The sequence below is a fragment of the Actinomycetospora sp. genome (genome assembly GCF_036497245.1).
GTDB lineage: Bacteria > Actinomycetota > Actinomycetes > Mycobacteriales > Pseudonocardiaceae > Actinomycetospora.
Window position 1 is genome coordinate 1 of record NZ_DASXJS010000073.1, and the last position, 49098, is coordinate 49098.

Consider the following 49098-nt stretch of genomic DNA (forward strand, 5'->3'; position numbering starts at 1 on the left):
GTGTCGCAGCTGGTGTTCCTGCACCTGCGCTTCCACGGGTACGGCCGCGGCGAGTGGACCGACTCGGCGGTGCGCCGCTACGTCACCGACGCCGGCCCGCTGCTCGACCGGCTGCACGACCTGGTGCGCTCGGACTCCACCACGCGCAACCGGCGCCGTGCCGCGGCCCTGCAGCGCACCTACGACGACCTCGAGGAGCGCATCGCGCGCATCTCCGCCGAGGAGGATCTCGCGCGGGTCCGCCCGGACCTCGACGGCAACGCGATCATGGAGCTGCTCGGGGTGGAGCCCGGTCCGGTGGTGGGCCGCGCGTGGCGGCACCTCAAGGACGTCCGCCTCGAGCGCGGCCCGCTCGACCGGGACGAGGCCGAGGCCGAGCTGCTCGCCTGGGCGCGCACGGAGGGGATCCGGGCCGACTGACGCGTCAGCGATGCGGCATCGCTGACACCGGACGTCAGTCACTCCACATCCTCGATGAGGCGGACCCGGGCGTGACGGCGGCCGTCGGGAACCGTCGTGCACCGGCCCGCGTCGACATCCCGTGCGCTACCACTTCGGCACCGGTCACGGTCCCGTGCACCGGCACGCCTCGCCCGCCGACCTCGATCTCCCCGGCGGCGCGGTCGGCGGCCGACCCGACGCCGTCCGCCTCGACTTCGACGGCGACGGACGGGTCGACGACGCGCTCTGGGACTCCGACGGTGACGGGACGGCCGACCGGGCGGTGCTGGACCTCGACGACGACGGCCGGCCCGAGCGGGCCTTCGCCGACCCGTCGGGGCGCGGGGTCTGGGACGCCCCTTCCCCCGTCGCCACCGACGCCGGGGGCACGGTCCGCTTCAGCGACGTGCGCGGGCGGGCGGCCTCGACCCGGGCGGTCGTCGACACCGACGGCGACGGCGTGCCCGACGGCGCGGTCGTCGACGCCGACCACGACCCGTCGACCCGCGAGACCGTCTGTGACCTCGACGGCGACGGGGTTGCGGACCAGCTCCTCGTGGACGCCGACGGGGACGGGGTCGCCGAACGGGCCTACGCCACGTCCGACCCGGGTTCGCCCCGCTGGGACGTGCTGCTCGCGGACGTCGACGGCGACGGCGCGGCGGAGCTGACCGTGACCGAGGGCGCGCCGGGCTGGCTCCCGCCCTGAGCCGCACCGTCCGACCGGGCCCCACCGTCCGGCCGGGCCCCATCATCTGCCCGGGTCTCGTCGTCCGACCGGGCCCCGCCGTCGGGACCGCGGGTGTCGCCGGGGTGGCGCCCGGTGCGCAGCGCGACCTCGTGGACGACCAGCCCGAGCAGGTAGATGCCCGCCGCGACCGCGATCAGCGGCGCCGACCGGCCGTCCAGCGGGCAGAACAGCGCGGCAGCGGCGACCGCGAGGACGTAGGTGACGTTGAAGACGGTGTCCGAGAGGGCGAACACCCGGCCCCGGTGGGCGTCGTCGACCTCACGCTGGACCGCGGCGTCCGAGCAGAGCTTGATGGCCTGCCCGACGAGGCCGAGCAGGAACGAGGCGCCGAGCAGGGTGGGCAGCGTCATCGGCAGCCCGAGCGCGAGCAGCGCGGCCGCGGCGAGCACGAGCATGATCCGGACCGTGGCCGGGCGGCCGAGGCGCGCGGTCAGCCAGGGGGTGACCACCGCGGCGACGCCGAGCCCGGCCGCGGCGACGACGACCGCCTCGCCCAGGCCCGCCACCCCGGCCCGGAACGGACCCCAGTCGGCGAGGCCGTTCCGCATGAGCAGCAGCATCACCAGCGTCGCGACCCCGAACGCCAGCCGGTGCGCCGCGACCGCCCAGAAGGCCGCCACGACGCCGGGGGCGGCCCGGGCCGCCCGAGCACCGTCGCCGAGCCCGTGGGCGACGGCACGCAGTGCCTGGGCCGTGCTCCCCTGGGCCCCTGCACCCGGGGCACCGTCGGGGCCGAGCGCGCCCCGGGCGAACCCGACCGCCACGACCACGATCACCAGCGAGCCGACCACGGACGCCGCGGCCGCGAGCCCCGACCCGGTGTCGCCCGCACCGAGCAGGCCGGTGAGGGCGAACGCGCAGGACGCCCCGAACGCCGCGGCCACCGCCCCGCTCGTCGTCACCAGGGAGTTCGCGGCGACGAGCCGGCGGGGGGCCACCAGGTGCGGCAGCGCGGCGGAGAGCCCGGCCTGGACGAAACGGCTGACGCCGATCGTCGCCAGCGCACCCAGATAGAGCCCCGGTCCGGTGAGCCCCGCCGCGACGACGGCCGCCGTCGCGAGCGTGAGCACGGCCCGCAGCACCCCCGCGACGATGAACACCCGGCGCCGGTCCCAGCGGTCGAGCAGCGCTCCCGCGAAGGGTCCGACCAGCGAGTACGGCAGCAGCACGACCGCCAGGCCGAGCGCCACGAGCACCGGGTCGGACTGGCGCTCGGGGTTGAACAGCACCGCTCCCCCGAGCGCGGCCTGGAAGACGCCGTCGCCCCACTGCGCACCGAGCCGGATCACCAGCAGACGCAGGAATCCGGGCTGGGCCGCGAGCTCCCGGCGCCGCACGCGGGCGGTGTCGGCGGGCCCGGGCGCCGCCGTCTCCTGCTCCGGTGCGGGGGGAGGAACGGGCACGACCGGCCACGCTACGCGCTCGCCCCACGGAACGGACTCGGGTGCCGGGACCGGGCACCGCCCCTCTCCGTCCGGACTCCCACGACGGGTGTGACGGCGGGGTGCCCGGCTGCCCGGCGGTCGGGCGGAGTGCCACGATGGGGTGCGTGGCCGAGGGAACGAGAGACGAGCCCACCGAACGCTCGGCCGACGCCGTCGAGGCGGGCACGCTCCTCGTCGCCGCCCCCGCCCTCACCGATCCGAACTTCGCCCGCTCCGTCGTCTTCGTCATCGACCACCGGCCGGAGGGCACGCTCGGCGTCGTCCTGAACCGGCCGAGCGAGGTCGCCGTCGACGACGTCCTGCCCGCCTGGGGGCCGTACACCTCCCGCCCGAACGCGATCTTCGTCGGCGGCCCCGTCGAGCAGAAGACGGCACTGTGCCTCGCCGCGCTGCGGACCGGGCAGGACCCGGGGCGGACCGACGGCGTGGTCGGGGTGCGCGGTCCGGTGGCCCTGGTCGACCTCGACGGCGACCCCGGCTCGCTGGCGCCCCGGGTGCGCGGCCTGCGCGTGTTCGCCGGCTACTCGGGCTGGGACCGGGGGCAGCTGGACGGTGAGATCGCCCGAGGCGACTGGTACGTCGTACCCGCCCTGCCCGACGACGTCCTCGCGCCGGCACGCCACGACCTCTGGGGCGGCGTCCTGCGCCGCCAGGGCGTCCCACTGGCGCTGCTCGCGACCCACGTCTCGGAGCCGTCCCGCAACTAGGTGCGCTGCGCGCTCGTGAGCACTTTCTGGTCCTATGACACCGGAAAGTGCTCACGAGGCCGGAGGCCACCCAGTGGGGATCACGCGCGAACAGCCGGGACCCGGCCAGGAGTCGGTGTGGGACTACCCGCGGCCGCCGCGCGCGGAGCGGGACACCCGCCGCGCCGTCGTGACCCACGCGGGCACCGTCGTGGTGGACACCGCCGACCTGGTCCGGGTGCTCGAGACCAGCCACCCGCCGACGTTCTACCTGCCGCGCACCGCGTTCCCCGAGGGCGTCCTGCGGCCCGCGCAGCGCCGGACGGTGTGCGAGTGGAAGGGCACGGCGCGCTACGTCGACATCGTGGTGCCGGGGGTGACCCTCGAGGCGGTCGGCTGGTGGTACCCGGAGGGCTCCGAGGGTGGGGCCAGCGCGTCGTACCCGATTCTCGCCGACCGGGTGTCGCTCTACCCCACGCCGTTCGACCGGATCACGCTCGACGGCGAGCGCGTCGTCCCGCAGCCCGGGGGGTTCTACGGCGGGTGGATCACCCAGGACGTCGTCGGGCCGTTCAAGGGTGGCCCGGGCAGCTGGGGCTGGTAGTTCAGCCCCGCGCCGCTCAGCCGTGCTCGGCGTCGGCCGCGGCGCGCGGGCACAGCGAGCACGCCCCGCCGCACGTGCCTGCCGTCGTCGGCGCGCACGCGTCGGCGGCCTCGTCGGTCTCCTCGCCCTGCGTGCAGGGGCCGGCCGGCCGGCTCTCGGCCTCGAGGGTCACCACCCGGTCCGCCGCGGCGTAGCGGGAGCCGATGCTCCCGCCGACCCCGACCAGCCCGACGAGCCCCACCAGCCCGACGACGAGGAGGGTCGCCGCGGCCCCGACCGTCGGGGCGAGGAGACCGGCGGCCCCGGCGGCGACACCCACCAGCCCCGCGGCCAGGAACGCGGGCGCCGCCACCCGGTTCGCGCGGCGGAACGAGTCCACCCGTGCCATCGTCCAGCTGGTCCTGACCCCGATCCCGCGGTTGCGGGGCAGGCGGTGCGTCGCGGCGAGGATCCCGACGACGAGGACGGCGGCGGCTGCGACCACGAGGACGGCGGCCAGGACGGGGACGACCATGTCCCCAGAGTAGGCTCGGCCCTCAGAGGACCCGCCGCCAGACGTCCCCCGTCGGCGCGGGCCGCCCCGGTCGCCGTCGCACCCGCCGTGTGGGCGCCGGGCGCAGCGCATCCGTGGTGACCAGGAGGAACGCCGTGACCGCCCAGCCCGACGTCGCCGCCGCCGACGCCGACCGACGCGGCACGCCGCCGTTCCGCTACACGGCCGCGCTGGCGAGCGGGATCGAGGCGCGGTGGCAGGACCGCTGGGAGGCCGAGCAGACCTTCTCGACGCCGAACCCCGCCGGGCCGCTGTCCGACGGCGAGACGCTCGACCCGGCCGAGAAGTACTACCTGATGGACATGTTCCCGTACCCGAGCGGTGCGGGGCTGCACGTCGGGCACCCGCTCGGCTTCATCGGCACCGACGTGCTGGGCCGCTTCATGCGCATGACCGGGCGCACTGTGCTGCACACGATGGGGTTCGACGCGTTCGGGCTGCCCGCCGAGCAGTACGCGGTCCAGACCGGGACGCACCCGCGTGCCACCACCGAGGCGAACATCGAGCGCTACCGCGCCCAGATCCGCCGCCTGGGGCTGGCCCACGACAAGCGCCGGTCGGTGTCCACCACCGACATCGAGTTCTACCGCTGGACCCAGTGGATCTTCTTGCAGATCCACGGGTCCTGGTTCGACCGCGACCAGGACCGCGCCCGGCCGATCGCGGAGCTGGAGGCGGAGTTCGCGTCGGGCGTCCGTCAGCTGCCGGACGGTCGCGCGTGGTCGGCGCTGACCCGGCCGGAGCAGGACCGCGTGCTGGACGGGCACCGGCTGGCCTACCTGGCCGACGCGCCCGTGAACTGGTGCCCGGCGCTGGGCACGGTGCTCTCCAACGAGGAGGTCACCGCCGACGGGCGCTCCGAGCGCGGCAACTTCCCCGTCTTCCGGCGTCACCTGCGCCAGTGGATGATGCGGATCACCGCCTACGCCGACCGGCTGGCCGACGACCTCGACGGCGTCGACTGGCCGGACTCGGTCAAGGCGATGCAGCGCAACTGGATCGGCCGCTCGCAGGGGGCGTCGGTGCGGTTCGGGGTGTCGGGTCCGGCCACGGCCGATCCGGCCGCCGCCATCGAGGTCTTCACGACGCGGCCCGACACGCTGTTCGGCGCGACCTACCTGGTCCTGGCACCGGAGCACCCGCTGGTCGACGCGATCCTGCCGGCGGCGTGGCCGTCGCCCGGGGGTGAAGCCGCGCTGGACGGTCGGTGGACCGGAGGGGCCGACACCCCGGCCGAGGCGATCGCCGGCTACCGCAGCGTCGTCGCGTCCCGGTCCGACCTGGAGCGCCAGGAGGCCCGGGACAAGACCGGCGTCTTCACCGGCGCCTGGGCGGTCAACCCGGTCAACGGTGAGGAACTGCCCGTCTTCGTCGCCGACTACGTTCTCATGGGCTACGGGACCGGCGCGATCATGGCCGTCCCCGGTCAGGACCAGCGCGACTGGGACTTCGCGACGGTGTTCGGCCTGCCCATCCGCCGGACGGTGCAGCCGCCGGAGGACTTCGAGGGGTCCGGGGGCCAGGCCTACGTCGGCGCGGGTCCGGCGATCAACTCGGCGAACTCCGAGGTCTCGCTGAACGGGCTGGCCGTCGACGAGGCCAAGACCGCCATCATGGAGTGGCTGGCGTCGCGCGGCGACGGCGAGACGGTCGTGCAGTACAAGCTGCGCGACTGGCTGTTCAGCCGCCAGCGCTACTGGGGCGAGCCGTTCCCGGTCGCCTACGTCGCCGACGGCGAGTCCGACGGCGGCCCGTCGATCCCGCGTGCGCTGCCCGACTCGGACCTGCCGGTCCTGCTGCCCGAGGTCGACGAGTACGCGCCGAAGACCTTCGCCCCGGACGACCGCGACTCCGCGCCCGAGTCCCCGCTGGCCCGCGCGACGGAGTGGACGTCGTTCTCCGAGGACCTGGCATCGGACCCGGAGCACGGGTGGGCCCGGTACGTCCGGGAGACGAACACGATGCCGCAGTGGGCCGGCTCGTGCTGGTACCACCTGCGCTACCTGGACCCGACCAACACCGAGCGCTTCGTCGACCCCGACATCGAGCGGTTCTGGCTGGGCCCGCGCCCGGAGGTGTTCGGGCCGGGTGACCCGGGCGGGGTCGACCTGTACGTCGGCGGCGTCGAGCACGCCGTGCTGCACCTGCTGTACGCGCGCTTCTGGCAGAAGGTGCTGTTCGACCTGGGCCACGTGTCGGCCTCGGAGCCGTTCCGCCGGCTGTTCAACCAGGGCTACATCCAGGCCTGGGCCTACATCGACGCCCGCGGGGTGTACGTGCCCGCCGAGGAGGTCGTGGAGCTGCCGGACGGTCGCGGATTCACGTGGAACGGGGAGCCGGTCACCCGGGAGTACGGGAAGATGGGCAAGTCGCTGCGCAACGTGGTGACCCCGGACGAGATGTGCGCGACGTACGGGGCGGACACGTTCCGGCTCTACGAGATGTCCACCGGGCCGATGGAGGCCTCGCGCCCCTGGTCGACCCGTGACGTCGTCGGCTCGCAGCGCTTCCTGCAGCGGGTGTGGCGGCTGATGGTGGACGAGAACGACGGCTCACTGCGGGTCGCCGAGGCCGGCGCACCCTCCGACGAGACGCTGCGCCTGCTGCACCGCACCATCGACGGGGTGCGGGCCGACTTCCCGGCGATGCACTACAACACCGCGGCGGCCAAGCTGATCGAGCTTGCCAACCACCTGACGAAGACCCATCCCGAGGGGGGTCTGCACCGGTCGGTGGCCGAGCCGCTGGTGCTCATGCTCTCGCCGTTGTGCCCGCACCTGGCCGAGGAGCTGTGGTCGATGCTCGGCCACCCGCGCTCGCTGGCCTACGAGCCGTTCCCGGTGGCCGACGAGGCGCTCCTCGTCGAGGACACCGTCGAGTACCCGATCCAGGTCAACGGCAAGGTCCGCTCCCGGATCACGGTGCCGGCGTCCGCGACCGATGACGAGGTTCGCGCCGCCGCGCTGGTCGACCCGAAGGTCGCGGAGCTGCTCGAGGGCGCCGAGCCGCGCAAGGTGATCGTGGTCCCGGGCCGCCTGGTGAACCTCGTCAAGTAGTCCTCGCCCCATCGGCACGAGGGGAGCCCTCGGGCGCCTAGAGCGACTCGTTCTTCCCCTCGCGCCCAGGCCGATCGCGCGCGAGGGGAGCCCTCGTGCGGCTAGAGCGGCCGGATCCTCCCCTCGCGGAACCGGGTGGATCCGAACGGCGCCGGGCTGCGTCACCAGGGCATGCCGAAAAGAGCGAAGATCGATTGGCGCGCCGTTCGTGACGCTGCGCCTCACGGAGCAATCCGCCGCGCCGAGCTCCATGAGCTGGGCGTCGGATCCGGGACCATCGCCGCGCGAACGGGGTCCGGACTGTGGGAGCAGGGCCGGCGGGGCCAGATACGGCTGGTGACCGGAACGCCGAGCGAGGCCGAACGCCTGGACAGCGCCCTGAGACTGGCCGGCGACCGTGCCGTGCTGAGCGGGGCGGTGGCGTGCCGACGGTACGGGCTGACCAAGATGCCCGCCGACGGCACGATCCTGGTGCTCGTGCCGCACGAGCGACGCCGCGCGGGCGACGGTGACGTCATCCTCGAACGCACCCGCGAGCTGCCGCCCCCGGTCCTGCGCGACGGGTTCCCCTGCGCGCCCCTCGACCGCGCGGTGATCGACACCTCGCGACGCATGCGCCGGCTCGACGACGTGCGCGCGCTCCTCGCCGAGGCCGTGCAGCGCGGCTTCACGACGGTGGCCCGGCTCTCGGCCGAGCTCGAGGCGGGGAGCGGTCGCGGGAGCCGGCTTCCACGTCTTGTCCTCGTCGAGCTGGCCGCCGGAGTCCGGTCCGCTCCCGAGGCGTGGGCCCGGGAGATCGCGCTGGAACTGGAGCAGGAGAGCGGCTTCCCGCGCATCGAGTGGAACCGCGCGATCCACCTCGAGACGGGCGAGCGGCTCTTCGATCCGGACGGCTGGATCGACGAGGTGGCGGCCGCCTGGGAGATCGAGTCCGTCGAGTACCACCTGTCCCCCGAGGACCAGGAGCGCTCGTACCGCCGGCGTGCAGTGATGAACCGGTACGACGTCGTGCTCGTGGAGCACCGGCCGAGTCGCCTGCGCACGGCGAAGGCCGAGGTCAAGTCGGACCTGCGAGCGGCCTACGACCGCGCGCGACGGCGGCCCCGGCCGCCGCTCGTCTCCCGCCCGCCGTTCGTCCCCGGCCCGGTGTGATCCCACGCGAGGGGAGGACCCGCTCGCTCTACACACACGAAAGCTCCCCTCGAGCCGGGCCGGGCCTGGCTCGAGGGGAGCATCCGGTCGCTCTATCCGCCCGAGGGTTCCCCTCGCTCGGAACGGGGTTCCGATCTAGTCGATCGAAGGAGCCCTTCGCTCAGAAACCGGTGGAGGAGGTCAGTCCTCGCCGCGGATGAACTCCTCGACCCGGTCGTAGGCCACCGAGTCGCGGTACTGCTCGGGCGGCGACTTCATGAAGTAGGACGACGCGCCGAGCAGCGGACCGCCGATGCCGCGATCGAGCGCGATCTTCGCGGCGCGCACCGCGTCGATGATGATCCCGGCCGAGTTCGGGGAGTCCCAGACCTCGAGCTTGTACTCCAGCGACAGCGGGACGTCGCCGAACGCGCGTCCCTCGAGCCGGACGTAGGCCCACTTGCGGTCGTCGAGCCAGGGCACGTAGTCCGAGGGCCCGATGTGGACGTTGCCCTTGCCCATGTCGCGGTCGACCTGGGAGGTCACCGACTGCGTCTTCGAGGTCTTCTTCGACTCCAGGCGCTCCCGCTCGAGCATGTTCTGGAAGTCCATGTTGCCGCCGACGTTGAGCTGCATCGTGCGGTCGAGCTGCACGCCGCGGTCCTCGAAGAGCTTCGCGAGGACGCGGTGGGTGATCGTGGCGCCGACCTGGGACTTGATGTCGTCGCCGACGATCGGCACGCCGGCCTCGGTGAACTTGGCCGCCCACTCCGGGTCGGAGGCGATGAACACCGGGAGCGCGTTGACGAACGCGACACCCGCGTCGAGCGCGCACTGCGCGTAGAACTTGTCCGCGTCCTCGCTGCCCACGGGCAGGTAGGAGACGAGCACGTCGGCACGGGCCTCGCGCAGCGCCGCGACGACGTCCACCGGCTCCTCGTCGGCCTCGGTGATGATCTCGCGGTAGTAGCGGCCCAGCCCGTCGAGGGTGTGCCCGCGCTGCACCGTCACCCCGGTCGGCGCCACGTCGGCGATCTTGATCGTGTTGTTCTCGCTGGCCGCGATGGCCTCGGCGAGGTCCTGCCCGACCTTCTTGGCGTCCACGTCGAACGCGGCCACGAACTCGAGGTCGCGGACGTGGTAGCCGCCGAAGTCGACGTGCATGAGCCCGGGCACACGGGTGGCCGGGTCGGCGTCGGCGTAGTACGTGACGCCCTGGACCAACGAGGCGGCGCAGTTGCCCACGCCGACGACGGCCACTCGGACCTGACCCATGGATGGTCTCCTTCGCTCTTCGTGCCCCGGTCGATGGTCGGTGTCGGGGCGTGTCTGACGTGCAGGTGTCGTCCCTGCGCGGTCGATGGGGGACGGGGAACATCGGAGGACGTCGTCGTCCGTGCCGGCGGCCCGGCCGCTCTCAGTCCGGCGGCGCCGCGGATCGGTCGGGGCGCTCCGGGGGTCTGTGCTCGGTCGGGGCGGCCTGGCCCAGCGACCTCTCGTGGTCGATGAGCTCGTTCAGCCAGCGGACCTCGCGCTCGGTGGTGTCCAGGCCGATGCGGTGCAGCTCGCGGGTGTAGCGGTCGATCTGCTCGCCGGCCCGGGTCATCGTCGTGCGGAGTCCGTCGCGCCGCTCCTCGACACGCCGCCGCCTGCCCTCGAGGATGCGCATCCGCACCTCCGCGGGGGTCCGGGAGAAGAAGGCCAGGTGCACGCCGAAGCTCTCGTCGTCACAGGCCTGCGGACCCGCCTCGGCGAGCAGGTCGTCGAGTCGGTCCTTCCCCTCCGCGGTGATCTCGTACACCCGTCGACCGCGACGTCCCCAGGTCGGGCGTACCGCGCCCGCCGGGGCGGGCTCCGGATCACGCTCGGCGATGAGCTCGGCCCGCTGGAGCCGGCGCAGCGTCGGGTAGACGGAGCCCCACGAGAACGCGCGCAGCGATCCCAGCCGGGCGTGGAGCTGCTTGCGCAGCTCGTAACCGTGCATCGGTGCCTCGTGCAGGAGACCGAGGACCGCGAGCTCGAGCACCGCGCCTCCCCTCCCGAAACGTCCCGACGACCGGTCGCCGGTGAGAGCAACCTCTCGATGCACCATATCGCGCCGATACATCGAGCGTCGGCTGCGACGATCTCGTCACACGACGGCAGCGCACCGTGGGGCGACGCTGGCTACGCTGAAGCGCGTGCGAACACCCCGCCAGGTCGTCGACTACGCGCTGCGTCGTCGCGCGCATCTCGCCGACGTGGCTGCCGGGCGCACCTCCGGTGGGGACGCGTGCGACGCCGGGTCGTACCTGCTCCAGGCCGCCGCCTACCACGGTGTCCCCACGACGACGCCCTGTCCGCTGTGCCGCCGCGACGAGGTCGTCAACGTCTCGTGGGTCTTCGGTGATCGCCTGGGACCGGTGTCCGGTTCCGCCCGTTCGGGTGACGAGATCGCTCGACTGGACGACGCGGCCGGGGAGTTCACGGTGCACGTGGTGGAGGTCTGCCGTACGTGCCGCTGGAACCACCTCGTACAGTCCTACGTCTTGGGAGCGGACGACGCCTCGGGTGGCGGCCGCCGTCGACGTCGAACCGCCTCGCCCTGACGCCGACGGGGGCGTGACAGGGCCGGGTCCGTTGCCGACCGTGCAGTCCCTGGGAGGCGCCACGTGACCGACGACCGTCGAACGGACCGTCGTCCCGTCAGCGGCTCCGCCGCCCCACCGCGGCAGGGAGGATCCGGCCCACCGCCGGCCCCGCCCCGGAACCTGCCCCCGGGTTGGACCGCCACCCCACCCGCCGAACGGAACGGTCAGGGCGCGCCTGCCCCGAACGGCCGCCCGCCGCAGGGCAACCCTCCGCAGAACCCGCAGGGTCCGCCGCCTCCGTCCCCCGGCCCCCGCGGTCAGGGTCCCCCCGGCCCGCCCCCGAACGGCCGGCCGCCGAACGGGCAGGCACCGAACGGCCAGGCGCCCCACGGTCAGCCGACCCGGAACCCCGCCGGACCGAACGCGACCCGGGTCGCGCCGACCCCTGACACCCGCAGCCCCGAGACCCGCAGCCCCGAGCGCCCCGACGCGTGGGGCTCCGAACGGCAGGAGCCGCGCCTCCTCACCCACGACGGCGGCCGCCCGCTCGCCGCCGCGGGGGCGACCGCGGCGACCCCGACCCGCGCGGCGGGCGGCACCGCCACCGGCTCGCGGCCGGGTACGGCGCCGACCGTCGCCACCGAGGTGGTCAAGAGCCCCGCGGCCCCCGGGCGCACCCGGCCCCCGGTCGACCCGCCGGACGGTCCCGGTGGGCGCGGGAACGGCGGGCGCGGGAACGGCGGACCAGACGAGCCGCAGAGCAAGCGCCAGGCCAAGCTCGCCGGCCTCACCCCGCGTCAGCGGCGCTGGCGGCGTGGCAGGCGGATCGGTTACGTCGTGCTCGCGGTCGCGATCGTCGGCCCGATCCTGGCGTTCGCGATCGGTTGGATCATGTTCCGGATCCCCTCGGCCGACGACGCGACCAACAACCAGGTCGCCACGATCGACTACGCCGACGGCTCGACGATGGCGAGCCTCGCGCAGGCCCAGGGCAACCGGATCAAGGTGCCGCTCTCCCAGGTCCCGGTCTGGGTCCAGCACGCGGTGGCCTCCGCCGAGGACCGCAGCTTCTACACCAACTACGGCTTCGACCCGATCGGCATCGCCCGCGCCGCCTTCAACCAGGCGCAGGGCGGGTCGGGCGGCGGCTCGACGATCACGCAGCAGTACGTGAAGAACGTGCTGGTGGGCGACGAGCACTCGTACTCGCGCAAGTACCGCGAGGTCGTGATCGCGGCGAAGATCAACCAGGAGGAGTCGAAGGAGCAGATCCTCGAGAACTACCTGAACACGATCTACTTCGGCCGCGGTGCGTACGGCATCCAGGCCGCGGCCCAGGCGTACTACGGCCGCGACGTGAACACGCTGAGCCCGGCCGAGGGCGCCGTGCTCGCCGGTCTGATCCAGTCGCCGTCCAAGTGGGACCCGTCCGTCGATCGGGCCGGATCCGAGCAGCGGTGGAACTACGTGCTCGACGGCATGGTCGACCAGAAGTGGCTCTCGCGTCCCGACCGCGCGGCCGCGGTGTTCCCGGCGACGCTGCCGCCCTCGGCGCGCAGGACCGGGATCCCGGACAACGACCGCGGGCACATCGTGTCGGCGATCAAGAACGAGCTCGCCTCCTACGGCATCACCGAGCAGCAGGTGAATCAGGAGGGGCTCAAGGTCGAGACCACCGTCGATCCGGGGCTGCAGCAGCAGGCGGCCGACGCCGCGGCGAAGACCCTCGACGGCCAGCCGGCGAACCTGCGGACCTCGCTGGTCTCGGAGGATCCGCGCTCGGGTGCGATCGCGGCGTACTACGGCGGCAGCGACGGGTCCGGCTTCGACTACGCCCAGACGACGCGTCAGCCCGGCTCGTCGTTCAAGCCCTTCGTGCTGCTCGCGGGACTCGAGCGCAACCCGCCGATCGGGCTCGGCACCCAGTTCGACGGCGGCACCCCGCAGACCATCGCCGGCACGAAGGTGGAGAACTCCGACGGCGAGAGCTGCCCGAACTGCGATCTGAAGACCGCGATGACGCTGTCGATCAACACCGTCTTCTACCAGCTCGGCATCCAGGTCGGACCGCAGAAGGTCGCCGACGCCGCGCACCAGGTCGGGATCAGCGCGCCACTGGACAAGCCCACCGGCGGTATCGCGATCGGCGACAAGGAGGTCCGCCCGGGCGACATGGCCTCGGCGTACGCGACCTTCGCCGCCGACGGCATCTTCCACCGTCCGCACATGGTCACGCGGGTCACGACCTCGGACGGCCGGATCCTCTACGACGGGGGCGTCACGGCGCCCGAGCAGCGGATCAGTCAGCAGCTCGCCCGCAACGTCACCGAGTCGATGCTCGACGTCGCCTCGCACTCGCAGATCCCGCTCGCCGGCGGACGGCCCGTCGCGTCCAAGACCGGCACGGTGCAGTCGTCGCAGAAGGGCCAGAACAACGACGCCTGGACGGTCGGGTACACCCCGCAGCTCTCGACCGCGGTGTGGGTGGGGACCGACGACAACTCCCCGATCAAGACCTCCGCGGGCAAGCCGATCTACGGACGCGGCGTGCCCGGCCAGATCTGGCAGCGCTACATGAACCAGGCGCTGCGCTCCCAGCCGGCGCAGAAGTTCTCCGATTTCGAGGCCATCGGTGCGCCGCCCGCCCCGCCCGCACCGGCCACGCCGACCCCGGACCCGAACAACCCGAACGGCCAGCAGAACGGCCAGATCTGCATCAACGGCGTGTGCACCGACACCGGCAACGGCCAGAACCAGAACGGGCAGAACAACGGCGACAACGGGCAGAACGGCCAGAACGAGAACGGCCAGAACGGTCAGAACGGTCAGAACGACGGCCAGGACGGCAACAACAACGGGAACAACGGCAACGGCAACCGCGGCCAGGGCAACGGCGGCCCGGGCAACGGGGGCAACGGTGGCGGCGGCGGCAACGGCGACCTGTTCCCCGACGGCTTCTGAGCCGCGCCCCGAGCACCGTTGACCTCCGACGCCCCGCCGGACCGCAGCCGTACCCACGACCCGGCGTCCCTCGACGCGACCTCCCGGGTGCTGCCCGCCCACGAGGACGGGTTCGTCCGCGCGGCCAGTGCCGCCGGCGGCGGGCCGCTGGGCGCGCACGCCGTCGTCGGGCGGGCCCGGTTCTTCACGCCGCTGCGCGTGGTGCTGCTGCTCGCAACGATCGTGCTCGCGCTCGCCTGGTTCGCCAAGTCGCCGTGCCTGCAGCAGTACGTGGACGACAACGGCCAGACCCAGCTGGACTGGCGCGACGGCAGGCAGTACGTCGCGATGTGCTACTCGGACACGGTGCCGCTCTACACCGCCGAGCGGCTCGACGCGGGCGGTGTCCCGTACGTGACGAGCTGGACCGAGCAGCGCGACGACGGGTCGCAGCAGGTGCGCTTCATGGAGTACCCGGTGCTCACCGGGTTCTTCCAGTGGATGAACGCCCGTCTCGCGGCGGGCTGGCTCGGCCTCGCGGCCGCGGGCGTGCTGCCCGGCGGCCTCGCCGTGGTCGTGTACTTCGACCTCTCGGCGTTCTGGCTCGCGCTCGCGTGGCTCGGGACGATCTGGGCGATGGTGCGGCTGAGACCGGGCCGTCCCTGGGACGCGGCGATCGCGGCGACCTCCCCGCTCGTGGCCGTGCACGCGTTCACCAACTTCGACACTCTCGCCGTCGCCGGCGCGACGCTCGGGATGCTCGCCTGGTCCCGACGACGACCCGGCCTGGCCGGCGTGCTCCTGGGGCTGGGTGCGGCGGCCAAGCTCTATCCGCTCTTCCTGCTCTTCCCGCTGCTGCTGTTGTGCCTGCGGGCGGGGCGGATGCGCGGCTGGTGGACCGTGACGGTGGCCGGGCTGGCGTCATGGGCGGCGGTCAACGTCCCGATCGCCGTCATCGCGCCCGCCGGCTGGTGGGAGTTCTACCGGCTCAACTCCACGCGGGCCGCCGACCCGGACTCGATCTACAACATCGTGTCGGGCCTGACCGGCTGGCCCGGGTTCGACGGGCAGGTCGCCTCCGGCCAGACCCCGGCCGTGCTCGACGCCGTCACGGCGGTGGCCTTCGCCGCGTGCTGCGTCGGGGTCGCCGAGCTCGTCCGACGCGCGCCGGTCCGGCCGCGGCTCGCGCCGATCGCGTTCCTCGTCGTCGCGGCGTTCCTGCTGACCAACAAGGTCTGGAGCCCGCAGTACTCGCTCTGGCTGATCCCGCTGGCCGTGCTGGCCTACCCGCGGTGGCGGCCGCTGCTCGCGTGGATGGCGATCGACGCGTTCGTGTGGGTGCCGCGCATGTACTACTACCTGGGGACGAGCGCGAAGGGGCTGCCGGCGCCGTGGTTCTACGGGGCGGTCCTCCTGCGTGACCTGGCGGTGGTGGCCGTCGGCGTGCTGATCGTGCGCACCGTGCTGCACCCGGAGCTCGACCCGGTCCGGACCCGCCCGGGTCGCCCCGGGCCGCCGGTGATCGGCGCCGACCCCGACGGTGGGGTGCTCGACGGGGCCTCCGACGCCGCGTGGTTCGCGCGGTGGCGTCGTGACCGCCGGGAGGACGCACCGCCGGTCCCGGCGGGCGCGGCCACACGATCCGGTCGTCACTGAGCCCTCGCGGCCCAGCACGCCCAGTACGGCGCGTGGCCCGGTCGTGACAGACCGGTGATCCGTGCGTCACCTCCGGAGCAGTGCCTCGTTGAGCCGAACGTCGGAGCCCGTCCGACGATGCCGGTGCCTGCCCCCGCGGATGCGGGGAGCGCGGAGCCTCGGCGGTGCGCCGGGGCGGGACCGCAGACGTCGTTCCACGTTAGGGGTCCTGCATGGGTGCGCGGTTCTCGCGTCTGGTGTCGGTCGCGGCAGCCGGTGGTGTCCTCACCGGCTCGCTGCTGTTCGGGGCGGGTGTGGCCATGGCCGCACCGACGCCCGCGGCAGGGGGTCAGGTCGTCCCCGCGCAGTGCGGCCAGTCGGTGCAGGCCAGCCCGGGTGACACCGTCAAGGTGACCCCGCTGCTGGGTCTGCCGATGATGGTGCCGATCACGAGCGCCGCCGGTCCGCTCCAGTCGATCAATCAGTCGATCGCCGGGTCGCTGTGCCAGGTGCAGGTGCAGCTGGTCCAGCCGGCGACCACCGCCGTCGCCGCCGCCGCCCCGGCCCTCAAGCCGGCGACGGACACCGTCGAGAAGGGTTCGCGGACCGCCCTCGGCGGGCAGGCGCCCGCGGCCTCCCCGGCGGCCCAGGCTCCCGCCGCCGCTCCGCAGGCGGCCGCCGCGCCGCTCCCGGCGGTCGCGCCCGCCCCGATCGCGCCGGCAGCGCTCGCCGCGTCCGCGCCTGCCTTCGCGCCGTCGTTCAACACGCTGCCCTCGTCGTTCCTCGGTGCGTCGGCGCCGGCGTCCGCCCCGGGTGGCCTGCCCACCTACGACGCCGGTCAGCTGCTCGGCTCGTCGTTCCCGGGCCTCAAGGCCGGTGCACCCGCGTACCTGGGCTACGACCCGGCCAGCGCCGTGACCACCGCCAGCCAGGTCCAGGCGCTGCCCGTCGACGGTATGTCCGGTGGCATGGGCGTCCCGGTGATGCTCGCCGTGCTGGCGCTCGCCGGCGTCGCGGCGTTCGTCGTGCGGTCGATCGTGCTCCGGCGTGCGACCTCGTCGGCGGCCTCCGCCCCGGAGGACGTGGCGGACGAGACCGACGAGACGGTCGACCCGATCTCCGCGGAGGCCCTGACCGAGGTCCGCTCGCCCGCGCCCGAGTCGCCCGCCGTGGGCTTCCCGGCCGTCCGGGACGAGCACGACGAGACCGAGCTGATGGGAACCGCGGCGCGCTGAGTCGCGTCCGACCCCTGAGGGGGTCGACTCCGATGTGGGACCGACCCGGGCGGGTCGGGACCGGCGACATCCGCCGGTCCCGGCCCGCCCGTCGTCGTTCCGGGGGCACCACGTACCCTGGAACGACCGAGAACCCTCCTGCCACGGAACGTCCGTGGCCGCCAGCCCATGGGAGGTGAGTGGTACTCGTGCGCCACTACGAAATGGTCGTCATCCTCGAGCCGAGTCTCGACGAGCGAACCGTGCAGCCCTCGCTGGAGACGTTCCTGAACGTCATCCGCAAGGACGGCGGGACCGTCGAGAACGTCGACGTCTGGGGTCGTCGTCGTCTCGCCTACGAGATCGAGAAGCACGGCGAGGGCATCTACGCCGTCCTCGACGTCAACTGCGAGCCGTCGACCATCAAGGAGATGGATCGTCAGCTCGCCCTGAACGAGTCGGTGCTCCGCACCAAGGTCATGCGTCGTGACCCCGCCGCCGCGACGCGCCGGGGCAAGGCCGGCGCTGCCTGATGGCGGGCGACACCGTCATCACCGTGGTCGGCAACCTCACCGCCGACCCGGAGCTGCGGTTCACGCCGTCCGGCGCCGCCGTCGCGAACTTCACCGTCGCGTCGACCCCTCGCACCTTCGACCGCCAGAGCGGTGAGTGGAAGGACGGCGAGGCCCTGTTCCTGCGCTGCAACATCTGGCGTCAGGCGGCCGAGAACGTCGCCGAGACGCTGACCCGCGGTGCGCGGGTCATCGTGCAGGGACGACTCAAGCAGCGTTCGTTCGAGACCCGCGAGGGTGAGAAGCGGACCGTCATCGAGCTCGAGTGCGACGAGATCGGCCCCTCGCTGCGCTACGCCACCGCGTCGGTCACCAAGGCCAGCCGCGGAGGCGGCGGCGGTGGTGGTGGTTACGGCGGCGCGCCCAACGGCGGCGGTGGCGGTGGCTACGGAGGTGGCGGCGGCCAGTCCGGCGGCGGCGACGACCCGTGGGCCTCGGCGCCCGTCGCGGGATCGTCCGGTTCCGGCTCCGGTGGCGGCGGCTACGACGACGAGCCCCCCTTCTGAATCCCTCGTTCACCCCAGTTCAGCTCGGCTAGGAGAAAGAAACACCATGGCGAAGCCGCCGGTGCGCAAGCCCAAGAAGAAGGTCTGCGCGTTCTGCAAGGACAAGAACCAGGACATCGACTACAAGGACACCAACCTCCTCCGCAAGTACATCTCGGACCGCGGCAAGATCCGCGCCCGCCGGGTCTCGGGCAACTGCTCGCAGCACCAGCGGGACGTCGCCGTCGCCGTGAAGAACTCGCGTGAGATGGCTCTGCTGCCCTACACGTCGACCGCGCGCTGAGGAGGGGGAACCACGCGATGAAGCTCATCCTCACCGCCGACGTCGCCAACCTCGGCGGGCCCGGCGACAACGTCGAAGTCAAGGACGGCTACGGCCGCAACTTCCTGCTGCCCCGTGGACTGGCCATCGTGGCCACCCGCGGCGCGATGAAGCAGGTTGCCACGATCCGCCGCACCCAGGAGGGCAAGCGGATCCGCGACCGCGACCACGCGAACGAGATCGCCGGTCAGCTCCAGCAGGTCGGCACCGTGACGGTGACCGCGAAGTCCGCGGGCCAGGGCGGCAAGCTCTTCGGCTCCGTGACGCCCGCCGACATCGTCGGCGCGGTGCGGTCCTCGGGCGGGCCGAACCTGGACAAGCGCCTGGTCGACACCAGGGGGCACATCAAGTCCACCGGTGCCCACCAGGTGACCGTCCGGCTGCACCCGGACGTCGCCGTCGAGCTCTCCCTGGACGTCCAGGGCGCCTGAGCGCCCCACCGTCCCCACCTCGGGCCCCGGACCGCCACGTGCGGTCCGGGGCCCGACGTGTGTCCGGACCCGATCGGTGGGTGCCCGTCGGCGCGGGGCGCCGGATCACGCCCCTCCCCCACCCGGGGCGCCGGATGGTCGCCCGGTGGTCGTCCTGCCGTCGAGCGCCCGTCGGCGGCCGGTCGTCTCCGCGCCACGGAGTCGTGTCGCGACACGCCGGGCCTCGGTGTGCGCCGACATGCCGATCCACTTGTTGTCCACAGGATGCACAGCGCGTTGAGCTGGGAGAACGCCGAAACCGGGCCGGTTGCCAACAGGTTGTCCCCAGGTGTGCCCACCTGGGGACCCTGTGCTTTCCGATCCGTCCCCAGGCCATCAACACCGACATCAACAGCACCGCCTGGCCGGTCCGCGTGGGGCGGCCCTACCGTGCGACCCGCACCTCCTCCCGGGCCGCGCACGCGTGGCCGGCGGCGGTGTCGGTGCCTCGCGGTAGAAGGGGGCAGGCCGGACGTGCCGGGGACGACCCGGGCGTCCGCGGCGATGGGAAGGAGCGGTCCGTGGCGGTGCTCGACGAGCGGGGGGCGGGCGGCCGGGACGGCGGACACCCCCGCTCCGGCGGATCCTCCGAGGGCTCGCGCCCGGAGTTCGACCGACAGCCGCCGCAGGACATCCCGGCCGAGCAGTCGGTGCTCGGCGCGATCCTGCTCAGCAAGGACGCGATCGCCGACGTCGTCGAGATGCTCAAGCCGGACGACTTCTACCGGCCCGCGCACCAGACGGTCTACGAATGCGTGCTCGATCTCTACGGGCGCGGGGAGCCCGCGGACCCGGTGACGGTGTCCGCGGAGCTCGAGCGCCGCGGCGAGCTGCTCCGCATCGGTGGCGCGCCGTACCTGCACACGCTCATCGCAGCGGTGCCCACGGCGGCCAACGCGGCGTACTACGCCGAGATCGTGGCCGATCGGGCGATCCTGCGCCGCCTGGTCGAGGCGGGCACGCGGATCGTGCAGCTGGGCTATCACGGCGGCGAGGGCGCGGACACCGACGACATCGTCGACCGCGCCCAGGCCGCCGTGTACGAGGTGACCGACCGGCGCGTCAGCGAGGACTACATCGCGCTCGAGGACATCCTGCAGCCGACGATGGACGAGATCGACGCCATCGCCTCGCGCGGCGGCGTGTCCTCCGGCGTGCCGACCGGATTCGCCGACCTCGACGAGGTGACCAACGGCCTCCACGCCGGCCAGATGGTGATCGTCGCGGCGAGGCCCGGGATCGGGAAGGCGCTCGCGCTCGACACGCCCCTGCCCACTCCGGGTGGCTGGACGACGATGGGCGAGGTCGAGGTCGGGGACGAGCTGCTCGACCGGAGCGGGCGCCCGACGCGTGTCGTGGCCGCCACCGAGGTGATGGCCGGTCGTCCGTGCTACGAGATCGAGTTCTCCGACGGCACGACCGTGGTGGCCGATGCGGAGCACCAGTGGCTGACCGACACGCGCGCATCCCGTCGCTCTGCTCGGATTCCGGCGGCGGTGCGCACCACGGCGGACATCGCGGCCACGCTGCGCACTCCCACCGCCGACCGGCGGGCCAACCACTCGGTCCCGACTTGTGACGCCCTGGACCTCCCCGAGCAGGGCCTTCTGGTGCCGCCGTACGCACTGGGTATCTGGCTCGGCGACGGCACCAGTGAGTGCGCCTCGTACACCAGCGCGGATCCGGAGATCGCGGCGTCCATCGAGAGCGAAGGTCTCGTGGTTCCGACGCTGGGAAACCTGCGCTACGGCCTGCGCCTCCCGGAGTCCTCGACGCCCGAGCCGCGATCCTGCGTCGTATGCGGGAGGGAATTCGTGCCGGCCACGGCGCAGGTACGGACCTGTGGGCGCTCCTGCGGTGGACGGGCGCGATTCATGTCGGCACCCGGGCCGGCACCGACCTGTCCGGACTGCAGCGGACCCTCGTGCGGACTGCGCCGGTGTCAGGACTGCCACCGGGCGCTCGGCACCGTGCAGGGTCGGCTCCGGTCGCTGGGTGTCCTCGGCAACAAGCACATCCCGACGGCGTACCTGCGGGGCTCCGACGCCCAGCGACGCGCACTGCTCGCCGGACTCCTGGACTCCGACGGGACAGTGCTCCCGACCGGGGTCGTGCAGTTCACGGTGACATGTGAACGCCTCGCGCGGGACACGGCGGAGCTCGTCGCCTCGCTCGGCCTGCGCTGCTCGATCACGACCAGGGCCGTCCGAGGAGCCCGCGAGGACAGCCGGACGGCCTTCATGGTCACCTTCAGCACGACCGACACGGTCTTCCGCCTGGAGCGCAAGCGCCTCGCGCACAAGGACCGTCAGCGGGGCACGTCGGACGTGCGGACCGGGCAGCGCTACATCACCGACGCCCGCCCGATCCCGTCCGTACCCGTGCGGTGCGTCGAGGTGGCCAACGAGGAGCATCTCTACCTGGCGACCCGCTCGATGGTGCCGACCCACAACTCCACCTTGGGAATGGATTTTGCTCGGGCGGCGAGTATCAAGCACGGCATGACCTCGGCCTTCTTCTCGCTGGAGATGGGCCGCACCGAGATCGTCATGCGCCTGCTGTCGGCGGAGGCCAAGATTCGACTGGCCGACATGCGCTCCGGCTCGATGACCGATGACGACTGGACGCGCCTGGCCCGGCGGATGAGCGAGATCAGCGAGGCGCCGCTGTTCATCGACGACTCGCCCAACATGACGATCATGGAGATCCGGGCGAAGGCGCGGCGGCTCAAGCAGCGCCACGACCTGAGGCTGATCATCCTCGACTACATGCAGCTGATGACGTCGGGCAAGAAGGTCGAGTCCCGCCAGCAGGAGGTCTCGGAGTTCTCCCGGCAGCTCAAGCTGCTGGCCAAGGAGCTCGAGGTCCCCCTGGTCGCGATCAGCCAGCTCAACCGTGGTCCGGAACAGCGCACCGACAAGAAGCCGATGCTGTCCGATCTGCGTGAGTCCGGGTCGCTGGAGCAGGACGCCGACATGGTCATGCTCATCAGCCGGCCGGACGCGTTCGAGCGCGACGATCCCCGCGCGGGCGAGGCGGACCTCATCCTGGCCAAGCACCGCAACGGGCCCACGGCGACGATCACCGTGGCCCACCAGCTGCACTACAGCCGGTTCGCCGACATCGCCCGCGGCTGACGGTGCCCGGGAGACCGCGATACGAACGTCCTGGAGGGACCCGCCGCCGGGGTCAGCCGGGGCTCAGGGCGGTGCCGGGGACGACGGTCTCGACCCGGCCGGTGGCGACGTCGTAGACCAGCCCGGTGACCACGAAATCGGGGGCGTGGATGGCGCCGGTGATCACGTCGACGTCGACCTCGACCGAACGCCGCGGGTCGAGCACGGCCTTGTCGGGAAGCTGCTCGAGGGGGATCTCGAAGTACTCGGCCAGCAGGTCGGGGAACGGGGCGATGTCGGTCATCCCGCAGTCGGTGTGGTGCAGCACGACGAGGTTCCACGTGCCCGGCCGATGGGTCCCGACGTGGGCCTGGCCGACCTTGCCGAGCATGGCCATGGTGCGGAGCGTCGCCGGGGTGATCCGCCCGCCGACGTTGCGGATGACGGCGGCCTCTCCGTGGCGGATGCCGAGGACCCGGGTGGGGTCGACCCGGGGGTCGACACAGCCGACGACCATCAGGTTGCCGCTCGGATTGATGGTCAGTTCCGGGTCGAACTCGTGGGCGACGAAGTCCGCGTTGCGGGCGACGAGCTCTTCGGGCGTGGTCATGGGGTTCCTCCCCGGTCGGGGCCGCGTCGGGCGCGGTGGGTTCCCAGGGTGCGCCGTGCGGGCCCGACGAGGTGGGTTCGTCACTCCCGCCCCGGTCCTCGGCTCGCTTGACCAGGGGCGGGAACCTCCCCGAGCCTCTGTGGATGCGTGTGCTCGACCGTCAGGCGGTCCGGGAGCTGCTCGACGCCGACGAACTGGTGGACGCGGTGGCCGCCGCCATGGTCGATCTGTCCCTGGGCCGGGCCTCGCTGCCGCCCCGGATCGCCGCCAGGGTCTCCGGGGCCGCGCTGCTCGCCACGATGCCGGCGTACTGCCCGACCCTCGGCGTGCTGGCCGCCAAACTGCTGACGGTCTACCTCGACAACGACGCTGCCGGGCTGCCCGTGCACCAGGCCGTGATCGCCGTGTTCGACCCGGCGACCGGCCGGATGCTCGCCCTCGTGGACGGCGATCACCTGACGGCGGCGCGCACCGCGGCGTGCTCGGCGCTGTCGGTCCGCCATCTCGCGCGTCCCGACTCCCAGGTGCTCGCCGTGCTCGGGACCGGCCCGCAGGCCCGGGAGCACGCCCGGTACGCGTGCCGGGTCCACGACTTCGCCGAGGTCCGGATCGGGGCCCGTGACCCGGTCAAGGCGGCAGGACTGGCCGACGACCTCGCCCGGGAGGGATTCCCGGCGCGGAGCGCCACGATCGCCGCGGCGATCGAGGACGCCGACGTCGTCTGCGCGGCGACGAGCACCGTCGAACCCATCCTGCGACACGGCGACGTCCGCCCCGGCACGCACATCGCCTCGGTCGGATACATCCCGAACGGGCGGGAGGTCGAGGCGGCCCTGATGTGCGACGCGCTGGTCGTCGTCGAGCACCGGGACACGTCCCTGCAGCCGTTCCCGACCGGCTCGAACGACCTCGCCGAGCTCGTGAGCACGAAGCAGCTCGATCCCGGGCAGGTCGTGGAGATCGGTGAGCTCGTCGCGGGTCGCCGGGCGGGTCGTGAGGGACCGGGGCAGGTGACGGTCTTCAAATCGGTCGGGGTCGCGGTCCAGGACGCCGCCGCGGCGTCCGTGGTGCTCACCGCCGCGCGGCGCACCGGGATAGGCGTCGAGGTCGGTCTCTGAGGTCTGGTCCGTGCCGCGCCGTCAGGGCCCGACCTGACGTCCCCGCCGTCAGCGTTCAGGGGAGGCGCCCGATGCCGGCGTAGGCCCCGATGGGCTCGGACCCGGGATTCGACGTGGGCCAGTTCACCGGGTCGACGAGACCGGGCGGGACGAGCTCGAAGCCGGAGAGCAGGTCGTGGATCTGCCGGCGGTCGCGCAGGACGACGGGCGTGGCGCTGCCGCGGTAGCCGAGCTCGATGTTGCGGACCGCCTCGGCGAGCGCCGGGTCGTCCTGGTCCGAGCTGCCGTGGTTGATCGCCAGGACGCTGCCGGAGCACAGCGCGGCGCGGTACCGACCGAAGACCGCCGGGACGTCGTCGTCGATGAAATGCAGGACGGCGATCGCGAGGACCGCGACGGGTCGGGTGAAGTCGAGCAGCCCCGCGACGGTCGGCGCGCGGAGGACCTCCTCGGGCTGGCGCAGGTCGCCCTGGGTGACCGTGACGCCCTCGAGGCTCTGGGTGATCTCGCGGGCGTGATGGACCGCGACCGGCTCGAAGTCGACGTACGCGACCCGGGCACCCGGCGACAGGCGCCGGGCGATCTCGTGGACGTTCCCCACCGTCGGCACGCCGGAGCCGAGGTCCAGGAACTGGTCGATGCCCTGGCCGACGCACCAGCGGACCACCCGCCCCAGGTAGTCGCGGTTGACCCGGCAGACGCGGGGCATGTCGGGGTTCGCCGCCACGATCTGCGCGGCCTGGGCGCGGTCGCTGGCGAAGTTGTGGGCGCCACCCAGGAAGTAGTCGTAGATCCGGGCGGCGTTGGCCCGGTCGAAGTCGATGCCCACCTCGGAGAGCGTCATCATGCTGGCCAGATGGGTGCCGACCCGCGGCTGACCGTCCGTCCCGTCCGAACCCTCGCCCATGGGGGCCCCTTCCTCTCCCGTGATCCCGCCCAGTCTGGGATCTCCCCGGCGCTTCCCGCGTCGGGAAGACGGGTGGTTACGGGTCCAGGGAGAGCGGCAGTCCGTGGGCGTGGAAGACCTCCGGGCCGAGGAACGACGTGAGCTCCGCGATCGAGCCGCCCCGCAGGGTCAGCACCGTCAACGACCACGCGCGGAACCGACCGCCCTCGCCCGCGCCCCCGCGGGTCGCGGGCCCGTCGAGGTAGAGCGCGACGGCGGGCTGCCCGTTGGCCTCGGTGGTCAGCGCACGCCAGGTTCCGCAGTCACCGAGCGGCACCGCCCGCGCGAACGCCATCACGTCCTCGCGTCCGGAGTACCAGCCCGGCAGCGGGGGCATGGACCACGTGACGTCCTCGGTGAGCAGGGAGACGAGCGCCCCGGCGTCCCGGTGCTCGAGCGCCCGCGCGTAGCCGTCGACGACGGCGCGCAGCCGCGCGTCGTCGAGAGCCGCCAGCGTGCGCTGCTGGGACACCGGTGGCACGCGCTCGGCGACGAGGCGCCGGGCCCGCTGGAGGGCCGAGTTCACCGAGGCCGTCGAGGTCTCCATCATCGCGGCGATCTCGGCCGCCGAGTAGCTGAGCACCTCGAACAGCAGCAGCGCCGCCCGCTGGTTGCCGGGCAGGTGCTGGAGCGCGGCGACGAACGCGAGCTCGACCGACTCCCGCTGCTCGACGGCGAGCGCGGTGTCCGGGTACGGCGTCAGCCAGGCGACCTCGGTGGCCGGGGCGTCGTCGAGCACCGGCTCCGACGACGCCGGCCCGAGGTCCATCGGCAGCGCGCGCCTGCCCCGGGCCTCGACGAGATCCAGGCAGGTCCGGGTGGCGACGGTGTAGAGCCACGACCGCACGGTGCTGCGCCCCTCGAACCGCGCGAACCCCCGCCATGCGCGCAGCAGCGCGTCCTGCAGCGCGTCGTCCGCGTCGTGCGCGGAACCCAGCATCCGGTAGCAGTGCGCGTGCAGCTCGCGGCGCAGCGGCCCGACGAGGCGCTCGAAGGCCGCGTCGTCGCCGGCACGGGCCGCGCCGAGGTCGTCGTCCGCCAGGGTCGGCGCACCGTCCATGGCGTCGAGTCTGCCGTATCGGGCGCGCCCCGCGTTCCGGCCAAGGGCGCCCCTCACCGATCTAGTCGAGCGAGGGTGTCCTTCGCTCGGAATCGGTGGGGGGCGCGGGAGCGGGCGAGCGCAGGGCGGCGACGACGATCGCGGTCGCCGCGAGCAGCGCGACGAGGAACCCCACGGTCGCCGACCAGCCCGCCGCGCCGAACACGACCCCGCCGAGGGTGCCGCCGACCGACGAGCCCACGTAGTAGCTGAACAGGTACATCCCCGACGCCACCGCCCGCCCGTGCGTGGCCCGCTGCCCGACCGCGGCCGAGGCGACCGCATGCCCGGCGAAGAACCCGACGGTGAGCAGCGCGAGCCCGCCGACGACGAGCGCGAGCACCGGGGCGAGCATCGCCACCGCCCCGAGCGCGGCGACCCCGGTCGCGACCAGCACCGTCGTCCGCGTCCCCCACCGCGCCGAGAGCCTTCCCGCGATGGTCGAGGTGACGGTCCCGGCCGCGTAGAGCACGAAGACGAAGCCGACGATCAGGTCGGGCAGCGAGAACGGCGGGCCGAGCAGCCGGAACGCCACGAAGTTGTAGGCGCAGACGAACGTGCCCATCAGCAGCAGGCCGATCGCGAACAGCCGCCGCAGCACCGGGTCGCGCAGGTGGCTCACGACCTCGCCCGCCAGCTCGCGGGGCGCGACGGGCGTCGGGGTGAAGCGCCGGGACGGGGGCAGCACCAGCCAGAACACGACCAGGCATGCCGCGGAGACCACGGCGATCCCGCCGAGCGCGGCCCGCCACGAACCGGAGAGATCCCCGATCGCGCTGACGACGATCCGCCCGCCGAACCCGCCGACGGAGTTGCCCGCGATGTAGAGGCCCATGGCGCCGCCGAGGTGGCCCGCGTCGATCTCGTCGGCGAGGTAGGCCATCCCGACCGCGGGCAGGCCGGCGAGCGCGACCCCCTCGAGGGTGCGCAGCACGAGCAGGAGACCGAACGACGGAGCGACGGCGGCCGCGAGGCCGAACACGACCGCGCCGAGCAACGACCACAGCATCACCGGCCGCCTGCCCCACCGCTCGGACACCGCCGACGCCGGGATGATCGCGACCGCGAGACCACCGGTCGTCACCGAGACGGTGAGGGACGCCGCGCCCGGCGACACCGCGAACACGTCCACGAGCTGCGGCAGGAGTGGCTGTGTGGCGTAGAGCAGTGCGAACGTCGTGAATCCGGCGAAGAAGAGCCCGACCGAGATCCGCCGGAAGCCCGGGTCGCCGCGCCGCAGGCCGGACGAGATGGCGCTCGCGGAGACCACGATTCTCCCCGTCGCTCCGCTCGCGCCTGCCGTCCTCCCCGTCGCTCCGCTCGCGCCCGCCGTCCTCCCCGTCGCTCCGCTCGCCCCTGACATCGTTGTCGAGGCTAAGCGCCCGAGACGTCCGGGTCAGCCGTTGCGGCCTGTCTCGTCCACCACCCACTGCAGATACGGCCCGTGCCCCCCGACGACGGGGACGGCGATCACCTCGGGCACGTCGTAGGAGTGCTCGGCGGCGAGCCAGGCGGTGAGGTCGTCGACCCGCTCGGTCGCCGTCTTCACCACCAGCTGCCACTCGGTTTCGATCGACACCGAACCCTCCCAACGGAAGGCGCTGCGCACCGGGCCCACGATCTGCACGCAGGCCGCGAGCCGGGCCTCGACGAGACCGCGGGCGAGCCGCTCGGCCTCCTCGATGGAGTCGGTGGTGGTGATGACGACGGCGGTGGCGGCGTCCGGCGACGGGGTTGCGGTCACCCACGGAGTCCTACCGGACCGTCTGCTCCTCGCGCTCGCCGAAGACCTTGCCCTTCGCCTCCGGTCCGAGCAGCAGCACGAGCGCCGTCAGGATCAGGACCGGGACGATCACGGCGGCGAGCGCGAACGAGCCCCCGTGGTCGTCGGCCAGGGAGGTCTGGATCGGCAGCACGAAGGCCGCGAATGCGTTCCCGAGCTGGTAGGTCACCCCGGGGTAGAAGCCGCGGACCTCGTCGGGGGAGAGCTCGGTGAGGTGGGCCGGCACGACGCCCCAGCCGCCCTGGACCACGACCTGCAGCAGGAACGCGCCGAGCGTGACCAGTCCCAGCACCGTCGAGTAGGCGAACAGGAACGCGACCGGGATGCCGAGGACCGCGCAGAACGCCGCGGTCCGGCGGCGCCCGAACCGCTCCGAGAGCGCCCCGAAGTAGGCCCCGCCGAGGATGGCGCCGACGTTGTAGATGATCGCGATGACGGTGACCGTGCCCGTCCCGGCGTGGAAGTCCTCCTTGAGGAAGGTCGGCACGTAGTCCTGGGTGCCGTGGCTCATGACGTTGAACAACGTCATGAGCACGATGAGGTAGAGGAAGCGGCGCAGCACCTTGGGTTGCAGGAACACCTGCGCGGGGCCGACCTTCGTCAGCTCCACCTTCTCCTGGGTGCGCTCCCACGCCTCGGACTCGCCGACGCGGGTGCGGATGAGGAAGGCGATGAGCGCGGGGATCGCGCCGAGGATGAACAGCCAGCGCCAGCCCAGCGCCGGGGTGACGAGGAAGTTGGCCAGGGTCGCGAGCAGGTAGCCCACCGGATAGCCCTGCTGCAACAGGCCCGACCAGAAGCCGCGCTTCTCCGGCGGGATCTTCTCGAGTGCGAGCGAGGCGCCGAGGCCCCACTCGCCGCCCATGCCCAGGCCGAACAGGAAGCGCAGGATGATCAGGACGGTGAAGGTCGGGGCGAAGCCGGACAGGACCTCCATCGCCGAGTAGAAGAGGACGTCGACCATCAGCGGGAGGCGGCGGCCCTTCTTGTCCGCCCAGATCCCGAACCCGAGCGCCCCGATCGGCCGCGCGATCAGCGTGGCCGTCGCCAGGAACGCGACCGTCGTCGTGGACTCGCCGAACTCCTTGGCGATGTCGGAGACCACGAAGACGACCAGGAAGTAGTCGAAGGCGTCCATGGCCCAGCCGAGCCAGGCGGCGAGGAAGGCGTTGCGCTGCTCGCGGGTCAGTCCTCGTGCCTGCTCGAGCAGTCCCGGAGCCGCCATGGCGGGGAACTTAGGCCGCGCAAGCACCGTCGGCACGCCGGTCGTCCGGTTGCTCCCGAACGCACGATTCCGCTCGGTCTCACACCGGAGCGCCGCCGTCCTCGGCCTACGCTCGTGAGCGTGCGCAACGACCAGGAGACGCTGAGCCTCAAGCGTCGTGTCCTCGTCCTGGCGATCTGCTGCACCAGCCTGCTCGTGGTCTCGATGGACAACACCATCGTCAACGTCGCGCTCCCGGCGATCCGGGCCGATCTGCAGGCCTCGATCACCGGGCTGCAGTGGACGATCGACGCCTACACGCTCGTGCTCGCGTGCTTCCTCATGCTCGCCGGCGCGACCGGGGACCGGCTGGGGCGCAAGCGCACCTTCCAGGTCGGGCTGGCGGTCTTCGGGCTCGGCTCGCTGCTGTGCAGCCTCGCGCCGTCGATCGGCTGGCTCGTCGCGGCGCGGGCGGTGCAGGGGATCGGCGGCACGATGCTCAACCCGGTCGCCATGTCGATCATCACCAACGTGTTCACCGACCCCCGTGAGCGCGCCCGGGCGATCGGTGTCTGGGGCTCGGTCGTCGGGATCGCGCTGGGCCTCGGGCCGGTGCTCGGCGGCCTGCTGACCGAGACCGTCGGGTGGCGGGCGATCTTCTGGGTCAACGTCCCGGTGGTGCTCGTGGCGATCGCCGCGACCGCCCGGTACGTGCCGGAGTCCCGCGCGCCGCACGCCCGCAGGCCCGATCCCGTCGGCCAGATCCTGGTCGTCGTCCTGCTCGCCTCGGTGGTCACCGGCGTCATCGAGGCGCCCCGAGCGGGGTGGACCTCACCGCTGATCATCGGCCTGGGCGTGCTCGCCGTCGTGGCCCTGGTGGCGCTGCTGATGTGGGAGCGCCGTCGTCGGGAGCCCCTCATCGAACTGCGCTTCTTCTCCAGCGTCCCGTTCTCGTCGGCGACCGTGGTCGCGGTGTGCGCGTTCGCGGCGTTCGGGTCGTTCCTGTTCCTCTCCACGCTCTACCTGCAGGAGGTCCGCGGCCTCTCCGCCTTCGAGGCCGGGCTCGCGCTGCTGCCCGCCGCGGTGACCGCGACGGTCTGCGCGCCGCTGTCCGGCCGGTGGGTGGCCACCCGCGGCCCGCGGACGTCGCTCGTCATCGCCGGTATCGCGACGACGCTGGTCGCCGTGGTCATCGCGCAGGTCGGCCCGACGACGCCGCTGTGGGTGCTGCTCGCCGCCTACGCCGTGTTCGGGATCGGCTTCGGACTGGTGAACCCCCCGATCACGAACACCGCGGTCAGCGGCATGCCCCGCTCCCAGGCGGGCGTCGCGGCCGCGGTGGCGTCCACGAGCAGGCAGGTCGGCCAGTCCCTCGGCGTCGCGGTCAGCGGCACGGTCGTCGCCACCGCCGCGACGGTGGGGACCGGCCTCTCCGCGGCGTGGTGGGTGGTGGGCGCGGCGACCCTCGTCATCGGGGTGCTCGGCGTGCTGGCCACCACCGCGCGCGCCGACGCCACTGCGGACCGCGTCGCGGATCTGTTCGCCGAGGAGGCGACCCCGGCGCGCCTCTGACCTGCGGCGACTGAAACGCTGAGGTGTCACTTCACCGTCAGCGGTGGGGGTGAAACTTGTCACGACACCCGTCGTGGGACCTCGGCCACTGGATAGGTCAGCGACCTGCCGGGAATGCCAGGGTGGAGTCTTCGCGCAAGCGGGGAAGGAGATGCCACGTGACGACGACGGAGTCCGCGGCGGCTGCCGCAGGAACGTTCGAGCTCGGCGGGGAACTGCCGGTGCACCGCCTCGGATACGGCGCGATGAGGCTGACCGGGGAAGGCATCTGGGGGCCGCCCAAGGACACGGACAACGCGGTGGCGGTGCTGCGCCGCTCGGTCGAGCTCGGCGTCGACTTCGTGGACACCGCGGACTCCTACGGCCCCTACGTGAGCGAGGAGCTGGTCCGCGAGGCGCTCTACCCGTACCGCGGGGTCACGGTCGCCACCAAGGCCGGCCTCCTGCGCACCGGGCCGAACCGCTGGATCCCCTGCGGGCGGCCCGACTACCTGCGCCAGGAGTGCGAGATGAGCCTGCGCCGTCTCGGCGTGGAGACCATCGATCTCTTCCAGCTCCACCGCGTCGACCCGCACGTCGCGGCCGACGAGCAGTTCGGTCTGCTCGCCGACCTGCAGCGCGAGGGCAAGGTGCGCCACGTGGGCCTCTCCCAGGTGTCCGTGGAGCAGATCGAGGCCGCGAGCCTCATCGTCGACGTGGCCTCGGTGCAGAACCGCTACAACCTCGTCGACCGGTCCTCCGACGCCGAACTGCGTCACTGCACCGAGCACGGCATCGCCTTCATCCCGTGGGCGCCTGCGGACGCGGGCAACCTCGCGCAGGAGGGCAACGCCGCCCACGACGCGGCCGTGCAGCTCGACGTCACGCCCGCCCAGGTCGCCCTCGCGTGGCTGCTGCAGCGCAGCTCGGTGATGGTGCCGATCCCCGGCACGTCGTCGCTCGAGCACCTCGAGGAGAATTGCGCCGCGGGCGGCCTCGAGCTGCCGCGCCCGATCGTCGCGCGGCTGGACAGCGCCGCCTAGGTGCCTTCGGCCCGTGAGCACTTTCCGGTGCCATAGCCCCCGAAAGTGCTCACAGGCCGGAGGCCACCTACGCGCTCGCCCGGCGCTGCGCCCGCTCCGCGTCGCGCAGCGCACGATCCCGGCGACGCCGGCGCCAGGCGCCCACCGGCCCGCGCCCGCCGTCGGGGACGGCCAGCGGGCCACGCCCCTCCTCGAGCTCGGCGGCGGCGACGATCCGCCGCTCCATCCCCCCGAACACGAGGACGTGGAACGGCGCGATGACCCACCAGTAGGCGTGCCCGGCGAGTCCGCGCGGGAGGAAGATCGCCCGCTGCCGGTAGAGCGAGCCCTCCCCGCGCGGGGCCACCCGCAGCTCCAGCCAGGCGAGGCCGGGGGCCTTCATCTCCGCGCGCAGCCGCAGCAGGTACTCGCCCTCCTCGAGGTCGGGCACCGAGTCGGGCGCCGTGGCGGTGCCCTCGACGCATTCCTCCACCCGCCACCAGTCGAGCGCGTCCCCGACCTTCAGGCGGTCCGCGTCGCGCCGCCCCCGCCGCAGGCCGACCCCGCCGACGAGGCGGTCCATGATCCCGCGGGCCCGCCACCCGAGCGGGAACGAGTACCAGCCCCGTTCGCCGCCGATCCCGACGACGACCCCCCAGAGCGCCTCCGCGTCGGCGGCGGAGGACCGCTCGCGGACGTCGGTGTAGACGGTGCCGCCCGCCCAGTCCGGGTCGGAGGGCAGGAGGTCGGACGGCAGGGGTTCCGACGGGGCGTTGCGGGCGTTGGCGCCCGACCACCGCGTCTCGACCTGGCCCTCCCGGATGCGGGTGAGCGCGAGCTCGACGGCCGTCGGGAAGCTCGTCAGCCCCTCGGCGGGCGGGCCGAGATAGCTGTCGATGTCGTTCTCGGCGGCGACGACCTCGTGCACCAGCGAGTCGATCAGCGGGACCGCCGTCGACCGCGGCACCGGGGTCACGAGGTTGACCCAGTGCGACGACAGCCGCGGGGTGAGGACGGGGACGGGCAGCATCGTCCGGACCGGCAGCCCCTCGACCCGCGCGAATCCCTCCATCATCTGGAGGTAGGTCAGGACGTCGGGCCCGCCGATGTCGAAGGTGCGGTTCACGTCGGGTGGAAGATCGACCGCCCGGGTCAGGTAGTGCAGCACGTCCCGGATGGCGATCGGCTGCACGCGGTGGTGCACCCAGGAGGGCGTCAGCATCACCGGGAGCCGCTCGGTGAGGTAGCGCAGCATCTCGAAGCTCGCCGACCCCGACCCGAGGATGACCGCGGCCTGCAGGACGGCGGTCGGGACCCCGGAGCGCAGGAAGATCTCGCCGACCTCGGTGCGCGAGGACAGGTGCTCGGAGAGCTCGACACCCTCCGGGTGGATGCCGCCGAGGTAGACGACGCGCTTCACCCCGGCCTTCCGGGCGGCCTCGGCCGTGATGAGCGCGGCCCGGCGGTCGACCTCGGCGAACCCGGACTCGGAGAGCGAGTGGACGAGGTAGTAGAGGACGTCGGCGCCCTCACAGGCCGCGCGCATCGCGTCCGGGTCGAGCACGTCGCCCCGGGCGATCTCGATGGCGTCCTGCTGCGCCCACGGGATGTCCTTCATCTTCGCGGGGGTGCGCACCACGCACCGCACCGTGTGGCCCTCCGCCACGAGCCTCGGGGCGAGTCGCCCGCCGATGTAGCCGGTCGCACCGGTGACCACGCATCTCACGAGCGCATCGTCGTCGCTCGCGGGCCCCGGCGCAGCGGGGGCGGGCGCGTCACGGCCCGCCGGGCGCGTCACCCGCCGGGCGCGTCACGTCCGTCCGGGGCCGCGACGGCGTCGACGGGTCGCAGCGCCGTGAGGACGACGAGGACCGGGACGGCGAGCAGCGCCCCCACCGCACCGGCGAGGACGACGCCTGCCGCGACGGCGAGGACGACGGCCACCGGATGCGGGCGCGCCCCCGGAGGCGCGCGCCCACGCAGCACCCGGGGCACGAGCACGCGGTGCCCCAGGATCGAGAGCCCGATCCCGACGACGGCGGTGACCGCGGCCCCGGCAGGACCCGCCGTCGCGAGCGCCACCAGCACCGCCGCCGCGCCCGCGACGAGCGGCCCGACGACCGGCACGAACGCGCCCAGCAGCACCGTCGCGGCCACCGGCCCGGCCAGCGGGCTGCCCAGCAACCCGAGCACCACGCCGCTGCCCACGGCACCGAGGACCGCCACCACCCCGACGCCGCGCAGGTGCGCCACGAGCGCGGCGAACGCGCGCGCACCCCGCACGGCGGCCACCGGACGGCGGTCCGCGGGGACGGCGCGCAGCAGGAACGTCCAGACCCGGGGCCCGTCGTCGAGCAGCACCGCGAGCAGGAAGACGGTCAGCAGCGCCCCGGACACGACCTGCGCGACCGTGACGACCAGCCCCAGCAGCGCGGGCACGAGACCGGCGCCGAGCGCCGTCGTCACCGCCGTCGGATCCCCCGCGAGCACCGCCAGCCCGTCCCGGGCGAGCGGGACGAGCGTCATCGTGACCGCGCGGTCCGGGAGACCGCCCGCATCCAGACCGCGGGCCGCGATCTCGACCGCGGTCAGGCCCCGCGTCAGCTCGTCGACGAGCGCCGGGAGGGCGTCGCCGACGGCCCCCGCGAGCACCGTCGCGAGCCCGGCCAGTCCCGCGAGGGCGGCGACGAGCACCAGTGCGACGGCCGGCGGACGCGGCACCCGGTGGCGGACGAGGAGCCGCACCGGAGGGGTCAGCAGGCCCGCCAGCACGATCGCGACGGCGACCGGCACGACGACGAGCGCGAGGCGGGCGAGCAGCGCCGCGGTCCCGGCCGCCACCACGACGAGGGCCAGCAGGCGCACCGCTCGCGTGCCGACGACCACCGCGGAGGGCCGGCGGGCGGTCGGCGTCTCCACCCCGGCACCGTAGAGGGCCCGCCGACCGGGCGGCCGCCGCCGATCGCTCGACAGGGTGTGCCACCACCGTGCGCATCCACTCGATCCGGTGGCGACCGGCCGTACGCGCGTCCCGGAACCGGATGACTCACCCGGGTGCCCCTGTCGAGCGCGTCGACGTGACGGACGGTGAGATCGCCGGTTACTCCCGGCGACCTGTGCCTCGTGCACCGGTGGAGTGACACACGGTCAGGGGGTGTTCGGGCGTGTCGCGATTGATTCGGCGCGTCGCCCACAAGGTGCGCCCCGAGGCTGCCGTTGGGCTGGTTGACGCGAGCGAACGGGGCCGTTCGCCGCAGCGTCAGCACAACCGTGTGGTGCAACGGCGGAGGTGGAACATGTGGGTCTGGCGAGAGGAGTCAGTGCGCGGCGGATGGCGTCTCGACTCCTACGGGTCGTGGACGTACGACGAGCCCGCGCGACTCGAGCGGGTCGGTGCCCCCCGGGCGCCGGTCGATCCCGAGGCCGAGCGGCTCGCGCACGACCGGCTCGCGCAGGAGCGGTACCACCGTGCGCAGCGTGCCCGGTCGGAGAGCGCCCGTCCGGCGCTCACGGCCCTGCCCGCGCTCTCGGAGCTGGAGGCGACGCCGATCTTCCGGTCGGTCGCGCACGAGGCCCGGGCGGCCCACGACGAGCGGGGTCGCGGGCGGCACGACAGCCGGTACGACCGGCTCGAGGAGCGCGGTCGCCGCGTCGAGCCGACCATCCCGGAGCCGCACCCGGGGTCGGGACCCTTCCCGGCGCAGAGCCGGTCGCGCCGGGGCCTCGCCCCGGTCGAGACCGCGCCGCCCCCGCCGCCGCCCTACGAGGACGAGCCGGGGTTCGGCGGGACGCCGGAGGACGAGATGCGTCGCCGCGCCGAGCGGCGTCGTCGCCCGCGGGTGGAGCCCGACAGCGGGCGCCACGTCCTGCGCCGCTAGTCACCGGTCCGGTCCCGTCGGGGGAGTCCGGAACGGCCGCGGCTGCGGCGACACGAGCTAGAGGGGCACCTCCGCGCTGGGGAGCGGACGGAGGTGCCCCTCGTCGTGTGTCCGGGACCCGTCGACGAGGGGCCGGGATCGGGAGAGCCGGCGGGCGTGGTGAGGTGTGCCCCGGCCCGGAGCCGGGTATCGCCCCGGCCATCCACCCCTGCCGTCGGAGGTCTTGCCCATGCTGGTCCGTCGCCTCGCCCGGCCCCTGCTGGCCGCGGTGTTCATCAAGGGCGGGATCGACACCCTGCTCAACCCGGAGCCGCGCGTCGGGATGATCGCGCCCAAGGTCGCGCAGGCTCAGGACGCGGTCGGGGACAAGCTCCCGGCCCAGGCGCCCACCGAGCCCGAGCAGCTCGTCAAGATCGATGCGGGCGTGAAGATCGGGGCGGGTGTGCTGCTGGCCCTCGGGAAGTTCCCGCGCCTCGCGTCGCTCCTGCTCGCCGGGAGCATCATCCCGACCACCGTCACCGCGCACCCGTTCTGGGAGGCCAAGGACCCGGCCGAGCGCAGCGCCCAGCAGACCCACTTCCTCAAGAACCTCGGTCTGCTCGGCGGCCTCATCCTCGCCGCGGTGGACACCGAGGGGAAGCCGTCGCTGGGCTGGCGTGCCCGCCGCGCCTCGCGCAAGCTCGCCAAGAAGACCGAGGAGCTGACCGGGCACTCGTCCGACGTCGGCTCCGACGTCGCCGAGTGGGCCGAGGGCGCCCGTTCGGCCGCGGGCACCACGGCCGCCACGGTCCGCGACGGCGTCGACGTCGCGATCGGCAAGTTCGTCGCCTGATCCCCGGGTGACGCACGGGTCGGTCACCGTCGACCCCGCTCGCGCCGGGCCCGCGGGGTCATAGGGTGGCCCCGATGTGGACGAACTGGTCGGGCGGGCAACGGTGCCGGCCCGTGGCGACCGCCCGGCCGCTCGACGAGGCCGGGGTCGCCGGGGTGGTCCGCCGCGCCGCGGAGCGCGGCCACACCGTCCGCCCCGTCGGCTCCGGCCACAGCTTCTCCGACCTCGCCGTGACCGACGGCGTCCACCTCGACGCCTCCGCCTTCTCCGGGATCACGGCCGTCTCCGCCGGGGGGCCGGGCCGCAGCCGGGCCGCCGTGCGGGTGCGCGGCGGTACCACCATCGGGGAGCTGCAGGAGGCGCTGGCCGAGCGCGGTCTCGCCCTCGCGGTCCCGTTGGACCTGCGCGAGCCCACCGTCGGCGGTGCCCTCGCGGTCGGCGCGCACGGCAGCGCGGCCGGGCACGGCTCGCTGTCCGACCAGGTCCTCGGGATGCGCCTGGTCGACGGCCGCGGCGAGGTCCGGGACGTCCCGCGCGCCGACCTGGACGCCGCCCGCACCGCGCTCGGCGCCCTCGGTGTCGTCCTCGACGTCGAACTGGCGGCCGTCCCCGCCGTCCCGGTGCGGGTCACCCGCTCGTCGCGGCCGCTCGAGGAGGTCCTCGACCCGGCCTTCTGGGACGGCCACGACCTCGCGGAGGCCGCCCTCTTCCCGTCCTCCCCGACGGCCCTCGCGCGCTGGGCGCAGTACGGCGACCCGGCCGAGCCGACCGACGAGTCGGACGCCGAGGAGGACGCCGACCCGCGGGAGGCCCGCGAGCGCACCGTCGGGATCACCAGCGCGGGCGCCACCGGCCGGACCGCGCTGGGTGGGGCGGTCGTCGTCGAGCGGGCCCTCCCGCGTCTCGCGCCGTCGCTGAACCGGGTGGTGTCCCGCCTCGCGCGCACCGTGTCGGCCACCGGCGCCGGGCACCGCGTCCTGTCCGACCCGCCCGCGGTGCGCTACGAGCAGACCGAGTGGGCGCTGCCCCGCGAGGCGCTGGCCGACGGGCTCCGTGCCCTGCTCACCGGCCTGGCCGACGGGCTCGAGACGGGGCTCCCGGTCCGGATGCGGGTGGGCCCCTCCGAGTCCGGCTGGCTGCACCCCGCCCACGGCCGCGCGACCGGCTGGATCGCGGTGCGGGTCCCCCGCGGTCTCGACCCGGGCCCGGTCCTCGATCGGGCGTCCCAGGTGCTGCGCGATCACGGCGGCCGACCCCACTGGGGCACCCGCCACGACTTCGCGGCGGCCGACGTCGCGGTCGCCTACCCGCACCTGCCCGACTTCCTGCGGGTCCGCGACGCCTACGACCCGGACCGGGTGTTCACCAATCCGGCGCTGGCCCGGGTGCTCGGCGACTGACGGACCTCCTCGGCCTCCTCGTCCTGCGCGGCCCCGAGGTCGACGGCGAGCGCCACGACGGCCTGGTCGATGCGGCGCAGCAGCCGCGTGACGACGAGGGCGTCCGAGCGGCGGTGCGGGTCCTGGCCGCGGGCGGCGTAGGCCTCGGCCCGGTCGACGAGGTCCTCCGCGGACCGGACCTGCACCTGCTCGCCGTCGGAGCGCCGTCGGCCGCGCACCACGACGTCGCGCAGGCCGTCGAGGTTGTCCCGCACCGCCTGCAGCGCCGGGGACAGCGTGGGCGCCCAGCCGGGGTCGGGGGACACGCCCAGGTCGGCGGCGAGGCGGGCGAGCGCCCGGGCGTAGTGGTCGACGACGACGAACACGCGCAGGGCCCGCCGGTGGCTGGAGCGGCCACGGCGCTTGGGGGTGTCGACGAGCAGCGGCCGCACCCGCGCGCGCAGCGTCGCCAGCGCGGTGTCCATGTCCCGCGCACGCTCCAACGGCGGCGCCGAGCCGTGGCCGAGCACCGTCCCGACCGCGCCGGCGAGGACGTCGTCGGCGGTGTCGACGAACGCCTCGACGGACTCGCCGAACGCCTCCCGCGTGCCCTTGGGCAGCACCAGGAACGCCGCCAGGACACTCGCCGCCACCCCGGCCAGGGTCTCCTCGATGCGCAGCAGGAGCGTCTCGACGCTGAACTGGCCGATCAGCCCGTAGACCAGCGCGAGCACCGCGGTGATCCAGAAGGCCAGCATGCCGGGCGAGATCCGCACCAGGTACAGCGCGAGGAAGGCGCAGACGAACAGGAGGATCAGCGAGACCACCTGGTTGCCCGCGGTGAGCGCGGCGAGCCCCATCCCGGCCGCCACCCCGCCCACGGTCCCGACGACGCGGCCCCAGCCCCGGGAGAGCAGGTCGCCGCGACTGTTGGTGTTGGCGAACACCACGAACGCGGCGATCACCGCCCAGTACCAGCGCTGCGGGGCGAGCAGTTCGCCGATCACGATCGCGAGCGTCGTCCCGACGCCGACCTGGACCGCCTGCCGGGTGGTGAGCAGCAGCCCGGCCTCCTTCTTCTCGCCCGTGGCCGCCTCGCCGTCGCCGGGCTGCTCGCCCCGGTCCGGGCGGCCGTCGGCGATCCCGTCGCTCGAGGCCTCGCCCGCGATCTCCACCGGGGACGCGGCCCGCGGCACGCCGGGCAGGGTGATGCCCTCGGTGGTCGCGTCGCCCGGGCGGGTCGGGGCGTCACGCTGGGCGTACTCGACGGAGTCGGCCACGCGGCGGACCGCGAACGCTGCCCGCTGGACCCGCTCGTGCCCGCGGCGGGTGTCCGCGACGAGCCCGGCCACCGCCCCCCGCGCGTCGGAGAGCTCGCCGAGGACCCGGCGGTGCGGGACCCGGCGCCCGAGCGCACGCCCGAGGTGGACCAGCCCGGTGCGCAGCGCGGTGAGGGCGAGCGGGGTCGGGCGCTGGTCGGCCTCCCCGGACCCGGGCGCCCCCGCGCGCGCCATCCGCCGCACCGCCACGCCCAGGCGCTCGAGCCCGAGCTCGGTGTCGACGATCCGGAGAGCGAGCACCTCGTTCTCGAGTCCGGGCCAGACGCGCTCGGCCGTGGTGCGCTCGAGCTGGTCCTCGACCAGCAGCGCGGTCTCGTTGAGCCGGCGCCGCCCGCGGTAGAGGCGCTCCAGGACGACCTCGCCCACCTGTTCGTGCTCGGCCCCGGGGGACCGGCCCGCCACGACCCCGCCGTCGGGGACGGTCTGCTGCGCGGCGGCGAGCACGTCGTCGACCCGCGTGACCATCTCGTGCGCCCGGGCCCGGAAGGCATCGACGAGGCGGCGCAGCGTGCGCTCCGGGCGCTCGGCGAACACCACGCTACGCAGCAGGAACGTCGATCCCAGCCCGACGACCACGGCGACGCACAGCGCGGGGACCTGGGCCGGCTTGGCCTGCAGGAACTGCGTGAAGAAGAACGGCATGAACGCGGCCATGCCGAGGGCGAAGCCGCGCGGGCCGAACCGTCGCACGTAGACCGCGGCCACCATCACCGCGACGAAGACGACGTCCGCGACCACCCGGTAGGGGGAGAGCAGCGTGCCGGTGACGGTCGAGGCGAACGCGGGCAGTGCCATGAGCGCGGTGGTGACCCGCTGGCGGTTCAGCGACGTCTCGTTGACCGCGAGGTTGGAGATCATCGCGAGCACGCCGGCGAACAGCACGATCGTCACCGGTTGGCCCGCGAGCACGGTCGCCCGGCCGAGGGAGATGATCCCCGCCGCGAGCGCCATCGACGCCACCGCCACCGAGGCGAGCCGCAGCCGCGCGAGCCCCGGGTCGGCCGTGACGAGCACGGTGCGCAGGGACTCCAGCGCCCGCGTCGTGGCCACCCGCACCGCGTGAGTCCCCTCGTCGTGACCCCGGATCCCCGGGCGGGGAGTCTCCCACGTCGCCGGGGCCCGCGGCGGGTCCGACCACGACGCGCCAGGTGGGCCTCGACAGGGTTACCACCCGGTAATACTCTGGAGTTACCCGCCGGTACGACCGGCTCGCGCGCCCGGGCCGGGCGCCGACCTTCGAGACGGAGCGAGATCCGGATGAGTCACTACCGCGCCAACGTCCGCGACATCGAGTTCAACCTCTTCGAGCTCCTCCGCGTCCAGGAGCACTTCGGGACCGGCCCGTTCGCCGAGACCGACGAGGAGACCGCGCGCGCCCTGCTCCACGAGGCCGCCGCGCTCGCGGAGGGGCCGCTCGCGGCGTCCTACGTCTCCGGTGACCGGAACCCGGTCCGCTTCGACCCGCAGACCCACACCGCGCACCTCGACGAGGGCATCAAGCGCTCCTACCGCGCGATGTGGGACGCCGAGTGGTGGCGCCTCTCGGCCGACAACGCCCTCGGCGGGATGGGCGTGCCGCCCTCGGTGCAGTGGTCGGCCGCGGAGATGATCCTCGGCGCGAACGCTCCGGTGTTCATGTACATGACCGGCCCGAACTTCGCCTCGGTGATCTACCGCAACGGCACCGAGCAGCAGAAGCGCTGGGCCCAGATGATGGTCGACCGTGCGTGGAGCGCGACGATGGTGCTCACCGAGCCCGACGCCGGCTCGGACGTGGGCGCCGGCCGGACGAAGGCCAGGGACAACGGCGACGGCACCTGGTCGATCGAGGGCGTCAAGCGCTTCATCACCTCGGCCGACTCCGACGACCTCGTCGAGAACATCATGCACCTGGTGCTCGCCCGCCCCGAGGGCGCGAAGCCGGGCACCAAGGGCCTCTCGCTCTTCCTCGTGCCGAAGTTCCACTTCGACCCGGAGACCGGCCAGCCCGGTGAGCGCAACGGCGCGTTCGTCACCAACGTCGAGCACAAGATGGGGCTCAACGCCTCCGCCACCTGTGAGCTGACGTTCGGCGGGAACGGCGTCCAGGCCACCGGCTTCCTGCTCGGCGAGGTGCACGACGGCATCGCGCAGATGTTCCAGGTCATCGAGTACGCCCGGATGATGGTGGGCACGAAGGCCATCGGCACCCTCTCGACCGGCTACCTCAACGCCCTCGACTACGCCAAGGAGCGCATCCAGGGCGCCGACCTGACCCAGCAGACGAACAAGGCCGCCCCGCGCGTGCCGATCACGAACCACCCCGACGTGCGCCGCGCGCTCATGACGCAGAAGGCCTACGCCGAGGGACTGCGCGCGGTCTACGCGTTCACCGCGACCTACCAGGACACGGTGCGCCTCGGCGAGGCCCCGGACGCCGTCGCCGGCGCGGTGTCGGCCGAGGACGTGGCCCTGGCGGAGAAGGTGAACGACCTGCTCCTGCCGATCGTGAAGGGCGTCGGCTCCGAGCGCGCCTACGAGAAGCTCACCGAGGCGCTCCAGACCCTGGGCGGCTCGGGGTACCTGCAGGACTACCCCATCGAGCAGTACATCCGTGACGCCAAGATCGACTCGCTCTACGAGGGCACCACGGCGATCCAGTCCCAGGACTTCTTCTTCCGCAAGATCGTCAAGGACAACGGCCAGGCCCTCATGCACGTCGCCGGCCTCGTCCAGGGCTTCCTGGAGAGCGAGGGCGGCAACGGCAGGCTGAAGGAGGAGCGCGCGTTCCTCGCGACCGCCCTCGGCGACGTCCAGGCGATGCTCGGCACGATGATCGGCTACCTGACCTCCTCGCAGGAGGACGTCACCAGCCTCTACAAGGTCGGCCAGCACGCGGTCCGGTTCCTGCTCAGCGTCGGCGACATGCTCATCGGCTACCTGCTGCTGCGCGGCGCCGAGGTCGCCATCGACGCGCTCGACGGCGGCGCCTCGACGAAGGACACCGCGTTCTACGAGGGCAAGATCGCCGTGGCGCGGTTCTTCGCGAAGAACGTCCTGCCGGAGCTGACCGCCCGGCGGGCGATCGTCGACGGCGCGGACAACTCGATCATGGATCTGGACGTCGCCTCGTTCTGACCCGTTGCCGTCGTCGTCCGGCCGCTCGTCGTCCGGCCGCTCCCGGTTCGGAACGAACGACTCGTTCGTGCATATAGAAGCCACGAACGAGTCGTTCGTTCCGCCGGGGTGGGTGATCCCCGGGTCACAGCGACCGGGCAGATAGGTTTCCCCGCGTGTCGAAGGTGCTGACCAGTCTCCCTGCCGGCGAGCGAATCGGGATCGCGTTCTCCGGAGGCCTGGACACCTCCGTCGCGGTCGCCTGGATGCGCGAGCGCGGAGCCGTGCCCTGCGCCTACTCGGCCGACCTCGGGCAGTACGACGAGGACGACATGGCCTCGCTGCCCGACCGGGCGAAGCAGTACGGGGCCGAGATCGCGCGGTTGGTCGACTGCCGCGGCCCGCTGGTCGAGGAGGGCCTGGTCGCGCTGATGTGCGGCGCCTTCCACATCCGCTCCGGCAGCAGGCCCTACTTCAACACCACCCCGCTCGGGCGCGCGGTCACCGGCACGCTGCTGGTGCGCGCGATGCACTCCGACGACGTGTCGATCTGGGGCGACGGCTCGACCTACAAGGGCAACGACATCGAGCGGTTCTACCGCTACGGCCTGCTCGCGAACCCGAACCTGCGAATCTACAAGCCCTGGCTCGACGCCGCGTTCGTCGACGAGCTCGGCGGGCGCGCGGAGATGTCCCAGTGGCTCACCGAGCGGGATCTCCCCTACCGGGCCAGCCAGGAGAAGGCGTACTCCACGGACGCCAACATCTGGGGCGCCACCCACGAGGCCAAGACCCTCGAGCACCTCGACGAGTCCCTCGAGATCGTCGAACCGATCATGGGTGTCCGGTTCTGGGACCAGGCCGTCGCGATCGAGCCCGAGGACGTGACGGTCCGGTTCGAGCAGGGCTACCCGGTGGCGATCAACGGGGTGCGGTTCGACGACCGCGTCGCGCTCGTGATGGAGGCGAACGCGGTCGGCGGGCGCCACGGCCTCGGGATGTCCGACCAGATCGAGAACCGGATCATCGAGGCCAAGAGCCGGGGCATCTACGAGGCGCCGGGGATGGCGCTGCTGTTCATCGCCTACGAGCGCCTGGTCAACGCGATCCACAACGAGGACACGATCGCGAACTACCACCAGGAGGGTCGCCGCCTCGGCCGGCTGCTCTACGAGGGCCGCTGGCTCGACCCGCAGTCGATCATGCTCAGGGAGAGCCTCACCCGCTGGGTCGCCGCCATGGTGACCGGCGAGGTGACGCTGCGCCTGCGCCGCGGCGAGGACTACTCGATCCTGCGCACCTCGGGCCCGAACCTGTCCTACCACCCCGCCAAACTCTCGATGGAGCGGACCGAGGACGCCGCCTTCGGCCCGGTCGATCGGATCGGCCAGCTGACGATGCGCAACCTCGACATCGCCGACTCGCGCGAGAAGCTCGAGCAGTACGCGGCCATGGGCCAGCTCACCGGCCAGGCGGTGTTCATCGGCGAGATCGAGCAGGGACGCGCGGGCCAGATCGCCGGCCGCGGCGACCAGGAGGCCGTCGACGAGACCGCCCTCGACCGCGCCGCGATGGAGTCCGGGACCGACTAGGTGGCTCCGCCTCGTGAGCACTTTCGGGGGCTATAGCCCCAGAAAGTGCTCACGAGGCCGGAGGCCACCTACTTGTCGCACTTGATCTCGGGCTCCGGGTTGTAGCGCACGGTCCGCGGCTCGGACTTCGTCTCGCCGGTCTTCACGTCCTTCAGAGTCCGCGTGGTGGAGATCGTGAAGCCGTCCACGCCCTTGGAGGGCTTGCACTTCGGGTTGCCGGCGAGGTTCCGCACCCCCGCGGGCACCGGGTTCGTCCGATCCCCGCTCTGCGAGGTGACGTCGAACCGCTTCTGCCCGAGGATCTGGACCTTGATCGACGACGGGGTCCAGATGGTGCGGAGGAGGATCGGCGCGGGCCCGTCGTTGCGGAACTTGAGGTCGATCGCACCCTCGAACACCGTCGCCTCGCGGCCGGCCGGGTAGCGGCTGATCCAGTAGCTGTGCTCCTTGTGCTCGACCTCGTCGAGCCCCGCGAAGTACGTCGCGTTGTAGAGCGTCGTCGCGAACTGCGAGATGCCGCCGCCGACGCCGCGGGCGGGCACGCCGTCCTCGATGATCCCGGCGTCGACGTAGCCCTGGCTCGCGTCGCGGGGGCCGGTGAAGCCGTTGAGGCTGAACGTGTCGCCGGGCTTCACCGTCGCGCCGTTGACCTGCTCGGCGACGCGCTTGATGTTCTGACCCGAGTCCGTGGCGAAGCCGTTGGTCTGGAACTCGCCGATGACCGTGGCCGGACCGATGGCCTGCAGCGACTCGGTGGTGACCTTGGGCGGCGTCGTCGTGTAGACCGCGTTGACCGCGCGGCCGGTCGCGGGCGGGGGCGCGGCGGGGGTGGCGCCGGGCGGGGTCGGCGGCGGTGTGAAGGTCGTGGGCGGGGCGGGGTCGCCCTGCTTGCCCAGCGTCTCGGTGAGGTCGGCGAAGGTCTTCGGGTAGTCGATCTGCCGGCCGGTGACCGCGGGGACGACGGTCGCGTTCGTGCCCTGGAAGGCGAACGTGGCGTCCTTCGGTTCGGCCTCGGTCGAGGAGAGGTCGCGGTCGACGACGGCCTGGGCGGTCGGCACGTCGACGCGCGGCCTCAGCCCGCCGGATCCGTCCGGGTCGAACTTGAGGAACGTGCCGATCTCGGTGGGGCTCAGCGTGGCGTTGCGCCCCGAGCCGACGACGTAGGCGGGGGCGGCCACCGCCGGCTGCGCGACGTCGCGCATCGCGCTGTCGATGCCGTCCTGGGTCACCGACACCGGCTGGGGCGTGACGGGCAGCGGGACCGGTGCGGGGTCGAGCCAGTGCTCGAGCACGACGGCGGGCGCGGCGGCGTTGTCGACGACGTGGCCCGGCGCGGAGGGCACCGGCACCGGACAGTCGCCGTCGAACCGGATGGTGCCCTCGACCGACGGCCGGTCGAGCTGCGGCCGCGCCCGGTCGATGGCCTGCCCGACCGCGACCGGGTTGCCCTTGCTGATCGGGGGGACCTCGCGGTCGCTGAAGAAGGACGAGAGCCGGGTGAACGGGTTGAGCGGCTGCTCACCCGCCTGGTCGATCGTGGCGTCCACGTCGAGGTCGAGGCCCGCCGCGCGGGGGTCGATGACGGCGGTGGCGGCGCCCGCGTCGGTGCCCGCGACGAGGGTGACGGGGCGGGAGACGCGCGGACCGAGGTCGCTGCGCAGCGCGTTCTCGGCAGCGAGCCGGTTCATGCCACCGATCTCGACGCCGCCCACGGTCACCCCGCGCGGCACGTCGGTCGCCGAAACGAGCAGGTCGACGACGTAGAACAGCACGAGCAGCCCGACGACGGCCCCGCTCCCGATCAGCAGCCGTTTCCGGGTGCGACCGTCCCCGCCGCCCTCGGTCGCGGGTGGCTCCTCCGGTCCGGGGACGGGCGGGATCTGCACCGTCGCCTCGGCGTCGGACTCCGTGCCCCGCTCGACGGCCCGCGATCGCGTGGCGTCCCGGTCGAACGGGTCGTCGTCGATCCGCGTGCCGCCCGGCGGGGTCGGATTCGGAGGAGTCGTCACAGGTAGAGCCCCGTCCCGCTCGTCGGCTCGATCTTCTCGCTGGCCACGGCGTGCAGGTCGCGCTCTCGCAGCACGACGTACGACGTGCCGTCGATCTCGACCTCGGCGTGGTCCTCGGGTCCGTAGAGGACGCGGTCCCCGATCCTGACCGTCCGGACGTGGTTCCCCGTGCCGTAGACCTCGCCCCACACGAGCCGCTTCGAGACCGACGCGGTCGAGGGGATGACGATGCCGCCGGTGCTGCGCCGTTCACCGTCACCGGGTGTCGGCGAGACGAGCACGCGATCGTGCAGCATCTGGATTTCCAGCCGGGGGTCCGACACGCCGGAATCGTACGGGGAGGTCGGATCGCCCGTTCCCGCCGGGCGCCCCGATCGGTGGACCGACCGGAGCAGGGCATGAAGAAGCCCCGTGGCTCTGCCAGGTCGGGGGTCCGGCAGCGCCACGGGGCTCATCAGGTGTGTCGTCCCCGGGCCGCCGTTCGTTACCCCGTCCCGGAGGTTCACTCGGACAGAGCAGATGTTCGTGTCGCCCGTACGCTCCGTGTCCGGTCTAGTGGCGCCCGAGCAGGAACCGGCCGAAGTGCGGCACGGTGAACGCGATCCAGCCGCGCTCGGCGGAGAACACCAGGCCCTTGCGGAGCAGGCTGTCCCGCGCCGGTGAGAGCGACGACGCGCGCTTGTCGAGGTGCTTCGCCAGGGTCGAGGTGAGCACCGCCTCGTCGGAGCCGTCGGCCAGCTCGGCCATGCCCTGGAGGTACTCGCGCTCGGCCGGGGTGGCGCGCTCGTAGCGCGAGCCGAAGAAGCCGACGGCGAGCTCGGCGCCCGCGTCGGGCGCCGCGACGCGCACGTCCCCGGCGTCGATCGGGCTCTGGACGGCCGCGTCCCAGGCCGCCTTGCCGTACGCCTGGACGAAGTACGGGTAGCCGCCCGAGACCTCGTAGAGCGCGTCGAGCGCCTCCTGGGTCAGCTTCGCGTCCTCCCGCTCGGCCGGGGCGGTGAGCGCGAAGTCGGCGTCGGCCCGGTCGAGCTGACCGATGCGCACGTAGCGGAACAGGCGTTCGGAATAGGACTTCGAGGCGGAGAGCACCGCGGGCAGGTGCGGCAGCCCGGCCCCGACCACGACGAGCGGCGCCCCGGACTGCGAGAGCTCGTGGCAGGCCGCGCACAGCGCCGAGACGTCCTCGGGCTGCAGGTCCTGCATCTCGTCGATGAGCAGGGCGACCCCGACCCCGACGTCCGCGGCGAGCTCGGCCACCACCCCGAACAGCTCGACCAGGTCGATCTCGATGTCCCCGGAGTCGGCGCGGCCGTGCTGCACCGGCGCGTCGATGCCGGGCTGCCAGCGGTCCTTGAGCTTGGCGTCGGCGGGGGTCGACCGGAGCGCGAACGCCTTGAGGACGCCGAGGGTCTCCTCGACCCGGTCCGGGGCGCGGTGCCGGACGGCGAGATCGCGGACCGCGCGGTGCAGCGCGGCGGCCAGCGGGCGGCGCAGGTCGGCGTCGGGACGCGCCTCGATCTTGCCGGCGCCCCAGCCCGCCCGGACCGCCATCGAGCGCAGCTCGCCGAGCAGCACGGTCTTGCCGACGCCGCGCAGCCCGGTGAGTACGAGGCTGCGTTCCGGACGTCCGCGCGCGACGCGCTCGAGCACGACGTCGAACGCCGTCAGCTCCTTGTCGCGGCCGGCCAGCTCGGGCGGGCGCTGCCCGGCGCCGGGAGCGAACGGGTTCCGCACCGGGTCCATGCCATCGGAGCGTATGGGCCTCTCTAGCGATCACCCGATACGTCGCGAGAAACCGCGATCGGCGTGTCGCCCGATCGGGCCGTCTCGCGCCGTCTAGCGATGGTGCTAGACGAACGGATACCGACCGATCGACCGTCCGATGGTCGTCGGGACCTCCTGGTCCCGGTGCCGGGCGCCCGGAGCCGTGACGTCCCGGTGATCACGGCCGAGGCGCGGTCCGGTCAGGCGGACGCTCGACGCAGCCGGTCGAGCCCCGGCCAGACCACGGCGGTGAGCATCCGCGCGAGGACGTCGGCCGGGGCCTCGTCGGTGGCGGGGTGGTCGGCGTTCCCGTCGGTCGAGCTCCGCTGCGCTCCGTCTCCCCCGCCCAGCCACCAGTCGGTGAGCCCCTCCGCGGCCCCGACCAGGGTGTGCGCGATCGGCTCCGCGGCCCGGACCGACCCGCCGAGCTCGGGAGCGAGCAGCTCGGCCGCGCGCCGGACGATCCCGCGCCGGGCGGCGTCGACCTGGCCGGCGAACTCCCCGGTCGAGGCCTGGCGGTAGAGCACCGTCCAGCCCTGGCGGTGCGTGGTCACCGCGTGGAAGAACGCGCGCAGGGCGCGGAACAACCGCGCCTCGCCGTCGTCGGGCCCGTTCTCGCCGCCTCCGGACCCGACGGCCGCCGTCATCGTCGTCATCAGGCGCTCGGCCTCGCGGGCCAGGCAGGCGGCGAACAGCTCGTCCTTGGTGCCGCCGTGGGCGTAGACCGACGGCTTGCTGACCCCGGCCCGGGCGGCGATCGCGTCCATCGAGGCGCCGTGCAGACCCTCCTCGGAGAACACCGCGATCGCGGCGTCGAGCACCTGCCGCCGCCGGACCTCCGGGGCGAGGCGGCGGCGTGCGGTCGGAGTCACGCTTGCATCCTATCTACTGGTGCGTAAAGTAGCGAATATTCGCGGGACCGGTGGTACCGGACACCGCGGGCCCATCCGCGACGACGATGCCGGAGTGAACGCCGTGGCCGAGAAGATCGACGTGAACGAGCTGGGTCGCAGCATCGACCTGAAGACGCTGTCCGAGGACGACGTCGTGGCGACGATGCGCGATGCGCTGGCCGAGCCCGAGGGTGCCGAGACCGTGGACGCCTCGGTGTTCGCGCGCCTCGTCAAGGGCGCGAGCAAGTCGCAGCTCGAGGCCCTCATGAACTCCGATGCGCGCCGCCCCGTGATCGACGCGATCTTCGGTCGGATGAGCGAGTTCTACTCGTCGGCGGGCGCCGGATCGAAGCGCCAGGTCGTGCACTGGCACGTCACCGGCGCGCCGGGTGGCGGTAGCGACGACTACCAGACCGCGATGCAGCACGGCACCTGCGTGGTCTCCACCAGCCTCGACGAGGACCCCCGCACCGAGCTGTTCATGAACGGCACGGAGTTCCTCAAGGTCGTCACGAACAACGCCAACCCGATCACCCTGTTCATGACCCGCAAGCTCAAGGTCTCCGGCGACGTCGGGTTCGCCACCGCCCTGCAGAAGATGTTCACCATCCCGTCGGCCTGATCCGGCGCGCGAGGAACGACGGAAGGAGCGCCACGCATGGCGTTCTCGATGGAACTGTCCGAGGACCACACCGACCTCCGGGACTGGGCCCACGGCTTCGCCGAGGAGGTCATCCGGCCCGCGGCGCCGGAGTGGGACGAGCGCGAGGAGACGCCGTGGCCGGTCCTGCAGGAGGCCGCGAAGATCGAGCTCTACAACTTCGAGACCCTCGCGTCCTTCTGGGGTGACGAGACCGGGCTGTCGCTGCCGATCGTCAACGAGGAGCTCTTCTGGGGCGACGGCGGCATCGGGATGGCGATCTTCGGGACCACCCTCGCCGTCGCGGGCATCTTCTCCTCGGGCACGCCC

The 49098-nt window shown here is 73.2% G+C and carries 42 protein-coding genes and 1 pseudogene; 25 read left to right on the forward strand and 18 right to left on the reverse strand.

Annotation, left to right across the window (positions count from 1 at the left end):
* Together VGI02_RS07785 and VGI02_RS07790 are read left to right on the forward strand one after the other, a co-directional pair.
* A pseudogene (locus VGI02_RS07785) lies at nt 1-420 on the forward strand (CCA tRNA nucleotidyltransferase); the annotation flags it as partial.
* A 121-nt stretch (nt 421-541) separates the two neighbouring features.
* Nucleotides 542-1150: a hypothetical protein gene (locus VGI02_RS07790; protein WP_331626729.1), complete on the forward strand. Its 609-nt coding sequence runs from the start codon at nt 542-544 to the stop codon at nt 1148-1150.
* Here VGI02_RS07790 and VGI02_RS07795 read toward each other — a convergent pair.
* Nucleotides 1033-2595: an MFS transporter gene (locus VGI02_RS07795; protein ID WP_331626730.1), complete on the reverse strand. Its 1563-nt coding sequence runs from the start codon at nt 2593-2595 to the stop codon at nt 1033-1035. The genes VGI02_RS07790 and VGI02_RS07795 overlap by 118 nt on opposite strands.
* Before the next feature lie 137 nt (nt 2596-2732).
* Between VGI02_RS07795 and VGI02_RS07800 the strand changes: the two genes are divergently transcribed.
* Nucleotides 2733-3344 carry a YqgE/AlgH family protein gene (locus VGI02_RS07800; RefSeq protein WP_331626731.1) on the forward strand — a complete coding sequence of 204 codons (612 nt, stop codon included), beginning with the start codon at nt 2733-2735 and terminating at the stop codon, nt 3342-3344.
* 73 nt (nt 3345-3417) lie between these two features.
* Nucleotides 3418-3927 carry a DUF427 domain-containing protein gene (locus VGI02_RS07805; RefSeq protein ID WP_331626732.1) on the forward strand — a complete coding sequence of 170 codons (510 nt, stop codon included), beginning with the start codon at nt 3418-3420 and terminating at the stop codon, nt 3925-3927.
* Nucleotides 3928-3943: 16 nt separating this feature from the next.
* Here the strand turns inward: VGI02_RS07805 and VGI02_RS07810 are convergent, their stop codons facing one another.
* On the reverse strand, nt 3944-4441 hold the full coding sequence (locus tag VGI02_RS07810; protein ID WP_331626733.1) for an SdpI family protein: 498 nt from the start codon (nt 4439-4441) through the stop codon (nt 3944-3946).
* A gap of 134 nt (nt 4442-4575) precedes the next feature.
* Here VGI02_RS07810 and VGI02_RS07815 point away from each other — a divergent pair, with 134 nt between their 5' ends.
* Together VGI02_RS07815 and VGI02_RS07820 are read left to right on the forward strand one after the other, a co-directional pair.
* The gene (locus VGI02_RS07815) at nt 4576-7536 is read left to right on the forward strand and encodes a leucine--tRNA ligase (RefSeq protein ID WP_331626734.1); all 2961 of its coding nucleotides are present in this window, start codon (nt 4576-4578) and stop codon (nt 7534-7536) included.
* A 336-nt stretch (nt 7537-7872) separates the two neighbouring features.
* Nucleotides 7873-8688 (forward strand): DM10 domain-containing protein, encoded by an 816-nt coding sequence (locus VGI02_RS07820; RefSeq protein ID WP_331626735.1) that lies wholly within the window; start codon nt 7873-7875, stop codon nt 8686-8688.
* 180 nt (nt 8689-8868) lie between these two features.
* Here VGI02_RS07820 and VGI02_RS07825 read toward each other — a convergent pair whose 3' ends face one another.
* Nucleotides 8869-9942: an inositol-3-phosphate synthase gene (locus VGI02_RS07825; RefSeq protein ID WP_331626736.1), complete on the reverse strand. Its 1074-nt coding sequence runs from the start codon at nt 9940-9942 to the stop codon at nt 8869-8871.
* A 142-nt stretch (nt 9943-10084) separates the two neighbouring features.
* On the reverse strand, nt 10085-10693 hold the full coding sequence (locus tag VGI02_RS07830) for a PadR family transcriptional regulator (protein WP_331626737.1): 609 nt from the start codon (nt 10691-10693) through the stop codon (nt 10085-10087).
* Between the two features lie 154 nt (nt 10694-10847).
* On the opposite strand from VGI02_RS07830, the gene VGI02_RS07835 reads away from it, so the two are divergent.
* Entirely contained in the window at nt 10848-11255 is a 408-nt protein-coding gene (locus VGI02_RS07835) for a DUF5318 family protein (RefSeq protein WP_331626738.1), read from the forward strand.
* Nucleotides 11256-11629: 374 nt separating this feature from the next.
* Here the strand turns inward: VGI02_RS07835 and VGI02_RS07840 are convergent, their stop codons facing one another.
* Entirely contained in the window at nt 11630-11890 is a 261-nt protein-coding gene (locus VGI02_RS07840) for a hypothetical protein (protein ID WP_331626739.1), read from the reverse strand.
* Between VGI02_RS07840 and VGI02_RS07845 the strand changes: the two genes are divergently transcribed.
* The 8 genes from VGI02_RS07845 (at nt 11883) to dnaB (ending at nt 22033) form a co-directional block, all read left to right on the forward strand.
* Nucleotides 11883-14198, forward strand: a complete 2316-nt coding sequence (locus VGI02_RS07845) for a transglycosylase domain-containing protein (RefSeq protein WP_331626740.1) — start codon at nt 11883-11885, stop codon at nt 14196-14198. The genes VGI02_RS07840 and VGI02_RS07845 overlap by 8 nt on opposite strands.
* A gap of 18 nt (nt 14199-14216) precedes the next feature.
* A complete protein-coding gene (locus VGI02_RS07850) occupies nt 14217-15833 on the forward strand; it encodes a glycosyltransferase family 87 protein (protein ID WP_331626741.1) in 1617 nt (538 codons plus the stop codon).
* 212 nt (nt 15834-16045) lie between these two features.
* A complete protein-coding gene (locus tag VGI02_RS07855; RefSeq protein ID WP_331626742.1) occupies nt 16046-17047 on the forward strand; it encodes a hypothetical protein in 1002 nt (333 codons plus the stop codon).
* A gap of 179 nt (nt 17048-17226) precedes the next feature.
* Nucleotides 17227-17559, forward strand: coding sequence for a 30S ribosomal protein S6 (rpsF, locus tag VGI02_RS07860; RefSeq protein ID WP_331626743.1), 333 nt, complete (start codon nt 17227-17229; stop codon nt 17557-17559).
* Nucleotides 17559-18104: a single-stranded DNA-binding protein gene (locus tag VGI02_RS07865; protein WP_331626744.1), complete on the forward strand. Its 546-nt coding sequence runs from the start codon at nt 17559-17561 to the stop codon at nt 18102-18104. The genes rpsF and VGI02_RS07865 overlap by 1 nt, the downstream gene beginning before the upstream one ends.
* A 46-nt stretch (nt 18105-18150) precedes the next feature.
* The gene (gene rpsR, locus VGI02_RS07870) at nt 18151-18387 is read left to right on the forward strand and encodes a 30S ribosomal protein S18 (protein ID WP_331626745.1); all 237 of its coding nucleotides are present in this window, start codon (nt 18151-18153) and stop codon (nt 18385-18387) included.
* Nucleotides 18388-18404: 17 nt separating this feature from the next.
* The gene (rplI, locus tag VGI02_RS07875) at nt 18405-18857 is read left to right on the forward strand and encodes a 50S ribosomal protein L9 (RefSeq protein ID WP_331626746.1); all 453 of its coding nucleotides are present in this window, start codon (nt 18405-18407) and stop codon (nt 18855-18857) included.
* A 560-nt stretch (nt 18858-19417) separates the two neighbouring features.
* The gene (gene dnaB / locus VGI02_RS07880; RefSeq protein ID WP_331626747.1) at nt 19418-22033 is read left to right on the forward strand and encodes a replicative DNA helicase; all 2616 of its coding nucleotides are present in this window, start codon (nt 19418-19420) and stop codon (nt 22031-22033) included.
* Between the two features lie 52 nt (nt 22034-22085).
* Here the strand turns inward: dnaB and VGI02_RS07885 are convergent, their stop codons facing one another.
* Nucleotides 22086-22622: a carbonic anhydrase gene (locus VGI02_RS07885; protein ID WP_331626748.1), complete on the reverse strand. Its 537-nt coding sequence runs from the start codon at nt 22620-22622 to the stop codon at nt 22086-22088.
* Between the two features lie 143 nt (nt 22623-22765).
* Between VGI02_RS07885 and VGI02_RS07890 the strand changes: the two genes are divergently transcribed.
* A complete protein-coding gene (locus tag VGI02_RS07890; protein ID WP_331626749.1) occupies nt 22766-23740 on the forward strand; it encodes an ornithine cyclodeaminase family protein in 975 nt (324 codons plus the stop codon).
* A 55-nt stretch (nt 23741-23795) separates the two neighbouring features.
* Here VGI02_RS07890 and VGI02_RS07895 read toward each other — a convergent pair whose 3' ends face one another.
* From VGI02_RS07895 to VGI02_RS07915, 5 genes are all read right to left on the reverse strand, one after another.
* Nucleotides 23796-24647 (reverse strand): SAM-dependent methyltransferase, encoded by an 852-nt coding sequence (locus VGI02_RS07895; RefSeq protein ID WP_331626750.1) that lies wholly within the window; start codon nt 24645-24647, stop codon nt 23796-23798.
* 76 nt (nt 24648-24723) lie between these two features.
* Nucleotides 24724-25746: a sigma-70 family RNA polymerase sigma factor gene (locus VGI02_RS07900; RefSeq protein WP_331626751.1), complete on the reverse strand. Its 1023-nt coding sequence runs from the start codon at nt 25744-25746 to the stop codon at nt 24724-24726.
* A gap of 61 nt (nt 25747-25807) precedes the next feature.
* Entirely contained in the window at nt 25808-27055 is a 1248-nt protein-coding gene (locus VGI02_RS07905) for an MFS transporter (RefSeq protein WP_331626752.1), read from the reverse strand.
* A gap of 126 nt (nt 27056-27181) precedes the next feature.
* Nucleotides 27182-27529, reverse strand: a complete 348-nt coding sequence (gene cutA, locus VGI02_RS07910; protein WP_331626753.1) for a divalent-cation tolerance protein CutA — start codon at nt 27527-27529, stop codon at nt 27182-27184.
* 10 nt (nt 27530-27539) lie between these two features.
* The gene (locus tag VGI02_RS07915; RefSeq protein WP_331626754.1) at nt 27540-28793 is read right to left on the reverse strand and encodes an MFS transporter; all 1254 of its coding nucleotides are present in this window, start codon (nt 28791-28793) and stop codon (nt 27540-27542) included.
* A gap of 120 nt (nt 28794-28913) precedes the next feature.
* Here VGI02_RS07915 and VGI02_RS07920 point away from each other — a divergent pair, with 120 nt between their 5' ends.
* Together VGI02_RS07920 and VGI02_RS07925 are read left to right on the forward strand one after the other, a co-directional pair.
* The gene (locus VGI02_RS07920; protein ID WP_331626755.1) at nt 28914-30344 is read left to right on the forward strand and encodes an MFS transporter; all 1431 of its coding nucleotides are present in this window, start codon (nt 28914-28916) and stop codon (nt 30342-30344) included.
* A 158-nt stretch (nt 30345-30502) separates the two neighbouring features.
* Nucleotides 30503-31366, forward strand: coding sequence for an aldo/keto reductase (locus VGI02_RS07925; protein ID WP_331626756.1), 864 nt, complete (start codon nt 30503-30505; stop codon nt 31364-31366).
* 67 nt (nt 31367-31433) lie between these two features.
* Here the strand turns inward: VGI02_RS07925 and VGI02_RS07930 are convergent, their stop codons facing one another.
* Both VGI02_RS07930 and VGI02_RS07935 read right to left on the reverse strand, forming a co-directional pair.
* The gene (locus VGI02_RS07930) at nt 31434-33071 is read right to left on the reverse strand and encodes an SDR family oxidoreductase (protein ID WP_331626757.1); all 1638 of its coding nucleotides are present in this window, start codon (nt 33069-33071) and stop codon (nt 31434-31436) included.
* Between the two features lie 68 nt (nt 33072-33139).
* Complete coding sequence (locus tag VGI02_RS07935; protein WP_331626758.1) at nt 33140-34264, reverse strand: AI-2E family transporter; 1125 nt, start codon at nt 34262-34264, stop codon at nt 33140-33142.
* 377 nt (nt 34265-34641) lie between these two features.
* Between VGI02_RS07935 and VGI02_RS07940 the strand changes: the two genes are divergently transcribed.
* From VGI02_RS07940 to VGI02_RS07950, 3 genes are all read left to right on the forward strand, one after another.
* On the forward strand, nt 34642-35223 hold the full coding sequence (locus tag VGI02_RS07940) for a hypothetical protein (protein ID WP_331626759.1): 582 nt from the start codon (nt 34642-34644) through the stop codon (nt 35221-35223).
* Between the two features lie 229 nt (nt 35224-35452).
* Nucleotides 35453-36055, forward strand: coding sequence for a DoxX family protein (locus VGI02_RS07945; RefSeq protein WP_331626760.1), 603 nt, complete (start codon nt 35453-35455; stop codon nt 36053-36055).
* A gap of 113 nt (nt 36056-36168) precedes the next feature.
* Entirely contained in the window at nt 36169-37455 is a 1287-nt protein-coding gene (locus tag VGI02_RS07950; RefSeq protein WP_331626761.1) for a D-arabinono-1,4-lactone oxidase, read from the forward strand.
* Here VGI02_RS07950 and VGI02_RS07955 read toward each other — a convergent pair.
* Entirely contained in the window at nt 37398-39830 is a 2433-nt protein-coding gene (locus VGI02_RS07955; RefSeq protein WP_331626762.1) for an FUSC family protein, read from the reverse strand. The two genes, VGI02_RS07950 and VGI02_RS07955, sit on opposite strands and share 58 nt — an antisense overlap.
* A gap of 201 nt (nt 39831-40031) precedes the next feature.
* Here VGI02_RS07955 and VGI02_RS07960 point away from each other — a divergent pair, with 201 nt between their 5' ends.
* Nucleotides 40032-41891, forward strand: coding sequence for an acyl-CoA dehydrogenase (locus VGI02_RS07960; RefSeq protein WP_331626763.1), 1860 nt, complete (start codon nt 40032-40034; stop codon nt 41889-41891).
* 155 nt (nt 41892-42046) lie between these two features.
* A complete protein-coding gene (gene argG, locus VGI02_RS07965) occupies nt 42047-43462 on the forward strand; it encodes an argininosuccinate synthase (protein WP_331626765.1) in 1416 nt (471 codons plus the stop codon).
* 68 nt (nt 43463-43530) lie between these two features.
* Here argG and VGI02_RS07970 read toward each other — a convergent pair whose 3' ends face one another.
* The 4 genes from VGI02_RS07970 to VGI02_RS07985 form a co-directional block, all read right to left on the reverse strand.
* On the reverse strand, nt 43531-45471 hold the full coding sequence (locus VGI02_RS07970; RefSeq protein ID WP_331626766.1) for a VanW family protein: 1941 nt from the start codon (nt 45469-45471) through the stop codon (nt 43531-43533).
* Nucleotides 45468-45794 carry a GroES family chaperonin gene (locus VGI02_RS07975; RefSeq protein WP_331626767.1) on the reverse strand — a complete coding sequence of 109 codons (327 nt, stop codon included), beginning with the start codon at nt 45792-45794 and terminating at the stop codon, nt 45468-45470. Before VGI02_RS07975 ends, VGI02_RS07970 begins: the two co-directional genes overlap by 4 nt.
* A gap of 229 nt (nt 45795-46023) precedes the next feature.
* On the reverse strand, nt 46024-47214 hold the full coding sequence (locus tag VGI02_RS07980; RefSeq protein WP_331626769.1) for an ATP-binding protein: 1191 nt from the start codon (nt 47212-47214) through the stop codon (nt 46024-46026).
* 221 nt (nt 47215-47435) lie between these two features.
* Nucleotides 47436-48107 carry a TetR/AcrR family transcriptional regulator gene (locus tag VGI02_RS07985; RefSeq protein WP_331626770.1) on the reverse strand — a complete coding sequence of 224 codons (672 nt, stop codon included), beginning with the start codon at nt 48105-48107 and terminating at the stop codon, nt 47436-47438.
* A 94-nt stretch (nt 48108-48201) separates the two neighbouring features.
* Here VGI02_RS07985 and VGI02_RS07990 point away from each other — a divergent pair, with 94 nt between their 5' ends.
* The gene (locus tag VGI02_RS07990; RefSeq protein WP_331626771.1) at nt 48202-48750 is read left to right on the forward strand and encodes an SCP2 sterol-binding domain-containing protein; all 549 of its coding nucleotides are present in this window, start codon (nt 48202-48204) and stop codon (nt 48748-48750) included.
* Nucleotides 48751-48786: 36 nt separating this feature from the next.
* On the forward strand, nt 48787-49098 hold a 312-nt coding region (locus VGI02_RS07995; protein ID WP_331626772.1), incomplete at its 3' end, for an acyl-CoA dehydrogenase family protein.

What these genes read in the sequence shown, in the direction of transcription:
- VGI02_RS07915 (WP_331626754.1), bottom strand. Translation starts at nt 28,793, where the DNA reads ATGGCGGCTCCGGGACTGCTCGAGCAGGCACGAGGACTGACCCGCGAG.
- VGI02_RS07900 (WP_331626751.1), bottom strand. Translation starts at nt 25,746, where the DNA reads ATGGACGGTGCGCCGACCCTGGCGGACGACGACCTCGGCGCGGCCCGT.
- VGI02_RS07885 (WP_331626748.1), bottom strand. Translation starts at nt 22,622, where the DNA reads ATGACCACGCCCGAAGAGCTCGTCGCCCGCAACGCGGACTTCGTCGCC.
- VGI02_RS07825 (WP_331626736.1), bottom strand. Translation starts at nt 9,942, where the DNA reads ATGGGTCAGGTCCGAGTGGCCGTCGTCGGCGTGGGCAACTGCGCCGCC.
- VGI02_RS07855 (WP_331626742.1), top strand. Translation starts at nt 16,046, where the DNA reads ATGGGTGCGCGGTTCTCGCGTCTGGTGTCGGTCGCGGCAGCCGGTGGT.
- VGI02_RS07940 (WP_331626759.1), top strand. Translation starts at nt 34,642, where the DNA reads ATGTGGGTCTGGCGAGAGGAGTCAGTGCGCGGCGGATGGCGTCTCGAC.
- rplI (WP_331626746.1), top strand. Translation starts at nt 18,405, where the DNA reads ATGAAGCTCATCCTCACCGCCGACGTCGCCAACCTCGGCGGGCCCGGC.
- VGI02_RS07890 (WP_331626749.1), top strand. Translation starts at nt 22,766, where the DNA reads ATGCGTGTGCTCGACCGTCAGGCGGTCCGGGAGCTGCTCGACGCCGAC.
- VGI02_RS07865 (WP_331626744.1), top strand. Translation starts at nt 17,559, where the DNA reads ATGGCGGGCGACACCGTCATCACCGTGGTCGGCAACCTCACCGCCGAC.
- VGI02_RS07810 (WP_331626733.1), bottom strand. Translation starts at nt 4,441, where the DNA reads ATGGTCGTCCCCGTCCTGGCCGCCGTCCTCGTGGTCGCAGCCGCCGCC.
- VGI02_RS07960 (WP_331626763.1), top strand. Translation starts at nt 40,032, where the DNA reads ATGAGTCACTACCGCGCCAACGTCCGCGACATCGAGTTCAACCTCTTC.
- rpsR (WP_331626745.1), top strand. Translation starts at nt 18,151, where the DNA reads ATGGCGAAGCCGCCGGTGCGCAAGCCCAAGAAGAAGGTCTGCGCGTTC.
- VGI02_RS07945 (WP_331626760.1), top strand. Translation starts at nt 35,453, where the DNA reads ATGCTGGTCCGTCGCCTCGCCCGGCCCCTGCTGGCCGCGGTGTTCATC.
- VGI02_RS07895 (WP_331626750.1), bottom strand. Translation starts at nt 24,647, where the DNA reads ATGGGCGAGGGTTCGGACGGGACGGACGGTCAGCCGCGGGTCGGCACC.
- VGI02_RS07800 (WP_331626731.1), top strand. Translation starts at nt 2,733, where the DNA reads ATGGGGTGCGTGGCCGAGGGAACGAGAGACGAGCCCACCGAACGCTCG.
- VGI02_RS07980 (WP_331626769.1), bottom strand. Translation starts at nt 47,214, where the DNA reads ATGGACCCGGTGCGGAACCCGTTCGCTCCCGGCGCCGGGCAGCGCCCG.